Here is a 57,671-nt window from a genome sequence, read left to right as displayed (position 1 = left end):
ATTATTTCGTTGCCAAAGGTGATGGCAGTCATCAGTTTTCAAAACGCCTTGATGAGCATAATCAAGCCGTTCGTCAGTATCAGTTAAAGAGTCGAAATGACAGCTAAATTTATTGTAATTGAAGGCCTTGAAGGCAGTGGCAAATCAACCGCTATGCGCGTATGCGCAGATTTATTAGCCAGTAATGACAAAGCATTTATCACTACCCGAGAGCCAGGCGGAACGCCTGTGGCAGAGCAACTACGCAGCGTTGTAAAAGAGTGCCAAGGTGAGCGTATCACTACGCAGACAGAGTTATTATTAATGTATGCCGCTCGCTCTCAGTTGCTAGCAAACGTGATCAAGCCCGCGCTAGAGCAGGGTAATTGGGTGCTAGGAGACAGGCACGACTTGTCCTCTCAGGCCTATCAAGGAGGCGGGCGCCAAGTCGATGCACAGGTGATGACCTTCTTAGCTGATTATGTGTTGGAAGAAGTGCGACCTGATTTAACCTTGTATCTTGATATTGACCCGGCAATAGGTCTTGAGCGTGCCCGAGGGCGCGGTGAACTCGATAGAATTGAGCAAGAAGACTTAAGCTTTTTCGTCCGTACACGTGAGCGTTATCTCGCATTAGCGAATAGCGATGAGCGCATTGTGGTGATTGATGCCAGTCAATCCATGGCTGAGGTTCACACTGCGATTACCAACGCACTGCAACAATTTATAGAGAAAAATTGATGTTTCCTTGGCTTGAAGCACTTGTAAATCAATATGCTAATCAGCATCAACAGCATCGTCTGCACCATGCTCACCTGCTTTATGGTGAGCAAGGTACAGGCAAAAGGGCATTGGCCCAAAGCTTGTGTGAAGCCTTATTGTGCGAAAAGAGTGTGAACATGCAGCCTTGCGGTCATTGTAAGGGATGTAAGTTAAATCAAGCAGGTACGCACCCAGATTTAATGGTGATTAGCGACGAAGGGAGCAGTATTGGCGTTGATGCCATTCGCGCAATTGGCGACTTTATTGTTCACAGTGCGCAGCAAGGGGGCGCCAAATGCGTTATCGTACCCAATGCACAACGCATGACGGTGGCTGCGAGTAACGCGCTGTTAAAAACACTCGAAGAGCCTAACAACGCCTGTTACATCTGGCTGTTAGCGCCCAGTACTGCGAATTTGCCTGCAACAATATTGAGCCGATGTGCCAAACAGCAAGTTAACGTGGTGGTGGAACCGCGGGTACTTGGTTGGTTGCAAGAACATGCTGGCGAAGCACTAAAGTACGAATTCTCTGGCATGTATCAAAGCCAACCATTATTGTTGCGTCACTGGCAAGAAAATGACGAGCTCGAGAAAATTCAAGCCCTGTATCAGACTGTTTATAATGAACAAATGAATACCGACGAGCAAAAGCTTGTTGATATTTTGACGCAAAACTCACAATATATTGCTATCTTTAGGCTGTTCATCAGCCAATATTTGTTGCACAAATCTTATCAAGGATTAGCATTTGACGCATTAGAGCGCTGTAATGCTCAACTTAAGCAGTTCAGTGAACATTTAGTGCAAACACCTGGGATAAATATGACTTTAGCATTATCGCAATTGTTGCGTGTGCTTAAGCAAGAATTAGCATAACAAAGGAGCCGCTGTGCAAGAGCTACTTGTCGAATTAGACGACTTAGACGAATTATATCGTTGCTATATGCCATACCTGAAAACAGGTGGGTTATTTGTGCGTACAAATATGAATTATGAAATGGGCCAATCGCTAGCATTGCGTGTAACGCTACCTGACTCATTAGAAGACGATGTGGTGACAGGTAAAGTGGTGTGGGTGACCCCTATCGGTGCGCAAAGCTCAAATCCGCCGGGTATTGGTATCGGTTTTATCGATGACAAAGCGCATTTAAAAGATAAAATCGAAAAGATGCTTGGCACTATGTTAAACTCTGGCCATCCAACGTACACCATGTAAGGCGCTTGCGCCTTGCATCCAACTTGCAGTAATTCATGATTGTAGACTCCCATTGCCACCTCGATAGGTTGGAATTTGATAAATTAGATACTGATTTGTCAGGCGTGCTTGAGCAAGCTCGTGCTAAAGATGTTGAACATTTTTTGTGTGTGAGCGTAACGCTTGATCAATTCCCTGGCATGCTTGAGAAAATTCAACAATTTGACGATGTGTCAGCGTCTTGTGGTGTGCATCCGCTTGATCAAAAAGATGCACTCGATATCGACTTGTTAAGAAAGCTTGCTGTCCATGAGAAAGTTGTAGCGGTCGGTGAAACCGGTCTGGATTATTACTACAGCGCCGAAACAAAGCCAGTGCAGCAAGAAAGCTTCGTGGGTCATATTCAAGTGGCCAACGAGCTCAACAAGCCGCTGATTATCCACACCCGTGATGCGCGAGAAGACACCATTAATTTAATGTGTGAGCATAATGCACATAACTGTGGTGGGGTATTGCATTGTTTTACTGAAGACCTTGATATGGCTACTAAAGCCATGGACATGGGCTTTTACATTTCCATCTCAGGGATTGTTACCTTTCGTAACGCCGAGCAATTAAGAGATGTGGTTAAACACATTCCGTTAGACCGCTTGCTCATCGAGACTGATTCGCCTTACTTGGCACCGGTTCCACACCGAGGTAAAACCAATCAGCCTGCTTATGTGCAGGACGTTGCCTATTACATCGCTGAGCTCAAAGGGATGAGTTATAAAGAACTGGCTACAGCAACAACCGATAATTTTTATCGTCTGTTCAGCGGTATTAATAGGCGTTAATCAGTTATGGGCCATCAATCGTGACAGACTTTCCTCTGCTGCTGCTTGGCCCAGTTATACGCCGTGCTGAATCACACCTCGTTCGTATCCAAATTGCGACCTCAAAAGAAATTAATCCGCGCTTTGAATTAGCCGGAGTGCAAGCACATCAGCACACATATTTAAGCCGACTGGGCGACAAACTTTTTCTCTACAGCTGTACTTTAACTCCTGTTGATGGGCATTTCCCATGCGATGAACCCTTGGATTATGGTTTATCTGATGGTCAAACAGCCATTGATTTAAGTGCGTTAAGTTATCCCAATTGTGAACAACCCAACTTAGTTATACCCAAGCAATTACACAGTGTGCTGCATGGTTCATGCAGAAACCCCCATCATTATAGCGACGATGCGTTAATTCAAGCTGATAAGTTAGTCGAGCAGGCGCTAATCGATGAGGGTACTGCCAAACGAGCACAGTTATTGATCATGTCTGGCGATCAAATCTATGCGGACGACGTCGCTGGACCCATGTTACTCGCTATTCATGAACTTATTGGTAAATTGGGGATATACAAAGAACAAACGCCACTAATTGATACTGGCGACGACATTAAAGCGACCTTGTACACGCGTGCAGATATTTTACCGAAAACGCCTTGGCAAGAGTTATCTAAGTGGCACAGCGGTTACTGGTTTAGAAAAGATGAACCTCATTTTAGTAGTGTAAAAAGTGCAAACCACCTAGTCCATTTCGAGGAATTTATTGCTCTGTATTTGTTGAGTCTGTCTGCGCCTATTTGGCAACTCATCGATCTCAGTACTTACGAAATAGCTCAAAACCATCCGCGTAAACAGCAATTTGATGCTGAGCTTCGTCATCTGACCCGCTTGGCACAAACACAAAAACATGCGGCAAGGTTGATGGCCCATGTCAGCACGTTGATGATTTTCGATGACCACGATGTCACAGACGATTGGAACCTGACTGCTAACTGGGAGCAAGCCGTATACACTCACCCGGCAAGTAGTGGCATCATTCGCAATGCGATGCTTTCCTACGCCTTATTCCAAGGTTGGGGGAATACCGCAAACGACCAGAGTTGGCCTTTTTTCTCACTGCTGGATACGCACTTGAATAACCAGCAATGGCAATTACAAAGCGCAGCTAAAGCCGTATTTGACTACGACTATTGGCACTTCCAGTTAGCGACATCGCCGAATGTTGTGGTGTTGGATACTCGTACTCACCGTTGGCGCAGCGAGCAGGACTTTAATGAACCGTCAGGCTTGCTCGATTGGGAACGTTTGTTAGAGCTAGAGACTACCTTAGAGGGTAGTGAGCAGGTTATTTTGGTTTCCCCTGCGCCCGTGTTTGGGGTGAAATCGATAGAAGCTATCCAAGCTATTTTTACCTTGTGTGGTAAGCCGCTCATGGTGGATTGCGAAAACTGGATGGCACATGAGGGATCGGCCAAAAAATTACTAAACATTTTTAGACGTGGCGAAACCCCAGAAGAAACAATTATTCTTTCTGGCGATGTACACTATTCATTCTGTTTTTCCGTTAAGGCCCGCTTTGGCGATAGGGACAATCGCATTTGGCAACTTACCGCGAGCGGCATTAAAAACGAGTTTCCTCGCAAGCTCATTAATTTTCTGGACAAACTAGATTCGATTTTATATTCGCCGCGCAGCCCATTGAACTTGTTTACCAAGCGTTGGCAAATGAAAGTGGATAAGCATGATACGACCTCAGGGCCACAAAAACACCTTGTAAGCCATGCAGCGATCAGTTTGGTAGAATTAGAGCAGGGTAACCTGAGCCGTTACCGCTTATTCCACAGTGACGGCTCAGTGACCGAGTACGAGCTGTAGACTATTCGCTCAGTGCTGGCATGGCATTTTGAAATAAACCCTCGAGTACATCGGGGCTATTTTTCATTTTAAAGAGTTCATAAAAACGGCTAGTTACGCCATTGGTCCAACCGAATCCTTGTTGTACCGTATACTCACCACCGCCAGCGAGCGCATCCGGTTCACAAACGTTGTATTTCTCCAGTAAACATCCACTTTTTGCAAAGCTTTGTTCAATCATGTCCAACCATCTGCCGGCGATATCAAACGCGAGATCAACGTGATCGTATTTAAGTAATCCGGCTACAGCAAACCATTGCAAAGGAGCCCAGCCGTTGGGGGTATCCCACTGTTGGCCACTGTCGATGGCTGTTGTCACCAAACCACCTTGATGCAGAAACTTGCTTTCCAGCGCTTGGCTAATTAACAGAGCTTGCGCATCGTTACATACCCCTACAAACATAGGCACAACCGTTGCGAGTGAGTGTACTGAGCTTTGCTTAGCATCGCTGTGGATCCAATCCACATATTGGCCGCATTCGCGGTTCCAAAAATATTTGTTAATAAGCCTTTTACGGCCTTTCGCCAGAGCTGAAAAATGAAGCGATTTGGTATCGTTATTAAGGTGCGCAAAGCAGGTAGCCAGCGTTGTTTCTAACTGATACATCAGCGCGTTTAAATCCACAGGCACGATATCACAGGTACGAATGGTGTCTAGTTTGGCAGGGTTAGCGAGCCAACGGCTGCTAAAATCCCAGCCAGATTCACAGGCAGCTCTGAGATGGCGATATAGACTGTGCTGTTCGCTAATGCTTAGGTGCTGCGCTTCAAGCACATCCTCTTTGTATGACTCAGGACGAGGGCTTGGATCATTATCCCAATAGCGATTAAGCTTGGCACCACATGGCATCACCACAACCCGACCACCAAATGGCGCCTCTTCCTTCGCCATCCAAAAAGCATACTCGCGCTCTAGTGCATTACATACTCGCGATACCCACTGCTTGTCTGTATGATAATAGGGCCACAATAAATCGACCATTAGGGCGCAAATGGGTGGCTGAGAGCGACTTACATAATAACTACGGTTGCCATTAGGTACATGGCCGAATTGCTCAATAAGTTCGACAAAGTTATCTAGCATATTCGCCACTTGCTCGACATTGCCATGGTCAATCAGTCCAAGTGCCGTGAAGTAAGAATCCCAATAATAAATTTCATTAAAGCGCCCGCCAGGTACTGTGTATGGATAAGGCAGCGCTAACAGCGAACCTTGATCTTCTTGTGTCGGTGGTCGTGCTAATTTATCCCACAGGGTGTGTATGTACTCTCTAACATTCGCAACCTCGCCAAGTGATTCTAACTCCGGCTTTGGTGCAAAGGTAAAATGTGTAGATATAAATGTGGTTAGCGCTTCGCCGATAGGCTGCTGTTCATCGTATAAGGCGCAAACTTGTGACCAGCCCGATATGGGTAGAGCATCAGCGAAGGTTTTGCTGTCAGGAAATATATTTGCTTGTTGCACGGCTAAAAATAAAGGGGAATGAAAAAATTGCATATCGACTCCTTAATTTGCCGCTTGCTGCAAGGCTTTTATGCGCTTGTTGAAGAAAAAGAGTGCGCTCGCAATCAAGGTTATAGGCACGAGCACACTGTAAAAGGCGTTAATACCGCCTAGTTTTGCAAATAGTAATCCGGTAATGAGTGAGCCAACAGTGCCACCTAATGCTGAAAAAACGACAATTAAGCCCGTCATTTTTGCGTGCATATGCGGTGCTAGACTACTCAACATCGCTGAGTTCAAAATTGGGTAGATAGGTGCCATGAACAGACCTATCAGCGGCATCAAAAAGGCTGCGAAGGGAACTTCAAAAATACTGGCGACCGCATCCGGTTTGTAACTGGCGGCAATAGGTAAGGTGATCACCACCAAGATGCCCATCATCAGTAAATTCACATTGACCAAGGTATACCAACGAACAAAGCGCAAAATAGTGCCCGCAAGCAAGCGACCGACAGCTAAACTCGCAGCAAAAATACTCGTTAATTGCACGCTGATATCTACTGGCATGTGCAAGACTTCGTTATTAAACGTCGGTAACCAAGTACCGATACTTTGCTCAATCAACACATAAAGAAAGGTTGAAATTACAAAGATTAGAACCAGTGGTTGTGCACACAGCTTGAGCATGGATAGAAACTCTGCAAAAGCGCTTGAGCTTGCTTCATCTTTCGCTTTCTTTGGAGCGGCTATGGGGGCTTGTAAGACGATAAAGAGAGTAAGTAACGCTAATGCTGCGAGTAGATAGTAGACATTTAACCAAGCCAGCGGCGATGTATCATCAATAAAAGCGGCGAAGACCCAGTAGCCGCTTAGCACTCCCACCATAAACATGCCTTCAACAAAGCTAAATAAAGAGGAGTGCTGCTGCGCGTTGTCTGTGACTTGACCGACTAAAGCATAAACGGAAACTTTCACTAGGGCGAATGACGCTCCGATGGTCGCGAACAATAATTTGAGCATCCAAAACTGGCCAATGGCAGGGGTGATTAGGCAAGCTGCTAGTGTCGCTGTCATAGCAACGAGCAGTGCGACTTTGTAGCCTACACGCGGGATAAACGATGCCACCAAGAAGGAAACAAAAGCAATGGGCAAATCTTTAAACCCTTCTAAGCTGGCAGCTTGAGGTTTGCTCACGTCCATGGTGTGTGTGGCTTGCAAAATTACGGTTCCCACACTGTTGAGCAATATTGCGAACAGGAAATAGCTGGCTATCATCGCGAGGATGATTCGCAGTTGAGCGGCATTATTATTGTTCATTCGTTAACCTAACAGTGTGTCTTTTAAGCGAGTCTAACGCCAACGTTATTGATTTGCAAACGTTTGCATTAACTGATTGTAAACAACGCCGCTAAGTAATTAAAAGTTAACTAGATTGTCTTTGTTTTAGGGCGATTGCCAATTGCTCACTGTCGATAGATTCGCCGGCTAATTGGGCAATCAGCTTCTGCACCAGTAAGGTCGCCGCCCGACGGGTATCCTGGGCAATGGTTGTCAAAGAAGGAGAGCTAATATCTGCCATGCTAATATCGTCAAAGCCGACGATGCGTACATCATTAGGAATGCTCACATAGCGTTCTTTTAGTGCTTTCATCGCGCCCAACGCCAACATGTCGCTGCATGCAAATATGCCATCAAAATCAAGCCCTTGCTTAAGTAGTCTAGCGTTTATAGCGGCATATGCAGCATCGCTGGTTATATCAATTTTAAGTAGTTCACAGGATATAGTTTGATCCTGCTGGGTGTGATTGCAGCTGTGTAAAAAGCCACGATAGCGCTCGCTCAATTCAGGGTGCGCAGGGTCACCAATGAAAAGTAATTTGCGTGCACCTCGAGCAATAAGATGCTCGGTTGCTACTTTACCGCCGTGGAAATTATCGCTGCCGACAATAGCATAGTTACTGGGTATGTTTGGATCACCCCAAACCACTAGAGGCGTGTTCGCAGCTGCAGCGCGTTCGATGCATTCTTGTTGTTTACCTTGACCAACTACAATCAAACCATCGGCACGGCGGCCATCGATAAAGTAGCCGTGCCAGTCATTACCCGCCATAAATGAATTGGAAAGGAGTAATTCATAACCTTGCTTATTGACTGCTAGGTTGATGTCGCTCACTACTTTCAGCAAGAAAGGGTCATCAACTGATTGTTCAGTGTAGGCATCAAGGTTTAACAACACAGCAATTACTTTGGTTCGTTGCGCGCGTAGGCGACTGGCTGCAGCATTGAGCGAAAAGTTATGCTCTTTGGCTAATTGCTGGATGTGCTCACGGGTTTCTTTTTTCAAAAGCGGACTATCGTTGAGGGCGCGAGATGCAGTAGAGGTGGAAACACCAGCGAGTTTTGCCAGATCTGCCAGTTTTAACTTGTTCTTTTGCATGATAATTCGCGTGTCGTTGATGATTTTCCAGCGCTAAGCTTACCGCGCAGCCGGTTGCAAGTCTATGAAACAAAATCATTTCGGTCCAAATTAGAAACAAAATTGTCACAAAGTCACATTTTATTATTGCAAACGTTTGCATAGATCGTTATGTTTAAAAAAGCACCGCTACAGGTGTTTTTATAAACAACACACGATTACATGCTCGACAGAGATGTCATTGGCAATAAGAAAATAGTCAACATGTGGGGGTTCCCGTGGCACAACACACTAATAAATTAGCCAAAGCCGCTGAGGGCTGTGCAAAGCTAAGTGCGCTTGCACTCGCTGTTTCCTTGGCGTTTTCTGCGCAAGCAAATGAAGAAGCTGCGCCGGATAAACAGAAAATTGAAACTATTATCGTATCAGGGACAGCAGGTGGACGTGGTGTGCGCAAAGTTGATGCCGCATTCGCTGTGACCAACTTAGATGCAACTAAAATTGAGCGCCTAGCACCAAAAAGCACAGCGGAGTTGTTCAAAGCAGTGCCAGGTGTTTGGGTTGAAACCTCAGGAGGGGAATCAGGAGCAAATGTGTTTGTACGTGGATTCCCTGGTGGCGGCGACGCACCGTTTCTGACTTTGAGTCTTGAGGGCGTGCCTGTGTACCCAGCGCCAACATTGTCTTTCTTAGAAAACTCATCAATTTTCCGCCTTGATGACACTATCTCAGGTATGGAAGGTCTGCGTGGCGGTCCAAACCCCGTAGTATCAAATGGTCAGCCTGGGTTAACGACTAACTTTAGCTTAAAACGTGGTTATGAAGAGACAGAAGGCTCCTTTAAATACACCACGTCTGATTATGGTTTGAATCGAGTGGATGCGGTACTTAGTGGAGAGCTAGCAGAAGATTTATTCTTTATGGTTGGTGGCTATGTGAAGCGTTCACCGGGTATTCGTGATGCTGGCTTTACGTCAGAAAAGGGCAATCAGTTAACCATTAACATCACCAAAGAATTCGATAATGGTGAGTTTAATGTATTTACGCGTCAAACTGACGACCGAGGGGCGTGGTACTTGCCTACACCGCTAAATGTTGATGGTGTTGACGGTGGCTTTACGCAAATTGGTACTAAAAATCGTTATGCAGAAGTGTTTGCCGGTGAATACAACCAAGTCGTCGATTTTGACTTGGGCGAGGGCCGCGGATGGAATGGTTCTGTATCCGGTGGTAGTTTGAAGTTAGAGCTAGGTAATGATTGGGAATTGGTTGACCGTTTCGGTTTAACAAAAGGCGATGCCAATACTTATGGTCTTGTGCCAGATGGCTCAGCCGTCGCGTTATCCAGCGTTGCTGATAATGGCAGTAATGCAATGGGCGCCGTCACGCAAACTCAATACAGTGGCGATACTATGGTCCAAGCCTATGGTCGTTGGGTTGTACTCAAAGAGATTGAAGCCTTTGTTAATGACTTAGCGGTGAGTAAAGATTTTGATTCACTTTCTAGCTCATACGGCGTTTATACCGCGACGACATCAGCCAATGACTGGTGGAGTTTAGGTAACACTGCTTATCACGTTGTTGAACAAGGCGGCGAAATGCTCGATGGCATCGCATGCAATACCGACGTTGCAGGTTGTAGCTGGAACTACGACATCAACAGTGTTGGCGATGCGACTACATTGGCGTTTTACACCACGCAAAAATACTACTTCAGCGATGCCTTGACCTTCGATTTAGGTTTGCGCTCAGAGCAGCACGAAGTGGAATATTCGGTTGATGAAGGCCTCGATGGGGCCACTGACAAATACGTGGATTACGACGAACGTAAGACCTCATGGACCATCGGCGGTGACTACAAGTTTAGCTCAAATCAAGGTATGTTCTTGCGTATGAACAAAGGCTATAAAATGCCTTATTTCGATGATTTTAGAGATAATTTTGGTACATACCAAAGCGGGGAGTCATTAATTAAAGAAGTGACTCAGGCCGAACTTGGTTACAAATTCATGGGTGAAAGTACAGATCTGTATGCAACGTTATTTACCAATGAAGTAAAAGGTGACACCTTTGTTCGTCGTCCAGGCGAACCCGCTGAGATCCTTACTAACGAAGCAATCGGTGTGGAACTCGATTTTAACTACAACCATGAATCAGGTTTTAGTGTGAATCTAAATGCAACGTTGCAGGACACGGAGATCACTGAGAGCCCTGCCAATGAAGGTAATGAAGCGCAACGTCAGCCTAAATGGCAACTGCGTATGACGCCAAGCTATGAGTTCGAAGTAAGCGGTATGTTTGCTAGTGTTTATGGTACTTTGAGCGCGGTGGACGACCGTTGGGGCAACAATGAAAACACGGTAGTTCTTGAGGGTTATGAGAAAGTCGATATCGGTGCAACTTTAGAGCCGGTTGAAAATATCAAACTACAACTGTCTGTGGATAACTTGACTGATGAAGAGGGGATCACCGAAGGGGATCCGCGTAATGCTGACGCGCCAAATGGTCGTTACATTATGCCGCGCAGTGTAAAGCTCAGTGTCGCTTACATGTTTTAACGAATCTATTGCAACATCCAAAGCCGCTGCCTGCTCAGCGGCTTTTTTGTGTTTGGATTCGCTATTTGCTTAATTGAAAGTGTAGCGGTTTAAAATTAGTTCTAACTGATAGTAATTTGATGTGAAAATCGAGGCGTTGTCGAGCAGTAGAATAAAAAACGCCCAGGACGAATCCGCATTGTCCTGGGCATAGGGGAATGGCTCATGATGAGCCGTGCGCTAACTAAAAAAACTATTCACATTCATACGGGAGAAGCGAAAGTCTTTTTAATTGTAGTTAACACACAGCAAAAAGTGAAATAAAACACTAGTAATTAATTATTATAAAAATCAGATTGTTAGGAATGTTTTGTAAAGGTTTGTAAAAATAAATGAAATTTTTATCCCTCGGTCTTCCCCAAGTTATTCCCAAGTTATTAACTTCCCATCTAAGACTAGATCACGTGCTAGAGAGTTCTTGATTTTATTTTTTTGCCACTTGCCTAAACCCACAGGCGCACCATTCAAACACATGATCACTTCACCGCTAGCAGTGGTTGGCTGTGGTAAACGGATATCTTTACCGTTGAAATAATCCGCCGCTTGTTGCGCATCTAAATTATGAGTATTTTTAGTTGCCAAATGTCCCAAACAGGTTGCGAATTCATGTTCTAAACGCACACCATTTTTGTGTGTGGTGCCTATAAGAATGCCAATACGTGAGAACTTCACCGCATGCAGAAGTTGTTCATTTTCCACTGTTGGAAATAACCACACTTCTTTATCACGAAGATAGATTTCTCCAGGTAGCGACTTTATAGCAAATTGCTTTTTGATCTCTTGTAACAATTGTTGTGTTTGCTTCGGTGGCATCTGAGCGAAAGGGAAGGCACCTTTTTTCGTTTTTGGTTCGCTAACGGCTTTAGCGCCCGTTTTAATGAATTTTGCGATAAAAAAGCCTTCGCTGTCGAAAATTTGTGGCCAAATATGCAAGTAGCCTTCATCGGTGGTCGCTTTATCGGCACCGGTGAATAAATCTGATAACGTCTGTACTTCAATAAGCCCAGCAAACTCTTCGAGCAGATATTGACACACCGCTTGGTTTTCAACAGGCGTTAATGTACAGGTAGAGTAAACCAGTGTGCCGCCTACTTTAAGGGCGTGAAAAGCGCTTTTTATCAGCGATTTTTGTACGTCACTGATGTCGATATTTGATTGTAACGACCAATTTTTTAGTGCATCGGCATCTTTGCGAACGGTGCCTTCGCCTGAGCAAGGAGCGTCAAGCAAGATGGCATCAAACATTTCTGGCATGTAGTCGCCAAACACAGCGCCGTCAAAGTGCGTGAGCCCGACATTGTAAGCTCCGACCCGTTTTAATGTCGCACTGAGTGCCTTTAAGCGCGAAGATGAAAACTCATTGGCAATCAAAAAACCGTCATTATTGAGCATCGCCACGAGTTGTGACGTTTTACTACCGGGTGCGGCAGCCATATCTAGAACTGTGTTTGCATGCGTTAGGGCGTCTTTGAGTGCCATCGGTGGCAACATTGAACTGGCTTCTTGCACATAAATACAACCACTGAGGTGTAAGTCGGTTTTCCCTAATGGCAGGGCTGCTTCTTCCTGCTCTGGGCGTTCTAACCAATAGCCCTGTTGGCACCATGGCACTGGGGTGATCTCCCAGTTCCGTTGCGCGCATTCTTGTTCAAACTCTTTGGTCGACATTTTTAGCGTGTTTACACGCACAGCACGTTTTAGGGGTGTTTGGCATGTGGTAATAAAGTCTTCAATTTTGAGATGATCAGGAATGTAGCTTTTAACGTCTTCGATAAAGGCATCTGGTATAAATGTGTTGATGTTCATAGATATGGACAATGACGAGCAAAAATTCTGGCTATAGTGTATCGCATCAAGGGTATGAATGCCGATCGTTTTTAAAGTGTCGACATATTTTAATAAAAATCAACTTTTGGCTGTATTTTAACCACTATAAACACGGGTTATGTCGACAATATAGCGTTGGCCATGTTGACAACTCTCCCTATCTCTCCCATAGTACATGCCAAGATTGTCGACAATTTGAGAAAGGCGTGACTCATCAATCAGCACAACCCATTGAGCAAGTAACCACAGCGGCGGATCAAGTCTTTGTTGATTTACGCCGTGCAATTGTGGAAGGAGGCATCGCTCAAGGGTCCAAAATATCTGAACCCGAATTAGCTAAGCGCTTCTCTGTGTCGCGCGCAACCTTGCGTGATGCCTTAAATCGATTGGAAGCGTGCAACCTTGTTGAGCGCAAAGCAAACGTGGGTTGTCGTGTTGTAGCCTTGACGCCTGAGCGTCTAATCGAAGTCTATCAAGTGCGAGCTGCTCTTGAAGGACTGGCGTGCCGTTTAGCGGCACAGAATATGACGGATGAAGAGATTGCCGACATCAAGGGCTTGTTAAACAAGCATCTCAATGAGCAACGAGTGAAAGAGGGCGAGTCTTATTACCAAGAAGCAGGTGATTTAGATTTTCACTATCGCATCATTAAAGGCTCTAAAAACGAGCATTTATTTAGTTTGCTCTACCATGACTTATACCAGCTGGTGCGTATGTACCGAGTGCAAATGGGTATGACAGGTCCGCGCGTTTCCAAAGCATTCGACGAGCACTTAGCTATTATCAATGCCATTGCTAATCGCGATGGTGAGCTGGCGGAGATGCTCATGAAGCGCCACATCAGCTACTCAATGAATAATATAGAAAACAAATTTAACGCGGCGCAATAACCGCAACCGTTCAAAGCAGGAGTTAACCATGTCCGCAGGAAAGAAATTTAGAGACGCCCTAAAGGCGAATCAACCGTTACAAATCGTCGGCACTATTAATGCCTACTGTGCAATGATGGCGAAACAATTAGGTCACCAAGCAATTTACCTCTCAGGTGGTGGTGTGGCGAATGCATCATACGGATTACCAGATTTAGGTATGACATCGTTAAACGATGTGATTGCTGATGTACAACGTATTACCTCAGCGTGTGATTTGCCTCTTATGGTCGACATCGACACGGGTTGGGGTGGCGCATTCAACATCGCTAAAACTGTGCGTGACATGGAAAAAGCCGGCGCTGCCGCAGTGCATATTGAAGACCAAGTAGCGCAAAAGCGTTGTGGTCACCGTCCTAACAAAGAAATCGTCTCTGTTGATGAGATGGTCGACCGAATTAAAGCGGCCGTTGACGCCCGCACTGACGAAAACTTCTTCATCATGGCACGTACCGATTCGTTTGCTCAAGAAGGATTAGAAGCAGCGATTGAGCGTGCAAAAGCCTACGTTGCAGCGGGAGCCGATGGTATTTTCGCAGAAGCAGTGCAAACCGAAGAGCATTACCGCGCATTTGCGAACGCGCTAGATGTGCCGATTCTTGCCAACATCACTGAGTTCGGTAAAACCGAACTGTGGAATGCCAAAGAGTTAGGCGAATGGGGTGTAGACATGGTGCTTTACCCACTTTCAGCTTTCAGAGCGATGAACAAAGCGGCAGAAAATGTTTATAAGTCAATTTTAGAAAATGGCGATCAAAAAGCCGTCATAGACACCATGCAAACTCGTATGGAGCTATACGATTATCTTGGCTATCACGAATACGAACAAAAGCTCGACTCACTTTTTGCTCAAGGCAAAAACAAGTAAACGAGTTTCAACAGGACAAAATTCAGGAGAATAACAATGGTAGATAAAGCACTCGGCGGCGCAGGTTTGCGCGGACAAGAAGCAGGTCAAACAGCACTTTGTACAGTAGGTAAAACAGGCTCAGGCCTTACATATTGTGGTTACGACATCAGTGAGTTAGCTGATAAAGTTCAATTCGAGGAAGTAGCATTTTTGCTTTCTCGCGGTGAATTACCTAATGCGGGTGAGCTGGCTGAGTACAAAGCTAAATTGAAGTCACTACGTGGTTTGCCAGAAGCGTTGAAAACAGTACTTGAAGCAATTCCGAAAGACGCGCACCCAATGGATGTAATGCGTACGGGTTGTTCAATGCTGGGCAACTTAGAAATGGAAACCGACTTTGACCAAGCGAACAACGCGATTGACCGCATGGTTGCCGTTTTCCCAAGCATCATTTGTTACTGGTACCGCTTTAGCCATGATGGTGTACGTATTGACGTTGAAACAGACGATGATTCTGTTGGCGCGCACTTCCTGCACCTTTTACACGATAAAGCACCATCGCAGCTCTTTGCTGATGTAATGAATGTGTCGCTTATCCTTTATGCTGAGCACGAATTCAATGCGTCAACGTTCACTGCTCGTGTTTGTGCATCAACGCTTTCAGACATTCATTCATGTGTAACTGGCGCAATCGGTTCGTTGCGTGGCCCACTGCATGGTGGTGCAAACGAAGCTGCAATGGAGCTGATTGAACGCTTTACAAATGCTGATGAAGCAGAGCAAGCATTGATGGGTATGCTAGAGCGCAAAGAGAAGATCATGGGCTTTGGTCATGCAATCTACCGTGAAAGTGACCCGCGTAACGTGATCATCAAGAAGTGGTCAGAGCGTCTGGCACAAGAAGTAGGCGATGACGTGCTGTACCCAGTGTCTGTGCGCTGTGAAGAAGTAATGTGGCGTGAGAAGAAATTATTCTGTAACGCTGATTTCTTCCATGCATCGGCTTATCACTTCATGGGTATTCCAACCAAACTGTTTACACCTATCTTTGTAATGAGCCGTGTTACAGGTTGGACTGCGCACGTGAAAGAGCAACGTGCTAATAACCGTATTATCCGTCCAAGTGCGGGTTACATTGGCCCAGAAGCACGTCCAGTGCCAGAGCTAAGCGCGCGCTAATCGCGTTTAGCCATCTTGCCTTTAGGTGCGGTGTAGTCTTTACCGCACCATACTCAATCGCAATGTAGAGAAGATTATGAATACCCAATACCGTAAAACGCTGCCGGGTTCTGAGTTGGTTTATTACGATACTCGCGCGGCAGTTGATGCAATCGAGCCAGGTGCCTATGACGGCCTTCCATATACTTCAAAAGTACTCGCAGAGAACCTTGTTCGTCGTTGTTCACCACAGACTCTTACGCAAAGCTTAGAGCAACTTATTTATCGTAAGCGTGAGCATGATTTTCCTTGGTTCCCTGCACGCGTTGTGTGCCACGATATTCTTGGACAAACAGCGCTGGTGGACTTAGCGGGCTTGCGTGATGCAATCGCAGCAAAAGGCGGCGATCCAGCAAAAGTAAATCCAGTGGTACCAACGCAACTTATTGTGGACCATTCATTGGCTGTTGAAGCGCCGGGCTTTGACCCTGATGCCTTTGAAAAGAACCGTGCAATTGAAGACCGTCGTAACGAAGACCGTTTCCACTTTATTAACTGGACGAAAACAGCGTTTAAAAACGTTGATGTGATCCCGCCGGGTAACGGCATCATGCACCAAATCAACTTGGAGAAAATGTCGCCGGTTATCCAAGTGCGCGATGGTGTGGCTTTCCCAGATACGCTTGTAGGTACAGATTCGCACACACCGCACGTTGACGCACTGGGTGTAATCGCTGTGGGTGTGGGTGGTTTGGAAGCTGAAAGCGTAATGCTAGGTCGTGCTTCTTATATGCGTCTGCCTGATATCATTGGTGTGGAGTTAACTGGTAAGCCGCAACCTGGCATTACCGCTACAGATATCGTTCTTGCGCTAACAGAGTTCTTGCGCAAAGAGCGAGTAGTCTCAAGTTACCTTGAGTTCTTCGGTGAAGGCGCCTCGCACTTAACACTGGGCGACCGTGCCACTATTTCGAACATGACACCAGAATACGGCGCGACTGCGGCGATGTTCTACATTGATAAGCAAACGATTGATTATCTAACGCTTACCGGTCGTGACGATGAGCAAGTGAAGTTGGTTGAACAATACGCCAAAGAAACAGGGTTGTGGGCCGATGCAATGACAGGTGCACAGTACGAGCGCGTATTGACGTTTGATTTGTCTGCTGTGGGCCGTAACCTCGCTGGCCCATCTAATCCACACGCACGTTTAGCGACGGCTGATTTACAAGCGCGTGGTATCGCCAAACCGATTGAGCAAGAAGAAGGCAAAATGCCTGATGGTGCGGTGATCATCGCAGCGATCACCAGTTGTACCAATACGTCTAACCCACGCAATGTGATTGCGGCCGGTTTACTTGCACGCAACGCCAATAAATTAGGTTTAGTGCGTAAACCTTGGGTGAAAACCTCTCTGGCGCCGGGCTCAAAAGCGGTGAAGCTGTACTTAGAAGAGGCTAATTTGCTGCCTGAACTAGAGCAACTTGGTTTTGGTGTAGTTGGCTTTGCCTGTACTTCATGTAACGGCATGAGTGGTGCACTTGACCCTGTTATCCAACAAGAAGTCATTGAGCGTGACTTATACGCCACAGCGGTGCTATCTGGTAACCGTAACTTCGATGGTCGTATTCACCCGTATGCCAAACAAGCATTTTTAGCGTCACCGCCTTTAGTTGTGGCTTACGCAATTGCCGGTACGATTCGTTTTGATATCGAAAAAGACGCGCTTGGCTATGACGAGCAAGGTCAAGCTATTACCTTGAAAGACTTGTGGCCGACGGACGAAGAAATCGATGCAGTCATCGCCAACAGCGTGAAGCCAGAACATTTCCGCCAAGTGTATGAGCCAATGTTCGACTTAGACGTTGATTACGGTGAGAAGAACAATCCATTGTACGATTGGCGTGAGATGAGTACCTATATTCGTCGTCCGCCATACTGGGAAGGTGCCTTGGCAGCTCCACGTACAATGAAGGACATGCGCCCACTTGCGGTACTCGGTGATAACATCACCACCGATCACTTATCGCCTTCGAATGCTATTTTAGCAAGCAGCGCCGCAGGTGAGTATCTTGCGAAAATGGGGCTACCAGAAGAAGACTTCAACTCGTACGCAACTCACCGTGGCGATCACCTCACTGCACAACGTGCAACATTTGCGAACCCGAAACTGTTCAATGAAATGGTGCGTGATGACAATGGTGAAGTGAAGCAAGGCTCATTGGCACGTATCGAGCCAGAAGGGCAAGTGACACGCATGTGGGAAGCGATTGAAACCTACATGGAGCGTAAACAGCCGTTATGTATCGTTGCTGGCGCCGATTATGGTCAAGGTTCAAGCCGTGACTGGGCTGCTAAAGGCGTCCGTTTAGCGGGCGTAGAAGTCATTATTGCCGAAGGCTTTGAGCGTATTCACCGTACTAACCTAATTGGTATGGGCGTATTGCCACTAGAATTTATTGCCGGTGAAAACCGCAAGACGTTCAACCTCGACGGTAGTGAGACGTACACTGTGGTTGGTGATCCTGCACCGGGCTCGCTTATGCAGGTGGAGATCACTCGCGCCAATGGTGAGCAATTTACAATTTCGACAAAGTGTCGCTTGGACACCCAAGAAGAATTGTCGATCTACAGCGCAGGCGGTGTATTGCAGCGCTTTGCTCAAGACTTTCTTGAAGGTTCAGTGTAATCAGTAAAAAGTGGGCCTTAAGTGCCCACTTTTTTGAGGTTTTATATGACACAGCAATTAAAAATTCCAGCCACCTACATGCGCGGTGGTACTAGCAAAGGCGTATTTTTCGCGTTGCATGATTTGCCTGAGCAGGCACAGCAGCCGGGTGAATATCGTGATGCATTGCTGCTACGAGTAATTGGCAGCCCTGATCCATATGGTAAACATACCGATGGTATGGGCGGCGCTACTTCGAGCACCAGTAAAACTGTGATTTTGTCCAAAAGCGACAAATCGGATCACGATGTGGATTACTTGTTCGGGCAAGTAGCTATCGATAAGCCGTTCATTGATTGGAGTGGTAACTGCGGCAACTTAACAGCTGCGGTGGGTGCATTCGCTATCAATAACGGCCTCGTTGAACCATCACGTATTAGTGAAAATGGTATCACTGAAGTACGTATTTGGCAGGCTAATATCCACAAAACCATCGTTGCCCATGTGCCCATGCGTGATGGCATGGTACAAGAGCTCGGTGACTTTGAACTCGATGGCGTTACTTTCCCTGCAGCGGAAGTTAAAGTCGACTTCCTTGCTCCTGTTGGCGATGGTGCGGTACTGCCTACAGGCAATTTAGTTGATACTTTAACGATACCTGGCGAAGGGGACCTACAAGCAAGTTTTATCAATGCGGGTATTCCAACCATCTTCGTTAATGCCAGCGAGTTGGGTTACTCAGGTGCTGAGCTGCAAGACGATATCAATAATGATGAGCAAGCGTTAGCACGGTTTGAGCGTATTCGTGCATACGGCGCAGTGCAAATGGGACTTATCAAGGATATTGAAGAAGCAAAAACTCGTCAGCACACGCCAAAAATAGCCATGGTTGCGCCTGCGAGCAGCTATGTTGCCTCAAGTGGCAAAGCCATTGATAAAGGCGATATCGATGTGCAAATTCGCGCACTGTCGATGGGTAAATTGCACCATGCCATGATGGGTACGGCCGCAGTTGCGATTGCCACTGCTGCTGCTATTGAGGGGACGCTTGTGAATCAAGCTGCAGGTGGTGTGGCTCGTGAATCACTGACCTTTGGTCATCCATCAGGCACTTTGCAAGTGGGCGCATCAGTCAATATGAACGATGGTCAATGTGATGTGCAAAGCGTAAGCATGAGCCGCAGCGCTCGACGCTTAATGGAAGGCTGGGTTCGCGTACCAGAGCCACAATAGCCTGAGCACTAGACATAAAAAAAGCCGCTACATAGCGGCTTTTTTTTAGAAGCAGAAGGTGAATTACACAACACCGCGTGGTAGGCGACAATCGTGATCTTTCTCTGCAAGCTCTTTAATCCACAACTCTTCAGCAGTGAAACCATCTTTGTTTTCACTCACTACAGTGAAGGCAGCTTTTTTCTCGGTAGATTTTGCCGCAGGTGCTGCTTTTTTAGTTGTTGTTTTTTTGCTTGCTTTGGCTGGAGCCTTTGCAGGTGCCTTCGTTTCTGCTTTTGCGACTGCTTCTGTTTTACCAGAAGTGAGCTCTTCAGTTAGTGCAGCTACGTCAGCTAGGCGCAAATTTTTGCCACCGTCGATGCTGTACCAGCCAGGTTTAGTTGTGATTTCTGGCTTTTTGCCATTCGCCGCTTCATAAGCAGCTTCAAAAGCAGCTAACACTTCTGTTTTGTCTAGTTTACTCATTAAAAGATCCTAGTCGTTAACGCAGGTTAATTTTATTACAAGTTTATATTTATACCCATTTGTCCCAAGTTTTTCAATTTTTTGTGGCGAAATAGCTAATTTCCTTTATTTTTTATCGCGCAAACGGGACAATTTACACCTATACAAGGGTTAAACTCAGCGCTCGAGGTAATGATGAAACGCAGTGAACTTTTAGCATTTTTAAACGAAACGTTGGCACCAAATCAAATCAATGATTTTTGTCCAAATGGTCTGCAAATTGAAGGCAAAGATCAAATTAGCAAGATAGTCACAGGCGTTACTGCCAGTCAGGCGCTCGTTGACAAAGCTGTTGAGTTAAACGCCGATGCGCTAGTGGTCCACCATGGTTATTTTTGGAAAGGTGAATCGCAAGTCATTACGGGGATGAAACAACGTCGTATCAAGGCGCTACTCGATGCTGATATCAATCTTATTGCATACCATTTACCACTTGATATTCATCCACAGCTAGGTAACAACGCTCAATTGGCTAAGCTTCTAGGGATTGAATTGCAAGGCGCAATGGAGTCATCAGCTGTTAGCGTGCCTGTGTGGGGCAAGCTCATAAATCCAGTGACGGGAGGCGAGTTTGCAAAACGCATTGAGTCAGTATTAGGCCGAGCGCCACTGAGTTCACTTGTGCGCGATGAAGTGATTGAAACCATTGGGTTGTGTACCGGTGGCGGCCAAGGGTATATCGACCTAGCGGCACAACAGGGATTGGATGCGTATTTGACTGGCGAAGCGTCAGAGCAAACAATTCATAGCTCGCGCGAGCAGGGCATCGATTTCTTTGCCGCAGGCCATCATGCCACAGAGCGCTATGGCGCTAAGGCATTGGGTGAGCATATCGCGGAACATTTCGGTGTTGATGTCACCTTTGTAGATATTGATAACCCGGTTTAATCAACGGGATCCACAATCATATTGATCAGCAAGTGTTGCAGCAAGTAGCGCCTATCAGTGGCGCTCAAGCTTGCTTGCAAATACAAATACATAGATTTCGTCTCAGGATGCTCTCCTAGCGTTTGCCATATTGAATTAAGGTACGCAGTCGTCATGTTTTGTACGATAGGCATGGGTTGCTTGGCAAAGACCAAAGCAAGCAGTTGGGCTAATTTCTCATTTGCAGCGCTAAAGCGTGTGTCGATCCGTTCGAGCTCTGTGTTCAATATAGTGTCTGCTTGAGTGAGTAAGGATGCAGCCAAAGCGCGTTTGCCTTTGCGCTTGCTTCTAGATGAGTTGTTTATTTTTTCATCTTCATAGCCATCATCACTGGCTTCCAACAACCCACGTAACGATGCCAAGGTTGATACCAGAGGGCTGCGCATGGGTTCAAGTTTTAGTTCTGTTTGCTTGAGCCACAAGGCTACATCGAAGACATAACTGGGATCCTGAGCTAAGTATTTATCACTCAACTGAGGCAGCAATAGTAGCTGGGCAATAATCGTTTCCTTGATCACCGATTGCATAGTTACTCCGGCATCAACTTCGATTTTTTCGTGCCATGCTCAATGCTGGTGGCCCATTCCAAACCTTCTTCACGTATCGTGATATTGAGACGAATAGCATTTTGCGGTGTAGCGGACTCTTTCACTTTTGAGCTGACCACGCTGGTAATGATACCCGGAGGTAAAGATTGTGATTTCAACGCGATAGATGAAACGTGATGACGGACTTGATGGTTTACGGCCTCTAGACGCTCAAATGGAATATCTCGATCCGAACCACTTTTCTTCAATGCTTTTTGAAACGCATCGTCTACTGCTCTAACGATACTTTCTTTGGTGAGCCGAACGTCACTACTGCGCTGGCGTTCGGTCACATTCTCCAGAGCTAATTTAGCTTCTTTGTCGAAATTACTTTGAAAAGTTTTGGTGCGACTGAGTATATCTTCATCATCAAGCGATTTCTTGAGTTGTGTCATCAGCGCTGTGTGGATAGTTCGGGCGCTGTCGAGCTCTGCTACTTTCGCGGGCGTATGCTTATCGATGGTGATAGGCATATCAATCGTCAACTCTGGTACTCTGACACGGGGTAAACTCATACCTTCTAGCAGTGGATGATCTTTATAATATTCAGCAACCGCCGCCGTTTCTTCATCAGCAAGACGGCGGGCATGAACCAAACTAATCATCAAGGATCCCAATACTTCACTTAATTCAGACATACAATCTTCCTAATCATTTTCAATAAGTAATAATGCGTTTAAGGATTGGCCTGAGACTCTACTTCGGTGATTGAATTCTCTAGAATCCCGAGTAGTTTCTCAGTCCCGGCGGGAAGTTCGTCTTGCACTGCACGTACGTTTACGGACAAGCTGTAAGTTCGCTCAATCTTTGAAGAACTTGAAGACGATTTCTTGTACGAATAACTGGCACTGAGTTTTGCTGAAACTGGACCCCATCCAGCTTTCACAGACAGCTTAGTGTTTAAGTCATGTGATGAGGAGGTCGTTGATTGCTGCACTGAGTTGATTTTTGCATTAAATGCAATAGTGGTTTCCTCTACACGGATAAATGGAATGGGTAGCATAGTTAAAATGGGGACTGTAAGGTCAAATTTCTTCGGCTCGGTGCCGGTTACTTCCCCTTGCTCATTCCTTTGCTCGATAGCCTTCATATAGCTGAAGGTGATCATCGTCGGTTCATTGGTATCTGCATCGAAACCAACGGCTTTTATAAAATCGACAGATGTCTGTGCTGATTGGGCTTGAGCACGAACCACTGCATTAAGTGGCCCGCCGATCATAGACTCAAAGTCTATGCTGGATAGTTCGTCGCCAATGGCCATAATTACGCTCCTTTATCAGGCGAAATATGAACCCGAAACTGACTTCCTGATCGGGACTGATGTGTGCGTGGAGCACTCTTAAGGTATAGAGCAAAGCTTAAGTTTTTGTAATGTTATTTTAACTTTTCATTTACAAAAATAAGGGGTTTAATCGTAAGTTGCTGAATCCTAGGTAACAAAATTTTATTACAAAGTATTTCAGTATTTGTGCAAGGAAAAAGGGCACCGTGTATGGGTGCCCAATCGAATAGGATTATTTACGGGTGTTATTTTGCTTACAAGTATTTAGGAAGTGGCGATAAACAGGATTGTCTTTCATGTCCTTTTTCATCGCTAAATACATAGGTCGGTTTAGCCCCAAAGCGCCTAACGGAATTGATTTAATCAGCCCTTGAGACTCATAAGGGGTGACTAACCAATCAGGTAGAGCTGCTACGCCCATACCCGCACTCACTAGCTGAAAAATAAGTAAACCTTGGTCAACTGTTTTCAAGGTGCCATCAAAGCGCGCGTTTTGGATAAAGTGCTTGAATATGTCTTGTCGCTCCCGAGGAATTGGATAAGAAATAATGGTCTCATCTTTCAAATCCAAGGCGGTGACATAGGCTTTGTTCGCTAAAGGATGGTCGGGCGCGACAATCAACTTCAGTTTAAAATCAAACAAATGGGCATATTCAAGTTTATCCGGGTCGCGGATATCTGATGTCAGTACGAGATCCAAATCTCCCGCCAAGAGTTCAGGAATAGCGTCATAGCTGAATCCACGTTCGTAGTCGACGTGAATATCAGGCCAGAAGTTATTGAACTCCTTAATTGTTGGCAGCAACCAATGAAAACAGGCATGACACTCTACGCTGAGGCGCAGTGCAGAGATTGGCTGGTTCAAACTTTCTTTTAAGCGGCACTTGGTTGCTTCCACTTTTGGCAGCACATCATGAGCAAGCTCTAATAACAACATCCCTTGCGGCGTAAAGCGTACAGGATGAGTTTTACGTTCAAACAGCTGGCAATCTAACTTGTTTTCTAAGTCTTTGATTTGGTGTGAGAGGGCTGACTGAGTTAAAAACAGTTCACGCGCGGTATTTACGAGAGAGCCAGTCTCTTTCAAGGTGGCAATGGTCTTAAGGTGTTTTATATCTATCATCTTTAGTTATTCTCATAAAAACGTGAACGATTTCGATTAATTCAGTAATTAGAATAAAATCTATTGGACACTTTAAAGTCTAGACGTCCAAAAATCCATAGTTTTTGTAATGTTCTCGCTAATAAAATATAAAATTTACTGTTTTTCATGTTCAATTTTAATCTATCAGTGGCTAAGCATAGCCAATCATTATTCCAACCTTGAATTTATTTCAAATTAAATGTGAATAAGCTTCGTTTGTCTGAATCACATTCAGCCGATATCGTTTGGCCATCTAAACATCCAATCGGAGAAGAGTGATGGCGTATACACATAATTTAGGATTCCCTCGCATCGGCAAACGCCGCGAGTTAAAGTTTGCAGTTGAGTCATATTGGGCTGGAGACATTAATCAAGCAGAGCTGCACAATAGAGCAGCGGCAATTCGCCAAGAAAATTGGGCTTTGCAAGCGCAAGCTGGCGTAGACTTATTACCTGTGGGTGATTTCGCTTGGTACGATCACGTGCTTTCAACCACTTTATTACTAAACGCGATTCCCAAGCGCCACCAAAGTGATAACAGCAACCCGCTAGACACGCTATTTAGAATTGGCCGTGGCAGAGCGCCCTCAGGCTGTGCATGTGCAGCCAGTGAAATGACCAAATGGTTTAATACTAATTACCACTATATCGTGCCTGAATTGCACGCAGGGCAGGAGTTCTCATTGGGCTATAGTGAGTTGTTCGCTCACGTTGAAGAGGCAAAAGCCTTAGGTCATAACGTTAAGCCAGTATTATTGGGTCCTGTTACTTATCTGTACCTAGCGAAATGTGATGGCGAAGAGTTTGATAAGCTCACTTTGTTGCCAAGCTTGTTGGCAGTTTATGGGCAGGTGCTGAACAAGTTAAAAGCATTGGGTGTTGAGTGGGTGCAAATTGACGAGCCAATCCTTACCTTGGAGTTGCCAGAGGATTACCTGCAAGCACTTGCCCAAAGTTTTACGCATTTATCAAAACATCAACTGAAGTTACTACTGGCTACTTACTTTGATGAGGTCAATCAGTACTTAGAAAACATCCAATCCTTTGCTGTGGATGGGGTGCACTTTGATGTGGTGAGCAACAATGCTGACTTATCTGCCTTGGATGAAGTAGTGGGCCAGGAGCGTGTACTCTCTTTAGGTATCGTTAACGGGCGCAACGTATGGCGTACAGACTTGGAAGCAGTGTATGAGCGCATTCAAGCATTAAATGAGAAGCGTGGCGATACTTTGTGGCTGGCACCTTCGTGTTCGTTATTGCACTCACCTGTGGACTTAGAACAAGAGCAACAACTTGATGATGAGTTAAAAAGTTGGTTAGCATTTGCGGCGCAAAAGTGTGCAGAGTTGGGTTTAGTCAAAGAAGCATTGGCACAGCAATCCAACATAGCCCTAGTTGAATACAGTAAAGCGGTGAAGCACCGTGCTCAATCAACACGAGTGAACAATGCCGATGTGCAAGCGCGAGTTAAATCACTCACGGCCAATGATGGTAAGCGTCACAGTAAATTTGCACAGCGTATTGCCCTACAGCAACAAGCTCTGAATCTGCCGCTGTTGCCAACCACCACCATTGGCTCCTTCCCGCAAACTCAGGACATTCGCCAGACTCGCCGCGATTTTAAAGCCGGGCGTATTAGCAATGCTGAATACGAACAAGTAATGCAGGAACAAATACAGTTTGCAGTAGAGCAGCAAGAAGCGCTCGATATTGACGTTCTTGTGCACGGTGAAGCAGAACGTAACGATATGGTTGAGTACTTTGGTGAGTTACTTGAAGGGTTTGCGTTCACCCAATTTGGCTGGGTGCAAAGTTACGGCAGCCGCTGTGTTAAGCCACCTATTATTTGGGGGGATGTGTCTCGCTCCCAGCCAATGACGGTGCGCTGGACGCAATATGCACAGTCACTCACTGACAAATATATGAAAGGCATGCTTACAGGTCCTGTAACCATTTTATTTTGGTCATTCGTACGTGACGATTTAGATAAGCCGAGTATTGCTAATCAAATCGCTTTGGCGTTGCGTGACGAAGTGGTGGACTTACAAAACGCCGGTATTAAGGTAATTCAGATTGATGAACCTGCATTTCGAGAGGGTATGCCGCTGAAGCAAAGTCAATGGCAGGCATACCTTGATTGGGCGGCGTATGCATTTAGAGTCAGTGCCAGCGGCGTAGAAGATGCGACGCAAATTCACACGCACATGTGTTACAGCGAATTCAATGACATCATTGGTGCGATTGCCGACATGGATGCGGATGTGATCACCATTGAAACATCGCGCTCAAACATGGAATTGCTATCAGCGTTCGAGCATTTTGATTACCCGAACGATATTGGCCCAGGTGTGTATGACATTCATACCCCTAACATTCCAGACGTATCTTGGATGAAAGCGCTAATCCATAAAGCTGCCCAGAAAATTCCGGCGCGACGTCTGTGGGTGAACCCGGACTGTGGCTTGAAAACACGAGGTTGGGAAGAGACCAAAGAAGCACTTAATAACATGGTTATCGCTACTAAAGAGCTGCGCAAAGAGCTCAGTTAGGTAAAAAACATTATCAGCACAGTGGGGCAATGTGCTCCACCTGCTGATTTACGCCCGCCAACGCTTTACATTGTGAGCCTTCCCCCCTAAGATCACACAAATTTTTCAGTGGACAAGAGCAATGACAAGTACAGAGCAACGTATTACCCTTACCCGCCCGGATGATTGGCACATTCACTTACGTGATGGCGAACAGTTGAAAGACACAGTTCGTGACGCGAGTCGTTATATTGGCCGCGCTATCATTATGCCTAACCTTGTACCCCCTGCGACTTGCACTGATACCGCGCTTGCGTATCGCGATCGTATTATGGCTGCGGGCCCTCAAGCTCATTTTGAACCACTGATGGTGCTTTATCTCACAGATAACACTACACCTGATGAAATTCGCAAAGCGAAAGCAACAGGCAAAATCGTCGCCGCTAAGCTGTACCCTGCGGGCGCCACAACTAACTCAGCGTCTGGCGTAACAGACATCGAAAACATTTATCCAGTGCTTGAAGCAATGCAAGAGGTAGGCATGCTGTTACTGGTTCACGGTGAAGTGACTGACTCAAGCATCGATATCTTCGACAGAGAAAAGGTCTTCATCGAGACTAAATTGAAAAAAGTGGTTAGTGACTTCCCTAATTTGAAAGTGGTGCTTGAGCACATTACAACTGCGGATGCGGTTGAATTTGTTAAGTCTGCGTCGGACAACGTTGCTGCAACAATTACAGCGCACCACTTGCTGTATAACCGTAATCACATGTTAGCCGGTGGTATTCGTCCACATTACTACTGCTTACCAATTCTCAAGCGTAATACCCATCAGCAAGCTTTGATTGAAGCTGCGACTAGCGGTAGCCCTAAATTCTTTATGGGTACGGACTCTGCGCCACACCTTAAAGATAAAAAAGAAGCGGCATGTGGTTGTGCGGGCGCATACACAGCTCATGCTTCGTTGGAATTGTATGCAGAAGCATTTGAACAAGCGAATGCGCTGGACAAATTAGAAGGCTTCGCAAGTCACTTTGGCCCAGACTTCTATGGTATTGCTCGTAACACAGATACCGTTACTTTGGTACGTGAGCCGTGGGAAGTACCTGCAAGCTATCCACTAGGTGAAGACAAGGTGATCCCAATCTGTGCTGGTGAAACACTGAATTGGCAAGTTAAAGACTAATCTAATAACTTGTCGTTAATGAATGAGCCCAGTATTAACTGGGCTTTTTTATGTCCGTCGACGCCTCAACCCTTGTGCTTGATTTGGATCAATCAGCCGCGAGGTGCTATATCATTACGGACAAATGTCCTTAGGATCTAGGGTGGCTTTGACTAAGCTCTGGCCCTAAAATTAAGCACATAAGGTGCTTTAAGCGCTACAACTAACAGGTGAATTAACCATGCACTTACCAACAGTGGACTATCAATCGCCAACTGCTCCTGCAGAATTCGTTGAATCTCTTCGCAATACGGGCTTTGGTGTTTTAACTAACCACCCAATTCCTCAGTCGCTGGTGGAGTCAATTTACAAAAATTGGCAGGAATTCTTTAACTCAGAGCAAAAGCATGAACTTTTGTTTGATAAAGACAACCAAGATGGTTATTTCCCACCTGAAGTAAGTGAAGTGGCGAAGGGCTTTAAAGTTAAAGACATCAAAGAATACTACCATGTCTACCCGAAAGGTCGTGTCCCTGAGCAATTAGAAGCTGAAATTCGTGAGTACTATCGCTTAGCGAATGAGTTTGCCAGCGAACTACTAAGCTGGGTACAAGAGTGTGCACCTGCGGATGTTCAAGCTAAGTTCTCAATCGACTTAAAAGATATGATCAAAGACTCTGAGCAAACCCTGCTGCGCATTTTGCATTACCCGCCTATGACAGGTGATGAAGAACCTGGCGCTATTCGTGCTGCTGCGCATGGCGACATCAATTTATTGACTGTTCTTCCTGCTGCCAACGAGCCCGGTTTGCAAGTGCAAAAAACAGACGGTGGTTGGTTAAACGTCCCCAGTGATTTTGGTAACCTGATCATCAATATTGGCGACATGCTCCAAGAAGCGTCTGGTGGTTACTTCCCATCAACGATTCACCGTGTAATTAACCCAACGGGTAAGGCGTCGACCAAATCACGTATTTCATTACCGTTGTTCTTACATCCACGCCCTGATGTGGTGTTGTCGGAGCGCTATACTGCAGATAGCTACCTGCAAGAGCGTTTACGCGAGCTAGGTGTTAAATAACCTCAACGAAGGTGAGCGATTTTTAAAAGCCCGGATTGACCGGGCTTTTTTGTGTTCTAAGCTAGGCTAAACCTCGCCAATAAACCAATTGCCATAGTAAAAACCACACTCAGTAAGGTGCCGAGCATCACGTATTCAGTGAGGTGTTTTTCTTTGGCGTTGGTTAAATCGCCAAAGCGGAATACTGATTTGGCCGCGAGCACAAAGCCGACTCCCGCTAACTCATCAATCAGGATAAAGGTTAACATCAGCGTGCGCTCCAGTAAGCCAATACTATGACCCGCTTGGGGTAAAGCACCAAACGCTGAATTGCTTGATGATTGCGGCAATTGCCAGCGCTCCAATAGCATGCGTATTGCTACAGAGCAGGGATTAAGGACAAGCAGGTAGGCAAGTAAGACCACATAACTATCGCTTGAGCTTGTCAACTCAGTGAGCCATTGCATGATAGGGTCATGCTCATTGAGGTACAAACACACCGTGATGATCACCACAATATGCGCAATCTGGTCGATAAAAAATGGCACAATACCACCGCGCGTATAGGACTTCGCAACATCAATAAGCCAATGGGTTACCATGATCACCATCGTTGCGCTGATAACCATCAACCATTCCCCCAAACCGAAATAGCACTCCCACAACATTACAACCACTGCTGTTAGCGCTGCGTGTGTGAGCGTATGCAGCATCAGCTTGGTGGATTTGAAGTGACGGCTGTTTCTATCTAGCACCCAGCTCATGGGTTGCAGATAAAAGTCAGCAATAAAGTGGGTGAGTAAAAGACCCAAAAGTAGGGCGATTTGATCATCCATGAGAGAACTCCTTCGTAGCGACTGCGATAAAACCATCTACTAAATGATAGCGACCCGCGTTGAGTAACTTTGTCACATTTTCTCGTGAGCTTTGCAACTGTTGGGCGATGCTGGCGTGGTCGTTGTGTTCTTGCCAGCAATATAAATAAAGGGCTTGTGCCTGCTTTTGGCTTAGCGATGAGACGATATTATCAAGAAATTGCACGTTCAACATGAAACTAGGGCTCAGGGTTTGCTCGCACAGTGATAATCTAAATCGCTGCTGTTTCATTTCGTCCAAGCCTTTACCTGAGAGTATCAATGCTGGTCCCGTTGCGGTTTTAACATCGCCACGGAATTGGCTGACATCCCCCCATGCTTCACTAATACGTGCGTCTATTCCGTGAGAACGTAAAAGTAAACGCAGCAATAAGGAACTTTGCAACGGGAACGTTTGGGCTTTGAAGATACATTGAAAGGCATCCCCACGAAACATATCGAATTGACCGTCAAAACGTTCACACAATGTTGAGAGCCCTTGCTCAAGTGTGCCTAGCATTGATTCATACTGCGTTGACTCATAGCGGCTAGAGCCAACTAAATCGCCGCTGATCACGGCATATTGAGATGCTTTCATTAGACCTCTGTAAGTTAAAATGGTTACAAAACACAAAGTAACTAAAATTGGTTACTTAAATCAATGTAACTAAATTTAGTACCTAACTGTCTGTTACACAAGTACTGAGGTAAAATTGACATTGAAATAATTTATTCATGATGTATCTTTTAAGAGAACTCTACTATTCTGCACTGAGTCTATAAGAGTCTCGCGCAAACTATATTTTTCATTATTTCAAGTGGTTAGATAAAAGGTGATGTTTTTCTAGCTAAATTTTAAAAAAGTTAATGACAACGCTGTCATTTATTGTGTAACATAAATTCAACATGGTTGAAAAAGTGTTGTAAGTAGCGCGAGAGCGTGGAGCAAAGCAACTACAAAAAGGGTTAGGGGTCTTCAATAATGGTAGACGGTGCAAGTCAGAAGCAACTTTTTATCGGTATCGACGGTGGTGGAACCAAATGCCGTGCGACCATATATTGCGCTGAGCGCGGGATTTTAGGAACCGGCTTAGGTGGACCTGCTAACCCGTTGCACGGTTTAGAACGCACACTTGAGTCAATCATGGTGTCGACGCAACAAGCACTCAGAGACGCAGGATTGAGCTTACAAACGGTACACACCTTGGTTGCCGGATTGGGCTTGGCGGGTGTGAACTTACCAACCCTGTATGAACAGATCAGTGAATGGCAACACCCATTTAAAAAAATGTACCTCACCACCGATTTACACACTGCCTGTATTGGCGCACACGAAGGTGAAGATGGCGCAGTCATTATCACCGGCACGGGCTCATGTGGTTTTGCTTGTGTAAACGGTGAAAGCGTGAATTACGGCGGTCATGGCTTCGCCCAAGGTGATAAAGGCAGTGGCGCTTGGCTCGGTTTAGAAGCGCTCAAGGCGGTACTGCTTGATCTTGATGGTCTTGGGCCACACACGCAATTAAGTGCATTATTCAAACTGCACTTTAATACTGATTCAGGTATGGGTATCGCGGAGCAAATGGCGGGTCAGCCTTCAAGCAGTTACGCCAAGCTGGCGAGAATGGTACTTGACGCAGCAGATAAAGGCGACCACGTTGCAAACGCAATTGTTAAAGATGGAGCGCATTACATCAGTATGATGGCGAAACGATTGTTAGAAGTGAACCCACCGCGTTTATCGATGATAGGTGGGCTTGCCCAGCCTCTTCAGAAATGGCTTGATGTCGATGTTGCTAAAAAAGTGCAACATCCAAAGCAACCACCTGAGTTGGGTGCGGTATACTTCGCCCAACAGTCATTAGCAAACGAGCAGCAAAAGGTTGCAAATTAATGAGCACAGTATTTCACGCCCAACGCCTGTTTGATGGCGAACGTTTTGTCAACGAAAGCTACTTCAAAGTGGTTAATGGGAAACTCGATTTCATCAATGACATCGCTCCAGACGCAGATATCACCGAGTTGTCAGGTTTGGTGGTCCCAGGGTTTATCGACGTGCAGGTCAATGGCGGTGGCGGCGCGTTTTTTAATGCTGAGCAAAGTGTTGCCTGTTTAGCAAAAATTGCCCAAGCACATGGGCAGTACGGTTCTACAGCGAATATGCCAACGTTAATTACCGATGACATTGAAGTGATGCGCCGCGCGGCAGACGCCGTTGCTCTCGCTATTGCTGAGCAAACGCCAGGTATACTTGGGGTGCATTTTGAAGGCCCACATTTAAGCTTTCCTAAAAAAGGCACCCACAGTGAGCAGTTTATTCGCCCAATCTCAGAAGACGAATTTGCCATTTATGGCCGTGACGACCTAGGGCTGAAAATGGTGACCTTGGCCCCTGAAAATGTCAGTGTCAATGACATAAAGCGCCTTGTTTCTTTGGGGGTAAAAGTCTCGCTAGGCCACACCAATGCAGACTACGCGACAACGATGGCGGCTCTTGATGCAGGTGCGGATGGCTTTACTCATTTATTTAATGCGATGTCAGCATTTACGTCTCGTGAGCCGGGCGTTGTTGGTGCTGCACTGTGGCATGACACGAGTTGGTGCGGCCTTATCGTGGATGGCCATCATCTTCACCCTGATTCAGCAAAATTAGCGATTCGCACTAAGCAACGTGGCAAGATTATGTTAGTGACCGACGCGATGCCACCTGTAGGCACGGATGCAACGGAATTTGATTTCTTCGACGGTCGTAAAGTTTATCGCACTGGCGATCGTTTGAATTCAAGCACAGGTGAGCTAGCAGGCAGTGTACTAGACATGGCTTCAGCGGTGCGCAACACGGTGAATACGCTTGATGTAGCGTTGCCTGAAAGTTTACGTATGGCAAGTTTGTATCCCGCGCAATACCTCGGTTTAGAGCGTAGTAAAGGGCGCTTGCTTCAAGGTTACGACGCAGATTTTGTGGTGCTCGATGACGCGCTCTATGCACAAGCAACCTATATTAGCGGGCAAGTGATTGCTTGAGTGCCGAAACAGATTGATTAACTGATCCCTGGAGACCCCGCATAGCAGTACCGCGGGGCTTTTTTCATTGAATGACCATGGATAGGTGAGCAACGCATTGCGAGATATACACGGGACGAGCAGGTCCGAGGTAGTGAGATAATATGACAACAACAAGCGACAAGAATGATAAGAAGCCACGTTTAGCATCGTTAGATGCATTACGTGGTTTCGACATGTTTTGGATATTGGGCGGGCAGGCGATATTTGCCGCATTGTTTGTGTTAACTGGTTGGCAAGGCTGGAAAGCATTTGAAGCGCACACTGTGCATGTACCATGGCACGGATTTACCTTTTACGACCTCATTTTCCCACTGTTTATTTTTCTATCCGGCGTTGCAATGGGCTTAAACCCGCGTCGTATTGATCAGCTCCCTCTCAGCGAACGAATGGTGTTTTATAAAAAAGCATTGAAGCGTTTGGCGATTCTTATTGGCTTGGGTGTTCTGTATAACCATGGTTGGGGTACTGGCATGCCCATGGCATTAGATGAAGTGCGCTATGCCAGCGTCCTTGGTCGCATCGCCATCGCGTGGTTCGTGGCAGCCATGCTGGTGTGGCATACCTCGTTGCGGACTCAAGCTATTGTCGCGGTGGCAATATTAATTGGTTACTGGATTTGGTTATGTTTCATTCCCGTGCCAGGTGGCATCGCTGGCGATTTAACGCCTGAGGGTAGCTGGAATGCATGGGTCGACCAACGTTTACTTCCTGGTATTATCCATCGCAATGGGCCACTGGACCCTGAAGGTTTGTTGTCACAGATCCCCGCAGTTGCTAACGCTATTCTCGGTGTATTTGCAGGGCAGCTGATTGCTAAAGCACACAAATATGGCCAGTGGAAAGTAGCGGGCGCGTTGTTTATTGCTGGTTTGCTTACACTCGCTTTGGGTTGGTTGTGGGACATGGCATTCCCCGTGAACAAGCGTCTATGGACCAGCTCATTTGTATTGGTCACTGTTGGGTGGAGCGCCATTTTACTTGCCGCGTTTTATGCTTTTGTCGACATTATTGGCTTTAGAAAGAGTGTCTATCCATTTGTCATTATTGGTGCAAATTCCATTATTATTTACTTGGCATCAAGCTTAGTAAATTGGAGTTACATTTCTAAGAGTGTATTTGGTGGTGTGGTGCGCGCTGTGCCTGCAGACTGGCAACCCTTGATTGGTGTATTTGCTGTACTGGCAGTGCAATTACTGGTGCTACATTGGATGTACAAGCGCAAAATAATTGTCAGCGTTTAAGCGACAAAAATGCATAAATTAAATACCAAAAAGTGAACAAAATTGTTCACTTTTACTTTACAAGCCAAACTATTTGGACAATAATGACAGCGTTGTCATAATGGTTTGGCCTAATTAAGTATCCCCAATTAGGTTTGATCTATGGTCAAGTCAAATTGCACGGAAACTTGACCATAGGTCCCATTTTTCAATTTAAACAACGAGCTTATTATGCAAATTGTAATTCTAAAAGATGCCACCGAAGTTGCCGAGTACGGCGCCAACCTTTTTGTTAATCAGCTACAAAAGAAGCCTGCGTCAGTATTAGGGCTTGCAACGGGCTCGACACCGGTTGCCTTGTATCAAAATCTCATAGCGCGTAACCACGCTGGCGACATTAGTTTTGCTAACGCAATCAGCTTCAACCTAGATGAATACTTGGGTTTAGATGGCGACCACCCACAAAGTTATCGCTACTTTATGAATCAGCAGTTGTTTAATCATATCGATATCGACATCAATAATACGCATGTACCACCAGGCAATGCCGCTGATCCAATCGTTGCATGTGAAGTGTATGAGCAACAAATCGCGCAGGCGGGTGGCATCGATATTCAACTATTAGGCATAGGGCGTAACGGCCACATCGGTTTCAATGAGCCGTCTTCCGGTTTAACATCACGCACGCGTGTAAAGACTTTGACCAAAGCAACAATTGAGGACAACGCACGCTTCTTTGCTGAAGATGAATATCAGCCGCACTTGTCTATTACTATGGGGATCGGCACGATTCTCGATGCCAAAAAAGTGGTGTTGTTAGCGACCGGCGAAAACAAAGCACAAGCGATTAAAGCCACAGTTGAAGGGCCGTTGACGGCAGCATGCCCAGCGTCTGTGTTACAGATGCATCGCAATGCGGTTATCGTTATTGATGAAGCCGCGTCAAGCCAGCTCGCTGATGTAGATTTTTATAAACATATTGAAGCAGAGAATCAGAAGTTGTTGGCGCGACTGGCAAGAAAGTAACGGATTATTAGTTAGTACAAAAAGCCCTAAATAGGGCTTTTTTTGTCGCTGTTTAGCGCTGGTAAATATGCTAGGGTAGTGCCATCAATTGTTTTCGTTAACTTTTACTAGATGTTGCAATACACCCAACTGCCATTGGACCGTCATTCCAGTGACCGCAAAGATCCCAATTGGCTCATAAATAAAAGACCAGCAGGGCACTTTGTGCTCGTCAATAATGACAAAAATTTGTTTAAAGCTGACAGCCATCAGGCGGCGTATGTCGGTTATGAGTCAGTGAGAAGTTACGATGTTGATAACGCAATCTACTTAGGGGAACATCAAGGCCATCACTACTTTGCGCTTGATGTCAGTGTTGAATTGGCCGACCAAAGTGAATTTGAGCACCATCAATTTGTTGATATTCGTGCGTATGGTCCTGTTGTGGATGCTCATGATGCCGCAATTTTAGTACTTGCGCGCGGGCTATGTCATTGGCATAAAACGCATAAGTTTTGCGGCCGTTGCGGCAGTGAAAACGTGCCAGCAGAAGCGGGGCATGCGCGCAAGTGCAGCAATCAACAATGCCGTCACCTAACCTTTCCTCGCACCGACCCTGCGGTGATCATGCTGGTGCACTACCCATTTGCCGATGGCACAGAGCGATGCCTATTGGGTCGCCAAGCAAGTTGGCCACAAGGTGTGTATTCAACTCTAGCCGGTTTTGTCGACCCCGGCGAAACCTTAGAAGCCGCAGTGGCACGTGAAGTGATGGAAGAAGCGGGGGTCGCTGTCGAGCACCCTCAGTACATCGCTTCGCAGCCCTGGCCATTTCCAAGTTCACTTATGCTGGGCTACATGGCCAGAGCCAAAAGTACAGAGATCTTTATTGACCAAGATGAAATCAGCGAAGCACGCTGGTTTTCGCGTGAAGAATTACGCCAGTTCGGTAATTGGGGTGATGAAGGTGAACATTTAAAACTACCCCGAAAAGATTCAATTTCGAGATACTTAATAGACACTTGGATTGCAAAGAATGAGGACCAAGTATGAAAAAAGAAACCCAGCTGATTAGTGCAGGGCGGAGCAAAAAATACACCCAAGGAGTGGTGAACCCTGTTTTACAACGTGCTTCAACGGTTGTTTTTGATAGTGTCGCTGAATTCAAAGAAGCTGCTAAAAACCGCGGCAATCATGCGCTGTTTTATGGCCGTCGCGGCACCAATACCCACTTCGCACTACAAGAAGCCATTGCAGAACTAGAAGGTGGTGCTGGTTGTGCCTTGTATCCAAGTGGTGCTGCGGCAATTGCTAATACCTTGCTCTCTTTCGTAAAAAGCGGTGACCACATTCTGATGATGGACAGCGCCTATGAGCCGACTCGTGATTTTTGCGACAAAATATTACAAGGCATGGGTGTGTCAACAACCTATTATGACCCAACCATTGGTGCGGGAGTAAGCGAGCTCATTCAAGACAATACCCGCGTGTTGTTTATGGAGTCTCCCGGTTCAATTACCATGGAGGTGCAAGACGTTCCGAGCTTGGTGAAAGCGGCCAAAGCACACGGGCTTATCACTATGTTGGATAACACCTATGGCAATGGTCTCAGTTTTAGACCCTTAGATTTTGGTGTTGATATCAGTATCCAAGCGGCAACTAAATATATCGTCGGTCACAGTGACGTGATGATGGGGGTGAGCGTGGCAACTGAAGAATATTGGCCCACACTGCGTGAAAACTCCTATCTCCTTGGGCAATGTTGTAGCGCCGATGATGCCTACATGGCTTTGCGCGGTCTGCGTACCATGGCGGTGAGGTTGAAGCAGCACGAACAAAGTGCGCTACAAGTCGCCAATTGGCTGAGTGAACATCCATTGGTTGATCATGTTCGCCACCCAGCGTTGCCCTCATGCCCAGGCCATGAGTTTTTTAAGCGTGATTTCAATGGCAGTAATGGCCTGTTTTCTATTGTGTTAAAGCAAGGCAATCAAGATGCTTTGGATGCCTTAGTTGAAGCTTTGCATCATTTCAAAATGGGCTTTTCATGGGGCGGGTATGAGAGCCTAATCACCACCAATCTGACTATGAAAGGGTTGCGCAGCCAAACGGGCTGGAACTTAGGCCCGGTGGTTCGTTTGCATATAGGCCTTGAAGATGTCGAGGACCTCATTGCAGATCTAAGCCAAGGTTTGGATGTTTACGCCAGTAAACTCTAAATCTCTTTGTTGCTGAAACATCTTTTTACAAGCGCTCATACTTTTGAGCGCTTTTTTCATTTATAGTGACAATTAAATAATAATTAAAAGGAAAACAAATGGATGCATTACGGATTGTGCAGCTAATGAAATTTGAGCTAGCACGGCATTTCCTAACTAAAAAAGCATGGCTCGCGTTGCTGGCTTTTGCGTTGGTGTGGTTGATGATTTATCGCTATGGGGTTTATGAAGCGGTTAATATTTTAGAGCAGCCAGAGTTCGAGCAATTCATTCTCTCCATCTTCGGTAACTTTGGTATGCAGAGTTTGTTGCATTGGCCGGACGCTGAAATGGCGGTGTATAGCCTTATTGCCTCTGTTGCCTTTCCTCCTTTCGTTATTTACCTGTGTAGTGACCAATTTGTAAGTGACCGCGAGCGCGGCACGTTACGATTTTTGTCTTTGCGTGCCACGCGATTAGAAATTGTGTTGGGGCGTTTTTTAGGTCACTGTCTGAGCACGGCAGTGCTTATCGCCATCAGCTTGGTGGGGGTGATCATTCTTGTCGCACTGCGTGACATTAGTATTGTACCTACGGCATTGGGTCACGCCATGACTTACGAATTACTGTTGTTAGTGAATTTAATGCCGTTCATCGCACTTATGTCGTTACTCAATACCGTTGCTAAGTCATCGCGCATGGCGCTCATTTATACAATTTTGCTCTACACCATAGGCATGATAGTCGTCACCTTGTTACAGGTTAAACTCGGCTTGCCTCTGTTTTTTGATTACCTGTTCCCTGGTGAGCCTATCGACCAGATAGTGACGCTTCGTCCTGATGTCGCCAGCGCCATTGTTTGGCCAATTATTCAATCGGCTCTGTTTTTGGGCTTAGGGTTTTACAAGTTCCAGCGAGGTAGTTTATGAGCCTGTTAATTGAAGCAAAAGGCGTGAGTCATTTCTTTGGCTCGAAACAAGCCTTGTCGGATGTAAACATTGAACTTGAATCGGGCCAGCCAATCGCCTTAGTGGGACCCAATGGCGCCGGTAAAACTACGTTATTTAGCCTTATTTGTGGCTACTTGCAGCCAAGCCAAGGGGAAATTCGAGTATTAGGGCACAAGCCTGGCAGTGCCGCATTATTCGGTCAGCTCAGTGCGTTACCACAAGATGCACTGCTGAGCCCAGATTTTAGTGTGGGCGAACAACTGAGCTTATTTGCGCGACTGCAAGGGTTTTCTAGTGCGCAAGCGCGTAAAGAGTGTGAACGTGTACTGGAGTTGGTCGATTTATCGCAGACTATTAATAATCGCCCTAATGAGCTGTCTCATGGCATGAAAAAGCGCGTATGTATCGCGCAAGCGTTAATGGGTGAGCCTAAACTCGTGATGCTTGATGAAGCTACAGCGGGACTCGATCCTGTTAATGCTAGAGCAATTCGAGAGCTTGTAAGTAGCTTATGTGGTCAAACAACCTTTGTGTTGAGCTCTCATGACTTGTCCGAGCTTGAACGTTTATGTGACCGAGTGCTGTATTTGCAACAAGGCAAATTAGTGACTCATGAACTCAATTCACAAGGAGCACAAACCCGCTATCTGACACTGCAACTACGCGAACAAAATGACGATATCATCGCTCATTTGCAAGCGTTAGAGTCTGTTATCGATGTCACCAATAGTCAACGCAATGAGTTTGTTATTGGCTACAATCAGCTAGCAGGTGATGTGGCGATGGATATCAAAGTATTACAGTTGTGCCATGAACGTCAGTGGCAATATCGTGCTTTGGTTAATGGTCACACTTTGGAAAATCAATTATTTGCAACAGGAGCATAACGAATGGGACTTTTTAGTGGACTGATTGGCAATGCCAGTGAAGTAGATGCTGAGAAAATTGATGCCTTATTGGAGGAAATTCTAGCCCCCGGTGAAAACCTTGAAAAAGCATACAAAGTTATTCGTGACTTATTCTTGTTTACTAACAAGCGGTTAATCTTAGTTGATAAGCAAGGAGTGACAGGCTCGAAAGTGGAGGTATTGAGTATACCTTATGGCAAAATTACTAAATTCAGCAAAGAAAGTGCTGGGCATTTTGATTTAGATGCTGAGCTAAAAATCTGGATCGGTTCCGATCCATCGCCGTTAACAAAGAACTTTAAAGCGGGTGACAATATTAACGAGGTCTACAGAATATTATCGCGATACGCTTTGTAAGAAAGTGTCCCTATATCTAACAAATTCTAACAATTAATTAAATTAATCAAAAAGTTAGTTAAGTTATAATTCATTTCAACGGCGCTAGAGTGGCGCTGTCTTAAAGTTAGATATAGGGAAATCTTTTATGAAAAAGCTATCTATTGCAATCGCATCTATCCTTTTTTCCGGTGCAGCTGCTGCCCAGTCTTATCAGTCAATTACCGACTTAGAATATGTGAATTTCGATTCTGATGATTATGTATCATTGCAGAGTAAATACTACTTTGCACCTAAGCAGGTTCTCGGGCCATTAGATCAGTTTGAATATATCAACAAAACCACCAATGTATACGGTGGCATCGCTGATGATGAGTGGGCAACTCAGTACAATGTGGGTGGTGAATACTTCTTCAATAACTTTGTAGTGGGCGCATCTTACGTTAACGCTGACTACGACAATGTGCGTGGTGACCATGATGGCTACACCATGAGCTTTGGTTACCTTGTTAATAAAGACTTATTGTTTAAAGTTGATCGCATTGATTATGAAGGCAGTGATGCCGTTTACTTCTTCTCTGGTCAATATAATCACCAGTTAAATGCGACGGATTACATTGGCTTCACGGCTCGTGTAGATGATGAATTTGATTACCGTGAAGTGTCAGGTAAGTACTTTACTGACCTGCAAAACGGTAACTACCTAACACTAGAAGCGACGGTCATTGACGTTGAAGATGGTGACTTCGGTTGGATGCTTGGCTCAAACTACTACTTCAGCAAAGCAACTTCTGTTTTCGTTAATTTCAGCAAAGATGATGATTATGGTTTCGGTGCTGAGCACTTCTTTACACCGAACTTCTCGCTAACTGCAGGCTACGCCAATAACTGGGACGACAGTAATGAAGACCAGTATTACCTAAAAGCAACAGCGCAGTTCTAAGCAATTAGAAAGCACAAAAAAGCCGCGTTAAACGCGGCTTTTTTGTGTGTGTTATCTAGGGTCTGTTGATCTTTGAAGTATGGATTTTGTTCAAATCAAAGGCGTTCAATGCAAGGAATGGGTTATGTTGCGTAGTGAGCTATGTTAATAGCCCATGACACAGCAGTGTAAGCCTTTGGTTGAACTCTTTGGGTAGCGCCAGTGGGGTATTTTATCGGCGTTATCGCCTGACTTACATAGAATGACTATGCGACGCAGGCTCTGCCTTGTCAAAATACCCCAATGACTGCTGCAAAAACACACGGTAAAGGTCAACAGACCTTAACAATTACCAACCACATTGACGACCTTTGTTTTGTTCATCAAGGTACTTTTGAAGCGGCGCAAAGTAATCGAGGATAGCCGTTGCATCCATTTCCTCTTTACCTGTAATTGTTGCTAACGCCTCTTGCCATGGGCGACTTGAACCCATCTCTAGCATTGCATTTAGCTTCTCACCAGCTTCTTTTGAGTTGTATACAGAGCAGCGATGAATCGCTTCTTTGTTGCCGGCAATTTCACATAGACTGCGGTGGAAATCGAACTGCAGAATGTGCGCTAGGAAATAACGAGTGTACGGGGTATTGCCTGGTACGTGGTATTTCGCACCTGGGTCAAAATCTGCTTCGCTACGTGCGATAGGTGCTTGTACGCCTTGATATTTCTCACGTAGTTCCCACCATGCTTGGTTGTACTGTTCTGGCGTAATTTCACCAGAGAATACTTTCCAACGCCATTGGTCGACAAGTAAACCAAATGGAATGAAGGCAACTTTATCCAATGCCATGCGCATGAGCAGACCAATGTCTTTAGACTCGTCAGGTACTTCATCAAGCAAGCCAATTTCTTTCAAGTAAGCAGGTGTTACCGATAATGCAATGGTGTCACCGATCGCTTCGTGGAAGCCATCATTAGCACTTTCTTGATAGTAAAGTGGTTGAGTGTTGTACGCACGTTGATAGAAATTGTGGCCTAACTCATGGTGGATAACCGCAAACTCTTCACCTGTACGTTGAATACACATCTTAATGCGTAGATCATCTTTGCTATCAATATTCCATGCTGACGCATGACATTGTACGTCACGGTCTTGTGGCTTGATAAATAGTGAACGCTCATAGAAAGTTTCTGGAAGAGGTGCAAACCCCATCGATGTAAAGAACTTCTCGGCACCGCGCACCATTTTGATTTCATCGTAGTTGTGCTTTGCGAGTAACTCCGTGACATCATAGCCAGGATCTGCGTTTTCAGGTGCGACCACATCGTAGATGTTGCCCCATGTCTGCGCCCACATGTTACCAAGTAAGTGTGCAGGAATCGGTTGGTCTTGTGGGACTTTGTCTTCACCATATTTTTCGCCCAGCTTCGCGCGTACGTGGCAGTGTAGTGAATCATAAAGCGGCTTAACCTGACCCCAAATACGGTCTAACTCGTTGGCAAAGTCATCCGCTGGCATGTCGTATTTGCTACGCCACATGGCACCTGTATCTGCATAACCAAGCTCTTGAGCACCTTCATTGGTAAGAACGACTTGTTGCTCATAAAGAGGGCGCATCGGTTTTGACACTTCTCGCCAACCTTGCCACAGGTCAAGTAGCTCATTGTAATCACGACTGGTGGCCATCTTCGCCGTCATGTCGCCTAGGCTTAAACATGTGCCGTCATCTTTACAGTATTTACCTTTACCGTAAAGGCCGCCTAGCTCAGCAACTAACTGAGACAGTTTAGCTGTTTTTTCAGCGTCTTGCGGAGCAGGTAAGGTCAAAGCGAGTTTAAGTTTATCGAGCTTACGACGGGCATCGTAATCGAGCGCTAAGTCATCGAACTTTGCTGCTTCGTTAGCAAGGCGCACCACGGTTTCGGTCATCTTGCGATTAACTTCTGCAGAGAGTTCTGCCGTGTCATGAGTAATAAAGTTAGCGTAAATCCATTCCGCGCGGCTCGCTTCTAGATATAGGGCTTGTAGATCTTTTTCTGTAGCAGCAAGAAAAGCGTCAGCATCCGCGGCAGTTACTTGGGTTTTTTGAACCGTTTTCGGTGCATCTGGCTGTGATGCATCTGAACAGGCGCCAAGGCCCAAAGTAGCGCACACAAACAGTGCAGCAAGGCTTGGCTTAAAAGGCAAAGCAGTCATGAGATTTCCTCTTGTTGTTATTGTCTGGGTATTACACCCACAAAGACGAGCGGAATAATAGCAGTGCTACACGATTTGGTACAATCAAGACGGCGCAAATGATTGTAAATCTTGATGGTTCGTCCATACTGTGGTCTAGGTACAAGTATCAAGGAATTGAACAATGAGTTGGTTGGTTTTATTAATAATTGTTGCGGTTGTGGTGGTGTTGACGGTCAAAGATATCCGTATGAACATCATAACCCGCCCAGTTTTTCAGTGGTTTAAAAAGGCACTGCCGCCGCTTTCTGAAACTGAGCGTGATGCGATGGAAGCGGGAGATATCTGGTGGGATGGAGAACTCTTTCGTGGTAACCCTGATTGGAAAACATTACATCAATACGCAACCACCAAACTCAGCAGTGAAGAACGCGACTTTATCGACAATCAAGTTAGCACGCTATGCGCCATGCTCAATGACGATGAAATCACCAAAAATCAGGATATGAGCGACGAGGTTTGGCAGTACCTCAAGGATGAAGGTTTTTTTGCCTTAATTATCCCAAAAGAACATGGTGGACGTGAATTTTCGGCATTAGCTAATTCGACTATAGTAGCCAAAATTGCTACTAAAAGTTTGAGCGCCGCAGTTACTGTGATGGTGCCCAACAGTTTAGGCCCCGCCGAACTACTATTACACTATGGCACGCTAGACCAACAAAACTATTGGCTCCCTAAATTAGCCTCGGGTGAGGCGCTACCTTGCTTCGCGCTGACAGGACCTAATGCTGGCTCTGATGCCGGGGCGATTCCTGACACAGGCATTGTGTGTAAAGATGAGTTTGAAGGCAAAGAGGTGGTCGGCCTTCGCTTAAACTGGTCGAAACGGTATATCACTCTCGCGCCCAAAGCCACGGTATTAGGTTTGGCATTTAAAATGTTCGACCCCGATGGGTTGCTCGGTACACGCAAAAATATCGGTATTACTTGTGCTCTTATCCCAACTGATCACCCTGGTGTGAATACCGGCGATCGTCATAAACCTATGAATATGGGGTTCCTCAACGGCACCACATCTGGGGAGGATGTCTTTATTCCATTGGAGTGGATTATTGGTGGAGAAGTACAGGCGGGCAACGGCTGGCGCATGTTAGTCGAATGTTTATCAGCTGGGCGTGGGATTTCACTGCCAGCATTGAGTACAGCGACAGGCCATCTAAGCGCACGCACCAGTGGCGCTTATGCTGCTTTGCGTCAGCAATTTGGTGTCTCCATCGGTGAATTTGAAGGCATTCAAGAGGCATTGGCCCGCATTGGTGGTTTGACCTATCAATTGGAGGCAACGCGTATTTTAACGGCCACTGCGATTGACCAAAAACTCAGTCCTTCTGTCATTACCGCCATTGCTAAATATCACATGACAGAAATGGGCCGCCAAACCATCAATGATGCGCTTGATATTCATGCCGGGAAGGGCATCCAAATGGGGCCAAATAACTACCTAGCCAGTTGCTATATGGGCACTCCGGTATCCATCACGGTGGAAGGCGCGAATATTCTTACCCGTAATTTGATGATCTTCGGCCAAGGTGCTATTCGATGCCACCCATACGTTATTGATGAAATGGTGGCAGCCGGCATGGAAGACGGCGAAAAGGGTGTGAAAGAGTTCGATCCTTTGCTTTGCCAACATATGCTTTATAGCGCCACCAATGGTGTAATGACTTTTGTGCACGCACTAACACGCAGTTATTTCGCCAGTGCGCCAGTAGGCGGCGCAACAATGCATTATTATCGTTATCTCAGCCGTTTCTCCCGCGCTTTGGCATTTTGCTCGGATATCGCCATGTTGCGTTTTGGCGGTGAGTTAAAGCGCAAAGAAATGCTTTCTGCACGTTTGGGCGATGTACTTAGCCACCTATACCTAGCGTCAGCTGTGTTGAAACGTTATGAGGATGAAGGGCATCAACATGCTGATTTACCGTTTGTGCAATACAGCGTTGAACGCAGCTTGTATTTATGCGCCAAAGCATTAGACGAATTTATTAATAACGTCGGTGGATTGGCGATTCGTGCGCTACTGAGATTGATTGTTTTCCCGCTCGGTAATCACTTTAAGATGCCAAAAGACGAAGTAGCTAAGTCAGTGGCTCGCCACATGACGCAAGTAGGTGTTGTCAGAGAGCGCTTGACTCATCTGTGCATGGTCGATGAGAACAACGGCACGGCTGTGCTTGAAGAGGCGCTTGAAGCCCAGCATAAAGCCGCTTCAGCATACAAAGCACTTAACAAACTTAAACGCGACAAAGAGATCCGTGGACTTACCGTAATAGAGCTTATTGAAGATGCCAAAGGCAAAGACAAAATCTCTAATGAGCAATATACGTTACTTACTCATGCTGAAGAGTTAAGGCAACGCGTGATTGCTGTAGACGTATTTGCTCCCGGTGAAATTTAGCCCTCAAGCTCGGTTCAACTTATTTAAAAGAGTCACAACAGAGCCAGTGTGGTTAGTCGCACTGGCTTTTTCTAGCCAAGCCCCCCAAACCGATGCTTGCCTTACACCAGTTAACAGGTTAGTTTTTTACAGTAACACTAATAATGAAACATGGAATGTCTATGAAATATCTATATTTAAGTGCCGCGTTAATGGCGCTAGTTGGCTGTCAATCTAACCGCCAAAGCGTACAAGAAAATGAAATTGCACAGGCCGCGCCTAGCAACTCTGCCACCCTCGTTGAACAAATTAAACGATTTCCGCCTCGCTACCCGATAACACAGGCCAAAGCTGGAAAACAGGGTTGTGCGACTGTTGAATACGTGATTACACCGAAAAATGAAGTGAGTGATGTGAAGGTGTTAGACGCCAGTCATGCTGACTTCGCCAAAGAAGCGCAGGCGGTGGTGAGCAAATGGCGATGGCAACAACTGCCAGATGACGCAATTACAGTGCCGACCAAGATACAAACACGATTTGAGTTTTGCCTTGCAGCTCGAAAGGGGCAATGTGATATGGAGAAATTAGTCGCTAAAACTCAATGCCGTGGCACTGAAGATGTTATGGCTTCAATTGGAATGAAAGTTCGATAACAGGTTCGCTTTTACACTCTAAAAAGGGCACCCATCATTTGGTGCCCTTTGCTATAAATTGATGATTAGAGTTTCTTAGGCTAACGCCCGAACGGATCAGCGACAATCTCGGTGATCATCCAGCGTCCACCTTCTTTCACCATCTTTACGCTGCGCATATCATCGACTTTTTTGCCTTGGAATTGCCCAGTAAAAATGAGATTGATGGTTGCCTTGTTGCCAAACTGTTGGCGTACACTCATTTCTGTTCGGTCCAGCTCGATGGTTACTTCATCAAACTGCATATTGACGAGGTTGCGAGCGAATTGCGATGCTGTGCCATAGGAACGCATGATACGCGCAAGCTTCGGGGAGGCATGTTCTGCAGCGCCCTCAAGGTCATTATGATTATACAAAGCATAAAAATATTGGGTGGCGACATAGCCAGGTGAGTTTGGATCGCCAGTGATATTATCACTTTGACCGCAAGCACTAAGAAACAGTGTTAAACAGAGTAAAAATATTCGCTTCATACTATCGGGTATATTTTTTTAATACTGCACTAAAGTGTGAGGCGCATTGCAGAATAAGTAAAGAAAAAGGCGCCAGAGCGCCTTGTTTTTAAGAAAAAAGAATCAGAAAAATTACTGAACGAGCTCTTGGTCGCTGAACTGGTCAGCAAACAATGGGCTAGTTAAATAACGCTCAGCCGAGCTCGGTAAAATCACCACGATGTTCTTATCTGCGTTCTCTGGCAATTCGGCGATACGTTTCGCCGCGGCAACCGCTGCACCTGAAGAGATACCAGCTAAAATACCTTCATTCTTCATCAACTCGTGCGCCATCTCGATAGCTTCTTCGTTGCTCACTTGCTCAACACCATCGATGATTTCTAAGTCTAAGTTGCCAGGAATGAAGCCAGCTCCAATACCTTGAATCTTGTGAGGGCCAGGCTTAACCTCTTCACCAGCCATTGTTTGGCTGATTACAGGTGAATCAGTTGGTTCTACGGCAATAGATTTAACATCCAAGCCTTTTGCTTGTTTAAGGTAGCGGCTTACACCTGTGATCGTGCCACCAGTACCTACACCTGCTACGAAGAAATCAACGTTGCCATCAAGCGCGTCATAGATTTCAGGGCCCGTTGTCTCGAAGTGAATCTTCGGGTTAGCTGGGTTTTCAAACTGCTGCAGTAGAATGTACTTGTCTGGGTTGCTGTCGCGAATCTCTTTCGCTTTCTCGATAGCGCCTTTCATGCCTTTTGGCCCTTCGGTCAGTACTAAATTTGCTCCTAAGGCTTTTAACAATTTACGGCGCTCAAGGCTCATGCTATTTGGCATGGTAAGCGTTAACTTGTAGCCACGAGACGCAGCAACGAACGCAAGGGCGATACCTGTATTACCCGATGTAGGCTCGATCAGTTCTTTGTCTTTGGTCAGTTGGCCAGATTTCTCTGCTTCCCAAATCATCGACGCGCCGATTCGGCACTTAACACTGAAGCTTGGGTTACGGGCTTCGATTTTCGCGTACACGTTACCTGAAGTGACACGATTGAGCTTAACAAGAGGAGTGTTTCCGATTGAAAGCGAGTTATCTTCGTAAATTTTTGACATGTTCAATACCTAGCTAGTTTACCGCTGTATTTATAATGTCTTAACTTTACTCGCAAATGCGTAAAACTAAAGGAAAGATTGGCTATAAGATATAGCCAATCGGTTATAACGAACGGGTATAAAAATGCCGTTATCTATAAAATCCAAGCGTAGCTGAATTTCGCGAATAGCGTGCGTTGATTTTTACGAATACTCGACAAGTCATCATCTTGGTAGCCGTTGTCTGAATAGCCCAAAAATACAACACTTTGCGGATTAAGTTTGTATGAATAAAGCAACTGTGTGCTCAGCGATTTGTAGCGCTCGTCAACGTTAGCGATATAGTTATCTGCATTGCGCTCGATGTCGGTGTGAATCACGCTCAAGCGCAAGAAACTATTTAAGTTAAACTGATAGCTCAAACGAATATCACTTAAATTGGCCGTGAAAATATCATCACCGGTTGTTGTTTCAAGCTCTTCAAAGGTATGACGCACACGCACGTTGAGGTGTTTTGTGGCGTTGTAATTAAGGGTGGGTCTAACGTAAAAGCGCTCGGCTGGACGATTGTTAGCGAGGTCAACTTTGTTGCCAAAACGGATGTCGATATCCGTGTTTAGACCGGCTGTTGGTTTAAAGCCCGCAAAGAAGATGATTTCATTTTCATTGAAGCGATCTGCGTTGCCCTCAATAACAAGACAGCTTGGGTCATGACGTAGACCGCGGCGTTCTCGACTGATTGCGCCCAGCTCTATAAAGCTTTGCAATGGACCGTCCACCATAACAGACGTTTGCGCTTCTTTTTCTAGCAGCTCACCCGCCTCGTTATGGGTGATATCCCAATCGGTATACCAACGGGTGCGATTCCACCAGGTAGTTTCATCGCCATACCAGCGATATTCGCCGCCACTGGTCCACTTGTTGAAGTCAGTTTCCGCGAGGAAACCTAAATCGGCGCGTAATCCAGCGCTACGATTATGGAAGTTACTAAACACGCTGTAGTACTTGGTATCATGATTAAGGGCAACAAAGTAGCCGTGGCCATCGTAATCACCGTCTTTTACTCGCAATAATGCTTCTGAGTAACTGCAGTCATATCTATTCGAACAAGGAGTAATGGCTTCTTTGGCACACTCTTTTGAACTATCACATAAGCTATTGATAAATGCGTCGCTGTAGCTGCTGTTGGAACCCATTAACTGTACTTGTAAGGTAGTAAAGTCACTGAATTTGTATTTGCTATCTATGCTCACCAAAGCGTTATGGTAATCGTCTGATGAGCGCGCAGTAATGTTGGTGCCAATCGACAATGACTTACTGCTATCGTACCGATACCTAAATGCCGCAGAGTGAGATTTGTCATCCAAAGACACTAAAGATGAACCTAAATTACCGGGAATGATAACGTTGGTGTATTCATCGTCACTGACAAACGCAGCCACAGTATGACCGTTATTGCTTCCCGTTAATTTAGCGCCAAAATTTGGGCTGGCAATGTTTCGGGTATAAACCAAGTTTAGATTTGATGAAAAATAGTCGGCGTTGTCTAAAAAGAAGCTGCGCTTTTCATCAAAGAACAGGCTAAAGCTATTGTTTATGCTGAGCTGGGCAACGTCAGCTTCAACTTGAGAAAAGTCGGGATTAAGCGTGGCATTGAGCGTTAAATCAGGCGTGATACCCCACTTTACATCTAAGCTCGGCTCGATGTTATTGTCTTTGTCCCAGTCACTTTCATCCGCTTTGACGTCGCGTGATTGGTCTTGGCTAAGTACTAAAGAAGGCACCAGCGTGAGATGATTACTTTGACGTGCTTTGGCAAACCCTTGTGTTTGCGGCATTTGGCAAATCCAGCAGTGGTTAGCGTGGTCAATCTCCATACTAGAAATACGTAAGCGTTCACTGCGCGGATAAAAGCGCACAAATTCCATCTGCAAGTTTTTAAGCGCATCAACGTCGTCGAAGTTAAACATGCGCATTGGGAGTGCTAATTCAACCTGATAACCCGCTTCAGTTATGATGCCAGCGCTGTCCCAAATGCCATCCCAAGCACTGCTTTCAGACTTGTTTATCTCATTTTCAATGGCGTCGTGCTGCACACCCAATGGGTTAACGAAAAACTGATAAGCAAGTTGCGAACTGCCATAGGTGTCAATCTTGATCCCGACCATGTCGTCATCCCACGCACTGTCTCTGTCTTTGTAGAATGCACGGATATTTTGCGGTTCATGGTCATTGGCAACGAACGCTACATACAAGGTATGCGAGTCCTCGTAGATTAACGCATAGGAATCTACAGGAGCGGGGAGGTTCTCATAAGGCCAAGTGATATTGTTAATGGGGACGCGTTTAGCCTGTTGCCAATGTGGCTCATCTAGTTGTCCATCCACCACGATAGGTTCGCTGATAAATGGAATTGTATGGGTTGTCCCAGTGGCAAGGGAGTTCGCACTGACAGTGATGCCTAAAGCGGCGAATGCCGATGTGAAAAATTGATTTAATTGCACGACGAATTAATTATTTGTTTATTTTGCAGCGTTTTAACAGGGCTAGCACTGGGTTTCAAAGGTTTTACGTTCAGTTACTGTTCAGTACGATGAAATGAGCTGCTTGCTCACGGAATGAACGTTTGTTAAATACTTGGTCTTTTTTTGCGTACTTCACTGCAAAAAGATGGTAAAACAAGGGCAAATAAAACCAATACTAGAAAGTAGCAATGAAACTCATCCTAAAATTAATAGCCGGTATCTTATTTGGTATGGCCATTGGTGCATTTGCACCACATGAAGTTGCGCGTGTTTTATACACAGCTAAAGCCCTGATTGGTGAACTGATAGGCTTTACTATTCCCCTGATTATTTTGTTCTTTATCTGTTCGGGTATAGCCGGTTTACCTAAAGGTGCCAACCACCTACTAGGCAAAACGGTTGGCTTCGCATATGGCTCAACAGTAATTGCAGGTACACTTGCGGTGCTTGTGATGTTGTGGGCTGCACCTATGTTGACAGGCACGGTTAATTTTTCAGGCTCAGAAGAAAGTGCACTTAAAAGTTTCATTGATATAGAAATACCGCCATTGATGGGCGTGATGACGGCACTTGTGACTGCGTTTACCTTTGGTATCGCGATTAGCCAGCGTCAATTAACGGAATTACAGACTGTGGTTGACCAAGGCCGCGACGTTATTGATGCGCTTTTAGCGCGCGTTATTATCCCTGCACTACCGTTTTACATTGCAGGTGTGTTTGCTGACATGACTGTGGCCGGCACCGTGGCGGAAACTTTGCAGACCTTCGCTGTGGTATTGGCGATTGCATTAATTATGCATTGGCTGTGGTTAACTGTTTTGTATGTTAGCACCGGTATTTTACTGAAACGCTCGCCTTTAGAATTAATTAAAAACATGCTGCCTGCTTACCTTACAGCGTTAGGCACTATGTCGAGTGCCGCGACTATTCCTGTGTCGCTACAATCGAGTAAAAATAACGGTGTGAAGGAAAATATCGCTAACTTTAGCGTGCCTTTGTGTGCCACTATACACCTGTCTGGCTCAACGATTACTATCGTTACCTGCGCCATGGCTGTAATGGCTTTGTCACCGAGCCTTGAGTTAGGTGGCTTCATGCAAATGTTACCTTTCGTATTTATGCTGGGCATCGTAATGATCGCTGCGCCAGGTGCACCAGGTGGTGCGGTAATGTCGGCATTGGGCTTATTGACTAGTATGCTGGGCTTTAATGATGCAGCTATTGCACTTATGATTGCTCTGTATTTAGCTCAGGATAGTTTCGGTACTGCTTGTAATGTAACCGGTGACGGTATCATAGCATTGTGGGTAGACCGTTTTTCTGTTAAAACAGAGGCTTGAGAAAATATTTACAGGTGTGCACGTAGTATAAGGAGTCACTCGTGCACAGTGAAAGAGGGTTATCCTGTTGATTAATGTATTGCTTGTAGACGACCATGAATTGGTTCGCACTGGAATCAAACGCATCCTCGATGATGTGCGTGGCTTTAAGGTCATTGGTGAAGCAAAGACAGGCGAAGAAGCGGTGACATTTTGCCGTCAAAACGAACCAGACATCGTTCTTATGGATATGAACATGCCTGGTATCGGTGGTTTGGAAGCGACTAAGAAGATCTGTCGTTACTGTCCAGATGTGAAGGTCATTGTACTTACGGTACATTGTGAGGATCCGTTCCCAAGCAAAGTGATGCAAATCGGCGCGCATGGGTACCTCACTAAAGGCGCAGGCCCAGAAGAAGTGGTTAACGCGATTCGCGCAGTAAATGCCGGCCAACGTTATATAGCGCCAGAAATTGCGCAACAAATTGCGCTGGCGCAATTCAGTGGCCGCACTGATGAAAACCCATTCCAAACGCTTTCTGATCGTGAGCTTCAAATCATGCTGATGATCACTAAGGGCGAAAAGGCTCAGAGTATCGCTGAGAGATTAAATTTGAGCTCAAAGACGGTTAACAGCTATCGCTATCGTATTTTTGAAAAGTTGGCTGTGAACGGTGACGTTGAGCTGACACATTTGGCCATTCGCCATAAAATGATAGATATCGATAGCGATCATTAATAACTTCTATGTCCTTTGCCGCTGATCAGTTTTTAAAAACGGTCTCTGAAGAACCCGGCGTTTATCGCATGCTCGACTCTGAAGAGCAGGTGATTTACGTCGGTAAAGCTAAAAACCTCAAAAAGCGCCTTTCCAGCTACTTCCGCAAGACAGGGCTTGATGCGAAAACGCAGGTATTGGTTCGCAACATTTGCAATATTGAAGTGACGCTGACCAACACCGAAACAGAAGCGTTACTGCTTGAAAATAATCTGATTAAAAAGTATCAGCCTCGTTACAATATTTTGTTGCGAGACGATAAATCCTATCCTTATATCTTGCTCACAAAACATCAGCATCCGAGATTGGCTTTTCATCGTGGTGCTCGCAAAATAAAGGGCGAGTACTTCGGTCCTTTCCCAAGCAGCAGTGCGGTATCCGATAGCCTGCGTTTGATGCAAAAATTGTTTTCTGTGCGCCAATGTGAAGACAGTTACTATAAAGCACGCAGTCGCCCTTGTTTGCAGTACCAATTAAAACGTTGCAGTGCGCCATGCGTTGGCAAAGTCAGCGATGAAGATTATGACCAAGAAGTGAACTTTGTGCGTAAGTTCCTAGGTGGCAAATCACAAGAAGTCATTACTGAACTGGTCAATAAAATGGAACAGGCCAGTCAAGACTTAGCTTTTGAAAAAGCCGCCAAATATCGAGACCAAATTCAATTGCTGCGCAAGGTCCAAGAGCAACAGTCAGTTTCTGGTAAGCATGCTGAGTTAGATGCGATTGGTTATTGCAATCACAATGGCCTAATTGCTGTGCACATTCTTATGATTCGCGACCACAAAGTGCTTGGTAGTAAGACGCTGTTTCCAAAAGTACCAAAAGATTCCTCCGATGATGAAGTGCTTACTTCGTTTATTGCACAGTACTATTGTACGCCTGGTGCAACTGGGCGTATTGCCAAAGAGTTAATCTTGCCGTTTGCTATCACAGAGCAACAAGAGTTGGCTGAGGCGATGACTGAACTCAAGTCTTCAACAGTGAAGCTGTCGCTGGTGCACAGAGGCGAGCGTGCCCAATACTTACAATTAGCAAATAAGAATGCGCAAAGTAGCTTGGAAGTACAGCGAAGTACGCAAGACTCCATCAATAAGCGTTATGCACTGCTTAAAGAAGCACTGCATTTAGACGATATCACCCGAATGGAATGCTTCGATATCAGCCACACTATGGGTGAGAACACGGTTGCTTCATGTGTGGTGTTCGATAGTCAAGGACCAAACAAATCTCAATATCGTCGCTTTAACGTGACAGGTATCACCCCCGGTGACGATTACGCGGCAATGGCTTTTGCGCTGAAAAAGCGTTATGGGAAGCTGACCGACGAAAGTAAAATCCCCGATGTGATATTTATTGATGGTGGTAAAGGCCAGCTAAATCAAGCGGTGGAGTTCTTCAGCGATTGGCCATTTGCCAAAGAGCCGCTGTTAGTGGGTGTCGCAAAAGGCACTAGCCGAAAACCTGGCCTTGAAACTTTATTAATCGATGCGGGACGAAAGACGGTGTCTTTGAGTAGTGATTCACCTGCATTGCACCTTATTCAACATATTCGCGATGAATCGCATCGATTTGCAATTGCTGGGCACAGAAATAAACGCCAAAAACAGCGTAACCAATCAATGCTGGAAGAAATCAGCGGCGTAGGACAAAAACGTCGCCAAGCGTTATTAAAGTATTTGGGGGGAATGCAAGGAGTTAAAAACGCAACCTTAGAACAATTGAGCCAAGCTCCAGGGATCAGTCAAGCCATGGCTGAAAAGATATTTAACCATTTGCATGACAAGGCATAGCCCTTCGTGCGAATATTAAAAAAAAGTAGACGCTAAGAACGCCTAGTAGTTATGTGGAACATTCCCAATACGTTAACAACCTTTAGGTTGTGCCTAATCCCAATATTTTTAGTTATTTTTTATTTACCTTACCAGTGGGCGTTTTTTGCTGCAGCGTTTGTGTTTTGGTTGGCTTCTATTACTGATATCCTCGATGGTTATCTGGCTAGACGCTTAAACCAGTCGACGCCGTTTGGCGCATTCCTAGACCCAGTTGCAGATAAGGTCATGGTCAGTGCAGCTTTGGTATTGCTTGTTAGTTACTACCAATCTGTTTGGATGACTGTTCCTGCGGTTATCATCATTGCTCGCGAAGTGATCATTTCAGCACTGAGGGAGTGGATGGCAGAGCAGGGCAAACGCAATGATGTGGCAGTATCGCAGTTAGGTAAAATCAAAACTGCGGCACAAATGCTCGCGATCATCGGATTAATTTGGCAATTCCAGCCGTGGATGGTGTCCCTTAGTTATGCATTACTCTATATTGCTACCATCCTGACGTTTGGTTCAATGGTGCAATATTTGCTCGCTGCAAGGGAAAGTTTGTTCGCAAATAACGACTAAATGTATAATTACACACCGTTTTAGATAAAAATTAAGCAAACGATTCAAAACTGATATTTTTTGTGTTGACGCGTTTAATAATCTCTGTAGAATGCGTCGGTGTTGAGAGGGCGCTAGCCCAATCAAAGTGAAACAAGAAGCTTCGTTTCTTGTCAGGTGCGAGTATAGCTCAGCTGGTAGAGCGCGACCTTGCCAAGGTCGAGGTCACGAGTTCGAACCTCGTTACTCGCTCCAAACTTTGATGGCGGAATGGCAGAGTGGCCATGCAGCGGATTGCAAATCCGTCCACCTCGGTTCGACTCCGGGTTCCGCCTCCATTTTCTCAACGTTTCCACATGCGAAAGCAACCCGATGCCCGGGTGGTGGAATTGGTAGACACAAGGGATTTAAAATCCCTCGCTGGTAACAGCGTGCCGGTTCAAGTCCGGCCCCGGGCACCATTGACTATTTAGTCAATTAGGAATTGCGAGTATAGCTCAGCTGGTAGAGCGCGACCTTGCCAAGGTCGAGGTCACGAGTTCGAACCTCGTTACTCGCTCCAATTTCTTAGCTTTGCATGTATGACTCTTGAGTCGTCCATCCGCCCGGGTGGTGGAATTGGTAGACACAAGGGATTTAAAATCCCTCGCTGGTAACAGCGTGCCGGTTCAAGTCCGGCCCCGGGCACCATTTTGGCGCTTTAGTCTATAGGAATAATGAGGGCAAACCTCATCTGGAACGCGAGTATAGCTCAGCTGGTAGAGCGCGACCTTGCCAAGGTCGAGGTCACGAGTTCGAACCTCGTTACTCGCTCCAATTTCCTACTTTCATGCTAAAATCACAGTTATGGCGGAATGGCAGAGTGGCCATGCAGCGGATTGCAAATCCGTCCACCTCGGTTCGACTCCGGGTTCCGCCTCCATTATTTATTTTCTCCCCATACAATCTTCACAACACATAATCTCCATGTTCAATTTCAGATTTACTCAACAGCTAATTGTCGTCGGTGGCATCGCCATTTTCTGTATCCCACAGCTAACTCAATTTATCTGTGTGTAATGACTAACATTATCCAAGCTAAGCAAGCACCAGAATGACTTGTACAATCATGTAAGGCTGTATAAGGGGTTAACGTTTATCTAGGCGTTTATTTATGTGCGGTAAGTAGTTTTTACGGGCAAAAAAAAGGAGCCCGAGGCTCCTTTAGATTCGAGTATATTTAACTGATCACCACGCTTGTGGGTCGACTTCTTTAGCTAATTTAGGGTGTTTTGATTTATCAAATGTTGGTATTAGCCCCTGCTGACGTTGTTGTTGATAGTCTTTGGTCAACCAAATAACCACACCCGAGAGCATAAATAGCGCGACAACGTTCACGATAGCCATCAAGCCCATTGAAATGTCTGCTAAAGTCCAAACCAACTTAAGTTCGCCTAGTGAGCCAAACATCACCATAGCTAACACCAATAAACGGAAAATCAGCAATCCTTTTTGGTGGTTGTGCTCCAAGAACATTAGATTCGTTTCTGCGTAAGAGTAATTCGCCACAATTGAAGTAAATGCGAAAAATAGAATCGCGATTGCGACGAAGACAGCGCCCCATTCGCCAACGTGAGTAACTAGTGCTTCTTGTGTTAGTGCGATGCCCGTGAGTCCTGATCCAGCCTCAAGTTGGCCAGACAATAAAATTAACGCAGCGGTGGCAGAGCAAATAACAATGGTATCGATAAATACACCGAGCATTTGCACGTAACCTTGTGATGCTGGGTGAGGTGGATTGGGTGTTGCTGTAGCCGCAGCGTTCGCGGCACTACCCATACCCGCTTCGTTTGAGAACAATCCGCGTTTGATCCCTTGGATCATAGCCTGCATAACACCGTAACCTATTGCACCTGCTCCGGCTTGTTCGATTCCGAACGCGTGTTCAATGATCATCATAAATACGCCAGGTAGATGCTCAGCATTAATTGCACATATATAAAGTGCAAGTAGCAAATAGGTAAGGGCCATAAATGGCACTACTACTTCAGCAAAGCGAGCTATGGTTTTTAATCCGCCAAAAATAATAAAGCCTGAACCTAAAACGAGGGCAATACCGATGGCATAGTGTGGGATATCAAACGCAACGTTAAAAGCGGCGGCAATTGAATTGGCTTGCACCGCATTGAACACAAGGCCAAACGCAAGAATAAGACACAGTGAGAATAGTACGCCCATCCAACGCTTGCCCAATCCTCTTTCCATATAATAAGCAGGGCCACCACGGAAGTTACCTTCTTCGTCCTTTACCTTATATGCTTGAGCGAGGGTGCTCTCTGCAAAACTTGTTGCCATACCAATGAGTGCAATTAGCCACATCCAAAAAATAGCACCAGGCCCACCTAAATAAAGTGCAACACCTACACCCGCCATGTTACCTGTACCGACACGCGCGGCGAGCGAAGTACAAAAAGCTTGGAAAGACGAAATCCCACCTTCAGCGCCTTCACGGCTGGTGAACATGACTTTAAAAGAGTAACCAAAGTCCCGAAATTGAATGAAGCCGAGGCGAATGGTAAAAAATAAACCAGCAGCTATTAATAGATAGATGAGAACATGCCCCCAAATGAGGCCGCTAATTGCGTTAGCGATGTCGGTCATAATAATGCACCCTTTGAACGAATGACGAAACGAGTAATAAAAATTGTGCGGCAATCTAGCACATACGCCAGCAAACGTTTAGTAAAAGGAAGGTTTTAGCCAGTAAATGGGTGCTTATCCACAGATAATTGTGGGTAAGTAGTGTGTAATATGTATGTAAATTGCAGATCTGAATTTATTTCGATTTTCTTTAAAAAAGGACTTGCGTCAAAATCGTTTATCCCTATAATGCGCATCCACCGACACGGCGGACTGCTTACAAACAAGCAATACGAAGTGAAGGTTAAGTCAAGTAAAACTCAGTTTTAAGAAACTTTAAATTTTCTCAAAATTAAGTGTTGACAACAAAACAGGGTTGAGTAGAATGCACAGCCCTCGAGACGCGAAAGCAACTCGAAACCGGGTAACCGGATTGTTCTTTAAAAATATGAAGCAATCATCTGTGTGGGCACTCGTACAGGTTGAGTTCTAACAGCAGATTCTAGTTCGCTAGATGACGCAAACAAATTTAGAGTCTCAATTGAACTGAGTGACCAACGGAAACAAGTTTACTTGTTTCAGCACAGTCAATTCGATTCGAAAGAATCAAAATCAGAATTCAATGAGCGCCGAATCTTCGGATTCACAAAACTTTTAATTGAAGAGTTTGATCATGGCTCAGATTGAACGCTGGCGGCAGGCCTAACACATGCAAGTCGAGCGGTAACATTTCTAGCTTGCTAGAAGATGACGAGCGGCGGACGGGTGAGTAAT

The 57,671-nt window shown here is 45.6% G+C and carries 48 protein-coding genes, 7 tRNA genes and 1 rRNA gene (1 of these 56 running past the window's edge); 40 read left to right on the top strand and 16 right to left on the bottom strand.

Annotated features, from left to right (window positions below):
- The 6 genes in view from mltG to V1358_RS04315 are tightly spaced (at most 35 nt apart) and all read left to right on the top strand, a layout consistent with a single transcriptional unit that may run on beyond the window.
- Positions 1-107, top strand: partial view of an endolytic transglycosylase MltG gene (gene mltG / locus V1358_RS04340; RefSeq protein WP_347392730.1) — the 3' end only. Its footprint begins 883 nt before the window's first position; 107 of the gene's 990 nt are visible here — the last part of the coding sequence; the start codon falls outside the window, past its left edge; the stop codon is at positions 105-107.
- Positions 97-720 carry a dTMP kinase gene (tmk, locus tag V1358_RS04335; protein ID WP_347392729.1) on the top strand — a complete coding sequence of 208 codons (624 nt, stop codon included), beginning with the start codon at positions 97-99 and terminating at the stop codon, positions 718-720. The genes mltG and tmk overlap by 11 nt, the downstream gene beginning before the upstream one ends.
- Positions 720-1,619 (top strand): DNA polymerase III subunit, encoded by a 900-nt coding sequence (locus V1358_RS04330; protein WP_347390761.1) that lies wholly within the window; start codon positions 720-722, stop codon positions 1,617-1,619. The genes tmk and V1358_RS04330 overlap by 1 nt, the downstream gene beginning before the upstream one ends.
- A gap of 13 nt (positions 1,620-1,632) precedes the next feature.
- On the top strand, positions 1,633-1,959 hold the full coding sequence (locus V1358_RS04325; protein WP_347390760.1) for a PilZ domain-containing protein: 327 nt from the start codon (positions 1,633-1,635) through the stop codon (positions 1,957-1,959).
- 35 nt (positions 1,960-1,994) lie between these two features.
- Positions 1,995-2,774, top strand: a complete 780-nt coding sequence (locus V1358_RS04320) for a TatD family hydrolase (protein ID WP_347392728.1) — start codon at positions 1,995-1,997, stop codon at positions 2,772-2,774.
- Between the two features lie 20 nt (positions 2,775-2,794).
- Complete coding sequence (locus V1358_RS04315; RefSeq protein WP_440589865.1) at positions 2,795-4,633, top strand: alkaline phosphatase D family protein; 1,839 nt, start codon at positions 2,795-2,797, stop codon at positions 4,631-4,633.
- 1 nt (position 4,634) lies between these two features.
- On the opposite strand, the gene V1358_RS04310 is transcribed toward V1358_RS04315, so the two are convergent.
- The 3 genes from V1358_RS04310 to V1358_RS04300 all read right to left on the bottom strand — a co-directional run bounded on the left by V1358_RS04310 (position 4,635) and on the right by V1358_RS04300 (position 8,553).
- Positions 4,635-6,170, bottom strand: a complete 1,536-nt coding sequence (locus tag V1358_RS04310; RefSeq protein WP_347392727.1) for a trehalase family glycosidase — start codon at positions 6,168-6,170, stop codon at positions 4,635-4,637.
- 9 nt (positions 6,171-6,179) lie between these two features.
- Entirely contained in the window at positions 6,180-7,433 is a 1,254-nt protein-coding gene (locus tag V1358_RS04305) for an MFS transporter (protein WP_347392726.1), read from the bottom strand.
- A 106-nt stretch (positions 7,434-7,539) separates the two neighbouring features.
- Entirely contained in the window at positions 7,540-8,553 is a 1,014-nt protein-coding gene (locus V1358_RS04300) for a LacI family DNA-binding transcriptional regulator (RefSeq protein WP_347392725.1), read from the bottom strand.
- Between the two features lie 257 nt (positions 8,554-8,810).
- Between V1358_RS04300 and V1358_RS04295 the strand changes: the two genes are divergently transcribed.
- Entirely contained in the window at positions 8,811-11,090 is a 2,280-nt protein-coding gene (locus tag V1358_RS04295) for a TonB-dependent receptor (protein WP_440589864.1), read from the top strand.
- A 402-nt stretch (positions 11,091-11,492) separates the two neighbouring features.
- Here the strand turns inward: V1358_RS04295 and rsmF are convergent, their stop codons facing one another.
- Complete coding sequence (rsmF, locus tag V1358_RS04290; RefSeq protein WP_347392724.1) at positions 11,493-12,935, bottom strand: 16S rRNA (cytosine(1407)-C(5))-methyltransferase RsmF; 1,443 nt, start codon at positions 12,933-12,935, stop codon at positions 11,493-11,495.
- Between the two features lie 227 nt (positions 12,936-13,162).
- Between rsmF and V1358_RS04285 the strand changes: the two genes are divergently transcribed.
- From V1358_RS04285 to prpF, 5 genes are all read left to right on the top strand, one after another.
- Positions 13,163-13,846 carry a GntR family transcriptional regulator gene (locus V1358_RS04285; RefSeq protein WP_347390754.1) on the top strand — a complete coding sequence of 228 codons (684 nt, stop codon included), beginning with the start codon at positions 13,163-13,165 and terminating at the stop codon, positions 13,844-13,846.
- 28 nt (positions 13,847-13,874) lie between these two features.
- Entirely contained in the window at positions 13,875-14,753 is an 879-nt protein-coding gene (prpB, locus tag V1358_RS04280; protein WP_347392723.1) for a methylisocitrate lyase, read from the top strand.
- A 36-nt stretch (positions 14,754-14,789) separates the two neighbouring features.
- On the top strand, positions 14,790-15,914 hold the full coding sequence (gene prpC, locus V1358_RS04275; RefSeq protein ID WP_347390752.1) for a bifunctional 2-methylcitrate synthase/citrate synthase: 1,125 nt from the start codon (positions 14,790-14,792) through the stop codon (positions 15,912-15,914).
- 76 nt (positions 15,915-15,990) lie between these two features.
- Positions 15,991-18,582 carry a Fe/S-dependent 2-methylisocitrate dehydratase AcnD gene (gene acnD / locus V1358_RS04270; RefSeq protein ID WP_347392722.1) on the top strand — a complete coding sequence of 864 codons (2,592 nt, stop codon included), beginning with the start codon at positions 15,991-15,993 and terminating at the stop codon, positions 18,580-18,582.
- 45 nt (positions 18,583-18,627) lie between these two features.
- Positions 18,628-19,794, top strand: a complete 1,167-nt coding sequence (prpF, locus tag V1358_RS04265; protein WP_347392721.1) for a 2-methylaconitate cis-trans isomerase PrpF — start codon at positions 18,628-18,630, stop codon at positions 19,792-19,794.
- A 63-nt stretch (positions 19,795-19,857) separates the two neighbouring features.
- On the opposite strand, the gene V1358_RS04260 is transcribed toward prpF, so the two are convergent.
- Positions 19,858-20,259, bottom strand: a complete 402-nt coding sequence (locus V1358_RS04260) for a hypothetical protein (RefSeq protein WP_347390749.1) — start codon at positions 20,257-20,259, stop codon at positions 19,858-19,860.
- Positions 20,260-20,433: 174 nt separating this feature from the next.
- On the opposite strand from V1358_RS04260, the gene V1358_RS04255 reads away from it, so the two are divergent.
- Positions 20,434-21,186, top strand: coding sequence for a Nif3-like dinuclear metal center hexameric protein (locus V1358_RS04255; RefSeq protein WP_347393160.1), 753 nt, complete (start codon positions 20,434-20,436; stop codon positions 21,184-21,186).
- Here V1358_RS04255 and V1358_RS04250 read toward each other — a convergent pair.
- From V1358_RS04250 to V1358_RS04235, 4 genes are all read right to left on the bottom strand, one after another.
- The gene (locus V1358_RS04250) at positions 21,183-21,752 is read right to left on the bottom strand and encodes a hypothetical protein (RefSeq protein WP_347390748.1); all 570 of its coding nucleotides are present in this window, start codon (positions 21,750-21,752) and stop codon (positions 21,183-21,185) included. The genes V1358_RS04255 and V1358_RS04250 overlap by 4 nt on opposite strands.
- Before the next feature lie 2 nt (positions 21,753-21,754).
- Entirely contained in the window at positions 21,755-22,417 is a 663-nt protein-coding gene (locus V1358_RS04245; RefSeq protein ID WP_347392720.1) for a hypothetical protein, read from the bottom strand.
- Between the two features lie 71 nt (positions 22,418-22,488).
- On the bottom strand, positions 22,489-23,073 hold the full coding sequence (locus V1358_RS04240; RefSeq protein WP_347390746.1) for a DUF2589 domain-containing protein: 585 nt from the start codon (positions 23,071-23,073) through the stop codon (positions 22,489-22,491).
- A 253-nt stretch (positions 23,074-23,326) separates the two neighbouring features.
- Positions 23,327-24,217 (bottom strand): LysR family transcriptional regulator, encoded by an 891-nt coding sequence (locus V1358_RS04235; RefSeq protein WP_347390745.1) that lies wholly within the window; start codon positions 24,215-24,217, stop codon positions 23,327-23,329.
- A 299-nt stretch (positions 24,218-24,516) separates the two neighbouring features.
- Between V1358_RS04235 and metE the strand changes: the two genes are divergently transcribed.
- From metE to V1358_RS04220, 3 genes are all read left to right on the top strand, one after another.
- The gene (metE, locus tag V1358_RS04230) at positions 24,517-26,787 is read left to right on the top strand and encodes a 5-methyltetrahydropteroyltriglutamate--homocysteine S-methyltransferase (RefSeq protein ID WP_347392719.1); all 2,271 of its coding nucleotides are present in this window, start codon (positions 24,517-24,519) and stop codon (positions 26,785-26,787) included.
- Positions 26,788-26,908: 121 nt separating this feature from the next.
- Positions 26,909-27,952, top strand: a complete 1,044-nt coding sequence (pyrC, locus tag V1358_RS04225) for a dihydroorotase (RefSeq protein ID WP_347390743.1) — start codon at positions 26,909-26,911, stop codon at positions 27,950-27,952.
- A 220-nt stretch (positions 27,953-28,172) separates the two neighbouring features.
- Positions 28,173-29,012, top strand: coding sequence for an isopenicillin N synthase family dioxygenase (locus tag V1358_RS04220; RefSeq protein ID WP_347392718.1), 840 nt, complete (start codon positions 28,173-28,175; stop codon positions 29,010-29,012).
- A 56-nt stretch (positions 29,013-29,068) separates the two neighbouring features.
- Here V1358_RS04220 and V1358_RS04215 read toward each other — a convergent pair whose 3' ends face one another.
- Both V1358_RS04215 and V1358_RS04210 read right to left on the bottom strand, forming a co-directional pair.
- Positions 29,069-29,827 carry a DUF3307 domain-containing protein gene (locus V1358_RS04215; protein WP_347392717.1) on the bottom strand — a complete coding sequence of 253 codons (759 nt, stop codon included), beginning with the start codon at positions 29,825-29,827 and terminating at the stop codon, positions 29,069-29,071.
- A complete protein-coding gene (locus tag V1358_RS04210) occupies positions 29,820-30,443 on the bottom strand; it encodes a hypothetical protein (RefSeq protein ID WP_347392716.1) in 624 nt (207 codons plus the stop codon). Before V1358_RS04210 ends, V1358_RS04215 begins: the two co-directional genes overlap by 8 nt.
- Before the next feature lie 384 nt (positions 30,444-30,827).
- Between V1358_RS04210 and nagK the strand changes: the two genes are divergently transcribed.
- From nagK to V1358_RS04160, 10 genes are all read left to right on the top strand, one after another.
- Positions 30,828-31,739: an N-acetylglucosamine kinase gene (nagK, locus tag V1358_RS04205; RefSeq protein ID WP_347390739.1), complete on the top strand. Its 912-nt coding sequence runs from the start codon at positions 30,828-30,830 to the stop codon at positions 31,737-31,739.
- Positions 31,739-32,869, top strand: a complete 1,131-nt coding sequence (gene nagA / locus V1358_RS04200; protein ID WP_347392715.1) for an N-acetylglucosamine-6-phosphate deacetylase — start codon at positions 31,739-31,741, stop codon at positions 32,867-32,869. Before nagK ends, nagA begins: the two co-directional genes overlap by 1 nt.
- 143 nt (positions 32,870-33,012) lie before the next feature.
- Positions 33,013-34,152 (top strand): transmembrane glucosamine N-acetyltransferase NagX, encoded by a 1,140-nt coding sequence (gene nagX, locus V1358_RS04195; RefSeq protein ID WP_347392714.1) that lies wholly within the window; start codon positions 33,013-33,015, stop codon positions 34,150-34,152.
- 210 nt (positions 34,153-34,362) lie between these two features.
- Positions 34,363-35,157, top strand: a complete 795-nt coding sequence (gene nagB, locus V1358_RS04190; RefSeq protein WP_347392713.1) for a glucosamine-6-phosphate deaminase — start codon at positions 34,363-34,365, stop codon at positions 35,155-35,157.
- 111 nt (positions 35,158-35,268) lie between these two features.
- The gene (nudC, locus tag V1358_RS04185; RefSeq protein WP_347392712.1) at positions 35,269-36,189 is read left to right on the top strand and encodes an NAD(+) diphosphatase; all 921 of its coding nucleotides are present in this window, start codon (positions 35,269-35,271) and stop codon (positions 36,187-36,189) included.
- Positions 36,186-37,355, top strand: a complete 1,170-nt coding sequence (locus V1358_RS04180) for a cystathionine beta-lyase (RefSeq protein WP_347392711.1) — start codon at positions 36,186-36,188, stop codon at positions 37,353-37,355. The genes nudC and V1358_RS04180 overlap by 4 nt, the downstream gene beginning before the upstream one ends.
- Before the next feature lie 98 nt (positions 37,356-37,453).
- Positions 37,454-38,263, top strand: coding sequence for an ABC transporter permease (locus tag V1358_RS04175; protein ID WP_347392710.1), 810 nt, complete (start codon positions 37,454-37,456; stop codon positions 38,261-38,263).
- The gene (locus V1358_RS04170) at positions 38,260-39,171 is read left to right on the top strand and encodes an ABC transporter ATP-binding protein (protein ID WP_347392709.1); all 912 of its coding nucleotides are present in this window, start codon (positions 38,260-38,262) and stop codon (positions 39,169-39,171) included. The genes V1358_RS04175 and V1358_RS04170 overlap by 4 nt, the downstream gene beginning before the upstream one ends.
- Before the next feature lie 3 nt (positions 39,172-39,174).
- Positions 39,175-39,549 (top strand): PH domain-containing protein, encoded by a 375-nt coding sequence (locus tag V1358_RS04165; protein ID WP_347390730.1) that lies wholly within the window; start codon positions 39,175-39,177, stop codon positions 39,547-39,549.
- A gap of 127 nt (positions 39,550-39,676) precedes the next feature.
- Positions 39,677-40,471, top strand: a complete 795-nt coding sequence (locus tag V1358_RS04160) for a putative porin (RefSeq protein ID WP_347390729.1) — start codon at positions 39,677-39,679, stop codon at positions 40,469-40,471.
- A 328-nt stretch (positions 40,472-40,799) separates the two neighbouring features.
- Here the strand turns inward: V1358_RS04160 and V1358_RS04155 are convergent, their stop codons facing one another.
- Positions 40,800-42,644, bottom strand: coding sequence for a M2 family metallopeptidase (locus tag V1358_RS04155; RefSeq protein WP_347392708.1), 1,845 nt, complete (start codon positions 42,642-42,644; stop codon positions 40,800-40,802).
- 163 nt (positions 42,645-42,807) lie between these two features.
- On the opposite strand from V1358_RS04155, the gene V1358_RS04150 reads away from it, so the two are divergent.
- Both V1358_RS04150 and V1358_RS04145 read left to right on the top strand, forming a co-directional pair.
- Entirely contained in the window at positions 42,808-45,081 is a 2,274-nt protein-coding gene (locus tag V1358_RS04150) for an acyl-CoA dehydrogenase (protein ID WP_347392707.1), read from the top strand.
- 161 nt (positions 45,082-45,242) lie between these two features.
- Positions 45,243-45,713: an energy transducer TonB gene (locus V1358_RS04145; RefSeq protein WP_347392706.1), complete on the top strand. Its 471-nt coding sequence runs from the start codon at positions 45,243-45,245 to the stop codon at positions 45,711-45,713.
- Between the two features lie 80 nt (positions 45,714-45,793).
- Here the strand turns inward: V1358_RS04145 and V1358_RS04140 are convergent, their stop codons facing one another.
- The 3 genes from V1358_RS04140 to V1358_RS04130 form a co-directional block, all read right to left on the bottom strand.
- Positions 45,794-46,225, bottom strand: a complete 432-nt coding sequence (locus V1358_RS04140) for a DUF2756 domain-containing protein (RefSeq protein ID WP_347392705.1) — start codon at positions 46,223-46,225, stop codon at positions 45,794-45,796.
- A gap of 111 nt (positions 46,226-46,336) precedes the next feature.
- Entirely contained in the window at positions 46,337-47,305 is a 969-nt protein-coding gene (cysK, locus tag V1358_RS04135) for a cysteine synthase A (protein ID WP_347392704.1), read from the bottom strand.
- A gap of 134 nt (positions 47,306-47,439) precedes the next feature.
- On the bottom strand, positions 47,440-49,788 hold the full coding sequence (locus V1358_RS04130; protein ID WP_347392703.1) for a carbohydrate binding family 9 domain-containing protein: 2,349 nt from the start codon (positions 49,786-49,788) through the stop codon (positions 47,440-47,442).
- Positions 49,789-49,997: 209 nt separating this feature from the next.
- Here V1358_RS04130 and V1358_RS04125 point away from each other — a divergent pair, with 209 nt between their 5' ends.
- From V1358_RS04125 to V1358_RS04075, 11 genes are all read left to right on the top strand, one after another.
- On the top strand, positions 49,998-51,149 hold the full coding sequence (locus V1358_RS04125) for a dicarboxylate/amino acid:cation symporter (protein ID WP_347390722.1): 1,152 nt from the start codon (positions 49,998-50,000) through the stop codon (positions 51,147-51,149).
- A 67-nt stretch (positions 51,150-51,216) separates the two neighbouring features.
- Positions 51,217-51,867 (top strand): UvrY/SirA/GacA family response regulator transcription factor, encoded by a 651-nt coding sequence (gene uvrY / locus V1358_RS04120; protein ID WP_347392702.1) that lies wholly within the window; start codon positions 51,217-51,219, stop codon positions 51,865-51,867.
- Between the two features lie 8 nt (positions 51,868-51,875).
- Positions 51,876-53,696 (top strand): excinuclease ABC subunit UvrC, encoded by a 1,821-nt coding sequence (uvrC, locus tag V1358_RS04115; protein ID WP_347392701.1) that lies wholly within the window; start codon positions 51,876-51,878, stop codon positions 53,694-53,696.
- A gap of 51 nt (positions 53,697-53,747) precedes the next feature.
- Positions 53,748-54,299, top strand: a complete 552-nt coding sequence (gene pgsA / locus V1358_RS04110) for a CDP-diacylglycerol--glycerol-3-phosphate 3-phosphatidyltransferase (RefSeq protein ID WP_347390719.1) — start codon at positions 53,748-53,750, stop codon at positions 54,297-54,299.
- A 158-nt stretch (positions 54,300-54,457) separates the two neighbouring features.
- Positions 54,458-54,533: transfer RNA gene (locus tag V1358_RS04105), tRNA-Gly, on the top strand.
- Between the two features lie 9 nt (positions 54,534-54,542).
- Positions 54,543-54,616 (top strand) — tRNA-Cys (locus V1358_RS04100).
- Positions 54,617-54,652: 36 nt separating this feature from the next.
- A tRNA-Leu gene (locus tag V1358_RS04095) sits at positions 54,653-54,739 on the top strand.
- A gap of 25 nt (positions 54,740-54,764) precedes the next feature.
- A tRNA-Gly gene (locus V1358_RS04090) sits at positions 54,765-54,840 on the top strand.
- A gap of 41 nt (positions 54,841-54,881) precedes the next feature.
- Positions 54,882-54,968 (top strand) — tRNA-Leu (locus V1358_RS04085).
- 50 nt (positions 54,969-55,018) lie between these two features.
- Positions 55,019-55,094, top strand: a tRNA-Gly gene (locus V1358_RS04080).
- A gap of 32 nt (positions 55,095-55,126) precedes the next feature.
- Positions 55,127-55,200 (top strand) — tRNA-Cys (locus tag V1358_RS04075).
- A 305-nt stretch (positions 55,201-55,505) separates the two neighbouring features.
- Here the strand turns inward: V1358_RS04075 and V1358_RS04070 are convergent.
- Positions 55,506-56,918, bottom strand: a complete 1,413-nt coding sequence (locus tag V1358_RS04070; protein WP_347392700.1) for an alanine/glycine:cation symporter family protein — start codon at positions 56,916-56,918, stop codon at positions 55,506-55,508.
- Between the two features lie 634 nt (positions 56,919-57,552).
- Here V1358_RS04070 and V1358_RS04065 point away from each other — a divergent pair.
- Positions 57,553-57,671, top strand: a 16S ribosomal RNA gene (locus V1358_RS04065); the annotation flags it as partial.

The organism is Pseudoalteromonas pernae, assembly GCF_039831865.1.
Taxonomy (GTDB): Bacteria; Pseudomonadota; Gammaproteobacteria; order Enterobacterales; family Alteromonadaceae; genus Pseudoalteromonas; species Pseudoalteromonas pernae.
This window is presented reverse-complemented; position numbering and strand designations above follow the sequence as displayed.

What these genes read in the sequence shown, in the direction of transcription:
- tmk (WP_347392729.1), top strand. Translation starts at nt 97, where the DNA reads ATGACAGCTAAATTTATTGTAATTGAAGGCCTTGAAGGCAGTGGCAAA.
- V1358_RS04330 (WP_347390761.1), top strand. Translation starts at nt 720, where the DNA reads ATGTTTCCTTGGCTTGAAGCACTTGTAAATCAATATGCTAATCAGCAT.
- V1358_RS04320 (WP_347392728.1), top strand. Translation starts at nt 1,995, where the DNA reads ATGATTGTAGACTCCCATTGCCACCTCGATAGGTTGGAATTTGATAAA.
- V1358_RS04310 (WP_347392727.1), bottom strand. Translation starts at nt 6,170, where the DNA reads ATGCAATTTTTTCATTCCCCTTTATTTTTAGCCGTGCAACAAGCAAAT.
- V1358_RS04305 (WP_347392726.1), bottom strand. Translation starts at nt 7,433, where the DNA reads ATGAACAATAATAATGCCGCTCAACTGCGAATCATCCTCGCGATGATA.
- V1358_RS04300 (WP_347392725.1), bottom strand. Translation starts at nt 8,553, where the DNA reads ATGCAAAAGAACAAGTTAAAACTGGCAGATCTGGCAAAACTCGCTGGT.
- rsmF (WP_347392724.1), bottom strand. Translation starts at nt 12,935, where the DNA reads ATGAACATCAACACATTTATACCAGATGCCTTTATCGAAGACGTTAAA.
- prpB (WP_347392723.1), top strand. Translation starts at nt 13,875, where the DNA reads ATGTCCGCAGGAAAGAAATTTAGAGACGCCCTAAAGGCGAATCAACCG.
- prpC (WP_347390752.1), top strand. Translation starts at nt 14,790, where the DNA reads ATGGTAGATAAAGCACTCGGCGGCGCAGGTTTGCGCGGACAAGAAGCA.
- acnD (WP_347392722.1), top strand. Translation starts at nt 15,991, where the DNA reads ATGAATACCCAATACCGTAAAACGCTGCCGGGTTCTGAGTTGGTTTAT.
- prpF (WP_347392721.1), top strand. Translation starts at nt 18,628, where the DNA reads ATGACACAGCAATTAAAAATTCCAGCCACCTACATGCGCGGTGGTACT.
- V1358_RS04260 (WP_347390749.1), bottom strand. Translation starts at nt 20,259, where the DNA reads ATGAGTAAACTAGACAAAACAGAAGTGTTAGCTGCTTTTGAAGCTGCT.
- V1358_RS04255 (WP_347393160.1), top strand. Translation starts at nt 20,434, where the DNA reads ATGAAACGCAGTGAACTTTTAGCATTTTTAAACGAAACGTTGGCACCA.
- V1358_RS04250 (WP_347390748.1), bottom strand. Translation starts at nt 21,752, where the DNA reads ATGCAATCGGTGATCAAGGAAACGATTATTGCCCAGCTACTATTGCTG.
- V1358_RS04245 (WP_347392720.1), bottom strand. Translation starts at nt 22,417, where the DNA reads ATGATTAGTTTGGTTCATGCCCGCCGTCTTGCTGATGAAGAAACGGCG.
- V1358_RS04240 (WP_347390746.1), bottom strand. Translation starts at nt 23,073, where the DNA reads ATGGCCATTGGCGACGAACTATCCAGCATAGACTTTGAGTCTATGATC.
- V1358_RS04235 (WP_347390745.1), bottom strand. Translation starts at nt 24,217, where the DNA reads ATGATAGATATAAAACACCTTAAGACCATTGCCACCTTGAAAGAGACT.
- metE (WP_347392719.1), top strand. Translation starts at nt 24,517, where the DNA reads ATGGCGTATACACATAATTTAGGATTCCCTCGCATCGGCAAACGCCGC.
- pyrC (WP_347390743.1), top strand. Translation starts at nt 26,909, where the DNA reads ATGACAAGTACAGAGCAACGTATTACCCTTACCCGCCCGGATGATTGG.
- V1358_RS04220 (WP_347392718.1), top strand. Translation starts at nt 28,173, where the DNA reads ATGCACTTACCAACAGTGGACTATCAATCGCCAACTGCTCCTGCAGAA.
- V1358_RS04215 (WP_347392717.1), bottom strand. Translation starts at nt 29,827, where the DNA reads ATGGATGATCAAATCGCCCTACTTTTGGGTCTTTTACTCACCCACTTT.
- V1358_RS04210 (WP_347392716.1), bottom strand. Translation starts at nt 30,443, where the DNA reads ATGAAAGCATCTCAATATGCCGTGATCAGCGGCGATTTAGTTGGCTCT.
- nagK (WP_347390739.1), top strand. Translation starts at nt 30,828, where the DNA reads ATGGTAGACGGTGCAAGTCAGAAGCAACTTTTTATCGGTATCGACGGT.
- nagA (WP_347392715.1), top strand. Translation starts at nt 31,739, where the DNA reads ATGAGCACAGTATTTCACGCCCAACGCCTGTTTGATGGCGAACGTTTT.
- nagX (WP_347392714.1), top strand. Translation starts at nt 33,013, where the DNA reads ATGACAACAACAAGCGACAAGAATGATAAGAAGCCACGTTTAGCATCG.
- nagB (WP_347392713.1), top strand. Translation starts at nt 34,363, where the DNA reads ATGCAAATTGTAATTCTAAAAGATGCCACCGAAGTTGCCGAGTACGGC.
- nudC (WP_347392712.1), top strand. Translation starts at nt 35,269, where the DNA reads ATGTTGCAATACACCCAACTGCCATTGGACCGTCATTCCAGTGACCGC.
- V1358_RS04180 (WP_347392711.1), top strand. Translation starts at nt 36,186, where the DNA reads ATGAAAAAAGAAACCCAGCTGATTAGTGCAGGGCGGAGCAAAAAATAC.
- V1358_RS04175 (WP_347392710.1), top strand. Translation starts at nt 37,454, where the DNA reads ATGGATGCATTACGGATTGTGCAGCTAATGAAATTTGAGCTAGCACGG.
- V1358_RS04170 (WP_347392709.1), top strand. Translation starts at nt 38,260, where the DNA reads ATGAGCCTGTTAATTGAAGCAAAAGGCGTGAGTCATTTCTTTGGCTCG.
- V1358_RS04165 (WP_347390730.1), top strand. Translation starts at nt 39,175, where the DNA reads ATGGGACTTTTTAGTGGACTGATTGGCAATGCCAGTGAAGTAGATGCT.
- V1358_RS04160 (WP_347390729.1), top strand. Translation starts at nt 39,677, where the DNA reads ATGAAAAAGCTATCTATTGCAATCGCATCTATCCTTTTTTCCGGTGCA.
- V1358_RS04155 (WP_347392708.1), bottom strand. Translation starts at nt 42,644, where the DNA reads ATGACTGCTTTGCCTTTTAAGCCAAGCCTTGCTGCACTGTTTGTGTGC.
- V1358_RS04150 (WP_347392707.1), top strand. Translation starts at nt 42,808, where the DNA reads ATGAGTTGGTTGGTTTTATTAATAATTGTTGCGGTTGTGGTGGTGTTG.
- V1358_RS04145 (WP_347392706.1), top strand. Translation starts at nt 45,243, where the DNA reads ATGAAATATCTATATTTAAGTGCCGCGTTAATGGCGCTAGTTGGCTGT.
- V1358_RS04140 (WP_347392705.1), bottom strand. Translation starts at nt 46,225, where the DNA reads ATGAAGCGAATATTTTTACTCTGTTTAACACTGTTTCTTAGTGCTTGC.
- cysK (WP_347392704.1), bottom strand. Translation starts at nt 47,305, where the DNA reads ATGTCAAAAATTTACGAAGATAACTCGCTTTCAATCGGAAACACTCCT.
- V1358_RS04125 (WP_347390722.1), top strand. Translation starts at nt 49,998, where the DNA reads ATGAAACTCATCCTAAAATTAATAGCCGGTATCTTATTTGGTATGGCC.
- uvrC (WP_347392701.1), top strand. Translation starts at nt 51,876, where the DNA reads ATGTCCTTTGCCGCTGATCAGTTTTTAAAAACGGTCTCTGAAGAACCC.
- pgsA (WP_347390719.1), top strand. Translation starts at nt 53,748, where the DNA reads ATGTGGAACATTCCCAATACGTTAACAACCTTTAGGTTGTGCCTAATC.
- V1358_RS04070 (WP_347392700.1), bottom strand. Translation starts at nt 56,918, where the DNA reads ATGACCGACATCGCTAACGCAATTAGCGGCCTCATTTGGGGGCATGTT.